The following is a 57,671-nucleotide window of genomic DNA, read 5'->3' as shown; positions in this document are numbered from 1 at the left end:
GCTTGAGGTGGTGGACCCCTTCGATCAGAGCTCGCTGCTCTCGATTCCCATGGCCAATGCCGAGGATCTCGATGCCAGCTATCGCAGGGCGCGTGATGTCCAGCCTGACTGGGCTCTGACACCGGCAAGCGAGCGCGCTGGCGTGATGCACAAGGTGGTGGAGCTGATGGACGAGCGACGCGAGGAGTTGCTCGGCTGGCTGGTGCGTGAGTCGGGCAGTACCCGCCTCAAGGCTCAGGCGGAACTGGCGGCGGCCCGTGCGATCACGCTGGAGTCCGCCGCGATGGCCAATCGCGTGGCCGGGATGGTGATGGAGGCTCAGGTGCCGGGCAAGGAGAGCCGTGTCTTCCGCAAGCCGTTGGGTGTCATCGGCATCATCAGCCCGTGGAATTTCCCGCTGCATCTGACCCAGCGTTCCCTGGCGCCGGCACTGGCACTTGGCAACAGCGTCGTCATCAAGCCGGCCAGTGATACTCCGCTGACCGGCGGCCTGCTGCTGGCCAGGCTCTTCGAGGAGGCGGGTCTGCCTGCCGGCGTCTTGAGCGTGGTGGTCGGTGCCGGCAGCGAGATCGGCGATGCCTTCGTGGATCACGAAGTGCCGCGGCTGATCTCCTTTACCGGTTCCACCCAGGTGGGCAAGGGTATCGGCAGGCGCGCCGTTGGTGGTGATCATCTCAAGCAGGTTGCCCTGGAGCTGGGCGGCAATAGCCCCTTCGTGGTGCTTGACGATGCGAACATCGAGCAGGCGGTGGACGCCGCTCTGGTCGGCAAGTTCCTGCATCAGGGGCAGATCTGCATGGCCATCAACCGCATCATCGTCGATGCGTCGGTCCATGACGCCTTCGTCGATCGCTTCGTGGCGCGTGCCCGTGAGCTGAAGGTCGGCAACCCCGCACAGGACGATACCGTCATCGGGCCGATCATCAATGCCAAGCAGCGTGATGGTCTGCTCGAGATGATCGAGACCGCCAAGGGCGAGGGCGCCAAGGTGATGCTTGAGGGCGAGGCGCAGGGTCAGCTGGTGCCGCCGCATGTGTTCACCGATGTCACCAATGACATGAGTCTGGCGCAGAACGAGATCTTCGGCCCGGTGGTCGGCATCCAGAAAGCCCGTGATGAAGCGCATGCGCTGGAACTTGCCAATGGCACCGAATATGGTCTCTCAGCCTCCGTCTTCACCGCGGATATCGCACGCGGCGAGCGCTTCGCGCGTCAGGTCGAGGCGGGCATGGTGCACGTCAATGACATGCCGGTGAATGATGATCCACGCGCGCCCTTCGGTGGCGAGAAGAATTCAGGCCTCGGGCGCTTCAATGGCGACTGGGTGCTGGAGGAATTCACCACCGACCAATGGGTCAGTCTGCAGGTCGAGCCTCGCCAGTATCCGTTCTGATCTCTCTTATCTGTAGTTGATGCATGACAAGCAACGCCCCGCTCAGCCTGATGCCTGAGCGGGGCGCTTTTGATGGTGAGGAATGCTGACAAGGCATGATGGGCCGAGCAGGCAACAAAGCCAGCTGAGTGTCCGCTGATGGCCGGACGCCGAAATTTAGATTATGTTGATGGAGTAGTTTTGGAAGCTGGCGACCCAAAGCGGACATGCCGGCAAAGGCTGCATGCGCTATGAAAGGCAGGAATACTGTTGATTTGTACTTAATTCTATATCTTCTAACAGCATGAGATATGCTGCGATTACGTAGCATAATATTATTGAGTACACTTGTGCTATCAAGTGAGATATCAAGCATACCACATAATAAAAGTGTTAGGTTATTATCATGTCTATTGAAACTCTGCGGAATCGCATAGCTCAGCTGGAAAAAGAGAAGGCTAACCTCGAAAAGTCGCTGAGCCGAGAACGGGAAAGTGCACGAAAAAAACAAACTGAGATTACACAAGTATCACGCTCGATCAATAAGAATACGTCGTTGAGCATGCTGTCTTCTAAACAGCGTCAGATTGAGTTAAAGCAAAAGCAATTGAGTGCATATGAGAAGAAGGCAGCTGATTTTCAGACCAAAGTCGCTAACAAGACTTCGGAAATTTTGAGAAAACTCAGCGAGGTGGATAGGGCCGAAAAACAGGCACAGCGACATAGCGCACAGGATGAAAAAAGACGGCAAGACAAACAGATTCGTCACTCGAAGCAGGTCACAAGGGAGCTTGAACGTCAGTCGCAAATTCACAACCAGTTGTCGTCAACACCAATTATTGTGAAATTTGAAGACTTACCAGAGAAAATTAACGTTCTATTTATTGCATCGAACCCAAAGGATCAAACACAGCTAAAGCTGGATGAGGAAATTCGAGCTATCACCAGAAAAATCCGGGAGTCAGAGTACCGAAATGCGGTTGAGCTAAAGGCAATTTGGGCCACACGTCCGCATGACCTGCTGCAGGCACTCAACGAGCATAAACCAACAGTTGTGCATTTCAGTGGTCATGGTTCTGATCAAGGAGAACTCGTTCTTCAAGATGACTCTGGGAGTACTAAATTAGTTTCACTTCAATCCATTGTTGAACTTTTCAAGGTGATGGCTTCAGGGATTGAGCTTGTGGTATTCAACGCGTGCTATTCCCATTCTCAGGCTGAGGAAGTGGCAAATCATGTCAAAGCGGTAATAGGCATGAGTGATTCTGTCGGAGATGAGGCCGCTCGCGTATTCGCCGCTCAGCTCTATTCAGCAATTGGGTTTGGAAAAACCGTTCACGAGGCCTTTGAACAAGCAAAAGTAGCACTTCAACTTGAAGGAATTCAGGAAGAAAATATTCCTGAGCTGTTCGTGGCTGATGGAGTCGATACTAATAGCTTGATCCTTGTGCAACCACAAACCTAAAGAAGTCGTTGCAACAGACGTTTGACTCGTTGCTTTTTACTACTACAAAAGCAGGCATTCTTTAAATGCCGCTATGTTATATCGTTAACTGGTGCTAAATTTAGTGATAATAGATAACCGAAATGAGAGTTGTATGAATTATATTTTTCTCGATACGTGTGTTTTGCTGGATATTTCTACGAAAAGAAGTGATCTCCCTCTTGTATCTGCACTAGAGATGCTATTGAGTTCGAATAGCGTAAAATTAGTTTTGGCTGACCTGGTTGTTGAGGAGTATGAGCGAAATAAGGATAGTGTGGCGAAGAAAACTACACAACGCTTGTCCCAAGAGTTCAAGCAGGTCAAGGCTGTGGTAAATGAGTTTGCTGGTGAAAAGCAAGCGGCAACGATAAGCGTTCTAAATGATATCAATGCAAGGCTACCTCTTTTAACCGAAGCGAATTATTCAACTATTCGAAGAGTTGAAAGGCTGATCGAGTCGGCGGTGGTAACTGCAGTTAGTGAGCGTTCAAAAATTGCTGCAGTCCATCGTGGACTAGAAAAAAGAGCGCCGTTTCATATAAGCAAAAACTCTGTTGCAGACGCCGTCATCATTGAACAGTTTTTCGAGTTTATGTGTAGCTTGAATAGCGGCTATGATACTTGCATTTTTGTTACCCATAATCATAACGACTTTTCCTCGAAAGATCATCGTAAACCCCATTCGGATTTTGACGAGATATTTGCATATTCGAACTCTTGCTATTTTAATAGTCTAGTCTCCGCTATTGACTACTTCGATTCTGACTTGCTTGCCGAAGTCGAGTTCGAGCATGACTTTTCAGAAGAAACCAGAGGATTGAGAGAAATATTGGACTCTATGGATGAGTTGGTCGATAAGGTCTGGTATAATCGTCATCAAAACCGTATATGGCTCATCGACAATGGTAGAGTTGAAATCGTACCTAAGGGAACTAAGCGCTATGGCTCAGATATAATTCATGAGGATGTTCTTCAAGGCGCTATTAAATCAGCTGAACGCATTCAAGGAAAGTATGAAGATACAGGCCCGTGGAGTGACTTTGAGTGGGGGATGCTCAACGGGAAGTTATCAGCTCTGCGTTGGGTACTAGGTGATGAATGGGATATGTTGGACACGTAAGCTAAAAGCATTGCAGTGGTCAACTAATTTCGGATAGTAAATTGAGTATTCCTTCCGCTTGTGGCCGGGCGCGGCATAAATAGATGGCCGTACAATAGCAAGATGCTTTTCGCGTAAAAATCCAGCATGCGATTTATACCCTCTAATACTCGAAAAAGTGCTCAGATAGAATTAATATTTCCCGTGATTCAAACTTTACTGCTGAGCATGGAATAAACCATTAGATAAGCATCAACGTCCGCTTCTGGCCGCAAGCGGCCCCGCCTACCATCCCTCCTGCGGGCAGTGGAATGATTTAGTCCTCGGTTTCACGAGCCAATATTCCATAGTCTCGGCACCATACTCTTCTTTCCACGCTTTCAGAGTCTTTTGGTTGCCATCGCGTGTCTAAATGACCTCTCCGGTATTTGGGTTTTTGTAGATTTTCAACTTGAGCTTGGTGCGACCGGTGTTTGTCGCTCTACCAGTCTTAGCGGCAGCGAGAGCGGAAATACTGGGCGAGGTCGTCGAGCAGGCTGGCGAGGAGAGATATCTCGCCGGGACTGACTGGCATCCTGTGCAGATAGCCAATGGCGGGAATGGGGCTCAGCCAGACGGCTTGACGCATTTGCCGCCTGACAGGCACGCAAGGCGACCGTGACAGAGAGGCACTGCCCAGGCGGATATGAGGATCAGGGGCTGAAGTAGGTGCGTGCGCTGGCCAAGCGCCTTCACACCCTCTGACCAGAGGTATGCACTTGCAGAAGGGGCACGTTACCTCAGCCAGCACTGTGGTGTCCCCCGCAATAATGTCGCACCCCAAGCTCCGCCTGGTGGCGTATCAATGACTGATCAGAGAGACGCTACCCAGCCAGGCAAGCCTGAGTGCCAGCAATGACAGCGCCCATTTGAACAGGCCATCGAAGTGCCGGTTGGAGACACGATCCAGAAAACGCAGTCCGAGGCGGGTACCGATCAGGCCCGCACCGATCATCAGCACGATTAGGGGCAACCACTCATGGAAGAGAAACCCTGCCATGCCGAAGATGAACGCCTTGGTCAGATGCTGCGCGACCATGCAGGCCGCGAAGGTCGCCACCTTGGTGTGACGCTCGCCGCCGCCTTGCTTGATGAAGCTCGCGACCAGTGGGCCGCTGGCCCCGATCAGACTCGAAAGGAAAGTCGTGATGGCACCGGCGATCAAGGTGCCTGTGCGGCTCAGAGCCCGCTTGGGCAGTGCCGGCCCCCAGCAGGTGAACAGCACGAACAGCGCAATGGAAAGCTCCAGCACCCCCTCAGGCAAGCGGATCAACACCCAGGCCGCGACCAGCGCACCCAGCGCCACACCGGGCAGAAAGGCCAACAGACGGCGCATGTCGATATGGCGCCATGTCATCGCCATACGCCCGCCGTTGGACCCAAGCTGCACCATGCCATGCACCGGAATCAAGGCGGTGGCAGGCATCAACTGCGCCATGAACATGATCAGCAGAGTGCCACCGCCGACCCCGACAGCCGCAGACAGCGCGGAGGTGGCAGCAGCCAGCAGGATCAACGCGAAGACGATGGGCAGCGAGAGCGGGAAATGCTGCGCGAGACCATCAAGCAGGCTTGCGAGGTAGGGAATATCGGCGGGATTGGCGGGCATTACGGGCATCCTGTGCAGATAGCCAATAAAGATGGATAGGGTCTCAGGCAGACGACATGATGCATGACCTGCCTGATAGGCGTGCAAGGCTACCGTGAGCAGGCGGCGCTGCACAGAGTGCAACCTACATCAGAGTACCGCTTTTAAATTTGCTTTTGGGATTGGTTTCAGAGGTTTTTCTTCAAGGTAAGTTTCTAAGATTGCTATAATTGAGCTAAATTCCATGCTAATAGTGTGAGTTTACCGTTGGTTTAGATTAACACCCATGTTAATAAAGGATGATCATTATTTTATAGGTTAAAGTGTGGCAGTTGTTGTCTAATATGATGTCAGAGTAGATGAAATAACAGCCAAGGATCAAAACTAAGGGTATTCTTTCTGCGTGTAGAGATACTAGTGTTCTAAGGTGATATTATTTAAGGCGGCTATGGAACTGTCTAATAGCTTTTGGGCTGCTATCATAAGCAAGTGGGAGCTAAAGGTCCTTAGAATTCCTGATCGTCTATTTTCTGTGCTGATCTTAGTAACTTATATTTAGTGTGGTGTGCACCGCTATAACGTAGTTAAATATGATGGATGTTTTTCCAATGTCAGATGTGTTTGATTAATTTATACTGAATTCATTGAGGTAATTTTTCCATGATTAAAGATTGGGTGCGGTACAATGATATAGAAGAAAAAAGAGAAGGTTACTATGTAAGTTATTCTCCGGTTTTTACCGGTGAAGAATTTGCTGTGCTAAAAACTCATATATACAAATCCGAATTAGTCGAAGATGCTAAAAATATCGCTGAAATGGAATTGAAGTGTTGGATTAAAAGATACCCAGTGCCTGTTATGGTATTAGTAAAGAATCTGACAGATGTTGATCTGGGAATCAAGGGTTTAACTGGTGAAAACTACTTGTTAGGATACCCGACAAAAGACGGAGTCTATCATAGTTGGGGAGACTATCCAGAAGATCATAAGCCAAACGTTAACCTGTCTAAAGATAATCTGGCTGAAATATATTCAAACTTACCTTGCAAAACAAGTGCCCAGATTAACGAAGAGCTTGGTCAAAAGGCGTTAGAAGTAAAAGCAGCGCGCATAGTTTTGGTTTTATGGCTTTGTGTAATTCCATCACTGATTGCATATTTAGGGTGGTCGAATCCTATCGTATCTTCGATGGCTTTTGGCTATAGCTTGTATATGGCAGCAAGAAAAGGTCTTGAACTGTGGGGCGTGAAGCATAGATCTCCTCAAGATATCGAGAACGAGAAAGAAAAGCAGCTTAAAGAACACCATCATTATCACTGTAAAATAAATCCGGATGCATTTCTTAAACTTAAGGCTGAAAATTTCAGAAAAGAGAGAACAGATGAAGAGAAGGCAAAAATTGAAAGCATGCATAACTAAAGATTTTCTTAATTGGCTTCAGACTTACGGCCCTCCATGGGCGCTAGGCGGGCATCCTGTGCAGATAGCCAATAAAGAGAGGGAATGGGGGGCTCAGGCAAGACAGTCGACATGATGCATGACCTGCCTGGCAGGCGTGCAAGGCTACCTTGAGCAGGCGGCGCTGCACAGTATTGCCTTTAGGACATGTGTGGGCCCATCCAGGGTGGCATTGTCTGCAAAGTCTCCGCTGATGAATGAACTGGTGATGCAACGTCAGGAAAGAAGTGCCAGTAATGAAAAGCCCCTCTGACCGTCATGGGCCTGAGGGGCTTCAGTCTTCTACGTCATGCCAGACAGGATGAATCAGGCCGGTGAAGAGGCCTCGACCCGCTCCGCGCGCTCGGCACGCTTGAGCATGCGATAGCGTGAGCGCACCTCGTCACGTTCCAGGTAGCAGCCCTGCAGCCAGCGGCTGCCGCTGTCGCCTTCGAAGGCATCGCGGGCGTGCAGCAGGCGGCGATTGTCGAAGATGACCATGTCACCCGGAGTATAAGTGAAGCGCATGGCAAAGCGCGGTTCACGCAGCATGCGCTGTAGCGTCATGAGTGCTTCATAGGCAGTTTCGGTCTGATCGAAGGGGGCCGTCATCGGGCCACGCAGGAAGTCAGCGATCCGGACTTCCAGTAACTCTCCCGCCTGACCCAGCACGATCATCGGGGAATACCAGACATGGTCGGTATTGCGCGAGGTGTTTGCATAGCGCCAATGTATCGTGGTGAGCGTCGCGTAAGCCTCAGGATGCTCTTCCTTCATGGCGGTGGCGATGGCAAAGCCATCCATCATGACCGCCATGCCGCCTTCCACGCTGTTCTCGATGCAGTACAGGCACTGCAGGCCCGGCTGATATTCACGTGTCGGCAGGTCGACATGCGGCGGCAGCGCGATGGAGGTATAGGCGTTGGAATCCGGGTTCTGGATGGCACGCACGTTGAAAAGATGCCCGAAGTTGGTCGACCGGATCGAACCGATACGCTCGGCGACCTTTTCAATGGCGCCTTCTTCTGCCGGTAGATTGCGCAGGCGTACCAATCCCTTGCCGAGCAGCTCATGCAGCGTCGGATTCAGGATGTCAGCCTCTTCCTTGCTACCGTGTTCAGCACCGGCCAGTGTTGCGGCATCGATGGTGGGTGGCTGCTGGAGTTGCTCGCCATTCCAGAGAGATACTGGGGGAAGTTCTGATGGCAGCAACTGCTGATTGTCGTAATCATTGGTGCGCAGGAACCCCGGATGAAAGCGCAGGCGACGATCTTCTGGCGTGAACAGCACCGACAGTGCTCCCTTGTCATCAATGCTGGCCTCGGCGATTTCCGGCCAGGCGGGAATCAGGGAAAGGTCCAGGATTCTCTCGCGCGTCGCCGGATTGATCGTGGAGTCATCGGCAGCATTCTCACGCAGCCAGACACTGTGATAACGGCTCACGCGACCGTCACTCCAGGTCACGCTGAGTTGACGCGCTTCATGGCTCACGCTCACCAGAGTTTCATCGATCGGCCAGCTATCGTAATCAGGTGTCTTGGGCAGTGACATGCTGAGCTCCTTTCTGTCGTGTAGGTAAATTCCCTACACATGGTGGCAGCTCTGATCAGCCTTTATTGTGCCCAATTCGACCATGACTGTGCTCAATTCGACATATGAGCCACTTCTTGTCTTGGCGACTTGCGCTCCCAAGGAATTCAATGGCTCAGCACTCAATGGCTCAGGGGTGTACACGCGGGGACTGGCGGCGCGCCTGTGATGGAGTGATGCCAAATCGACGTCGGAAGGCACGCGAAAAACTCGGGTGAGAGGTAAAGCCGCACGCTAGTGCAATATCAGTGATGCTATGGCGGGTATCGTGCAGCAGGCTGCGCGCATGGACCAACCGCCGCTCGGCTTGAAAGGCTTGAGGCGTACATCCCACCCCATGGTGAAAACGACGTTCCAGCTGACGCCAGGAAAGGCCCAGTTCCTGGGCCAGTGCCTGAATGCTCAGAGGGGCTTCAAGCTCACTTTCCATCCTCATGATGGCGCGCCTCAGAAGTGGGTCTGCCAAGTCTTCAGACTGCTGACTGAACCCCCGCTGTCGGCTGGCAGGCAATCGCCCCTGGTCATGAATCAGCTGTTCGCGCACTGCGCGATACAAGGCATGGCCATGTTTACGCCGAATCAACTCAAGACTCATATCGATGGCCGCGCTGCCGCCGGCACAATAGAAGCCGTCCTCGCTGATCTCGTAGAGAGATTCCACTGCGTCCACATCGTCAAAGCGCTGCGAAAATTCCGGCAGGCTCTCCCAATGCAAGGTGACGGTCTTTTCGGTCAGGAGCCCTGCGCGCGCCAATACAAAGCAGCCGGTATCAATACCTCCTATCTGGCACTCGGTATGTGATAGCTGTTGAAGCCAACTAAGCGTTGCATCTTCAAGCTGAGCCTCGGGGGCGAAGCTTGTACAGACAATCAGGCTATGTACGTCAGGCAGCTCATCTCGCGCCGTATCTACGGGAAGTGCCATGCCATTGGAAGCCGTAACGGGAGTGCCGTCCTGGCTGGAAAGTGTCCACTGGTACAGGCGAGACCCACGCAGGCGGTTAGCAATACGTAGCGGTTCAATCATCGAGAAGAGTGCCACCATGGCAAAGCCAGGCAGCAATAAAATACCCAGATGCTGGACAGTATTGGAAGGCGGGTTAGTGAGGGAATTGTGGTCGAGTGAGTCGTGTGAGGGCATGACGTTCAGGTGACAAATGGGTAAGGGTAGCGCTGACCTTAGCCTTTTCATCACCTGAGTGCGAGGAGGGTGTCGCAGTGGACCGGTGTGGCGCATCTCGCGTTCTGTCACAGCATCTTGAGGCAGTTGCGGCCAGCTTCCTTGGCGGCATACATGGCTTCGTCTGATCGGGCAATCAATTCATCACGCGACGATACATCTTCTGGAGTTGCCATCGTCAGGCCGATGCTCAGCGAGATGGGGAGTATGCGGCCGTTGTGTTCGATCTGACTGTCTTTCACGGCTTGGCGCAATAGATTGATGCGGGTCGCGGCATCACTTGTCAGAGCGTCAGGCAGGATGGCCAGGAATTCCTCGCCGCCCCAGCGGGCCAAGGTGTCAGTAGGCAACAGGAAGTCGTGACTCAAGGTTGCCAGATGCTGGAGAGCCAGATCACCTGCATCGTGGCCATGTTGGTCATTGATCTGTTTGAAGTGATCAAAATCCAGCAATGCCACACAGACGGTTCCTGTGCTCTGAGCGAGAGTGGCCAGACATTCATCCAGCACTTTCTGAGCATGACGCCGGTTGGCGAGTCCCGTCAGAGGGTCGGTGATCGCGACCTTCTCGAGTGCCTTGTGTGCCTCTTCCAACGCCTTTATGTCATTGAATCTCGCCACTTCATGACCTGCCCACAGGGCGATCAACCGCACCAATTCGACATCCTGCTGCGTGAATGGCGCCACGGTATCGGCACTTGAGAAGTTGAAGGTGCCATAGCGCTCACCATCGACGATGACCGGGGCTCCGATATAGGCCTCGAGGTTGAAACTGGCATAGCAGGGGTGATGGCGGATTTCGCTCTTGCCCACGTTGTGGAACGCTTGAACGTTGTCAGCCTTGTAGACGTGATCACAATAGGTCTCACTGAGCGAAAAGCTCAAGCCGGGTGTCAACAATCCTTCGGGATGGCAGGCGCGTTGAACAACATATTGGTCCCCATCAATTCGGCTGAAAATGCCGATCGGCAATCCGAAGTGCGCACATCCCAGATGCAACAGCGCATCGATACGGTCATCAAAATCCAGATCTCGAGAGGATGTGATGGCATGCAGGCTGTGAAGTGTCTGCTCTGTAGTGACGCGCCGAGAAACATCACGAATGAGCCCGAACATGAATACGCTGTCACTGTCGGGGTCCTTGATGGGGCCGCCAACGGTCTCACCATAAAAGCTCGCACCGTTCTTGCACAGATAACGAATCACCGTGCCTTCGCTATTCAGTGCCCCCTTTTCATTGAAGCGAAGCGAACCCTGGCGCTTGAATTCATCAGCATTCAGGTAGAGGCGTTGGGTGGGCTGCCCGATGACCTCTTCCAGGGAATAGCCAAAAGCATCCTCTGCGCTGGCATTCATGTAGGTGATATTGCGCTGCGCATCAGCCATCAGAATGATGTTGTCGATCTGGCCCAGCATCTGGCCCAGCAGTTTCTGTATCATGTCAAAGCTGGGCATGGTGTCACTCCTTGTGTCATGCCATATGGCGTTTATCATCACTTCCCATGTGCCAAGAGGGAGAAGTCCTGCCCCTCGCGCTTCATATTATCGTATGAGATTGAGACAAGTGTTGGTAACTACGTCCTTCAGCGTACGCCTATTCAACGAATTATCGAGGTGTCACTGTGCCTGACGTCTGCAAGACGGGTAGCGAGATTGCTCCGCCAAGCCGTGATGCCACGCCTTGTGATGTGAGGCCAATGACGCATCATGGCTTCCTGCTGACGCGCCATTGGCAGGATACCACTAGCGGAGTGGTGGTCAGCTTCTGGATACGCACTCACGAGGCGGCGATTCATGTGCAGTGTGACCCTCAAGAGGTGGTGGCCTTTCTCCCGGCAGCACAGGAGGAAAAGGCGCGCGGTGTCATCGCTGAGGCATTGCTGACGGAGCGGGAGGTGGCGCTACGCTCACTGACACTGGAAGATTTTCAGCATCGTCCCGTTGTCGGGCTCTATTGCCGGCAGTATCGCGTACTGGGAAAACTGGTACGTCAGCTGAAAGCCCGGGGTGTCGATGTCTACGAAGCCGACGTTCGTCCCCCAGATCGTTTTCTGATGGAGCGCTTCATCACGGCTGGCGTGAGTGTGCAGGAGAGCCATCTCGACAAGGGTGTCATCCTCGGTGCTCGACTCAAACCCTTGAACGATTTCCGGCCGCCGTTACGCTGGGCGTCACTGGATATCGAGACTGACGCCCATGGCAACCTCTATTCCATCGCTCTGGAGGGCTGCGGACAGCGCCAGGTTTATATGCTGGGCCCCGACACTGGTGAGCCCGCAGACGATATCGATTTTTCTCTCGAGTACCTTGCAACACGCCGCGAGCTGCTGGAGTGCTTGAACCGCTGGATCGCACAGCATGATCCCGATGTCATTATCGGCTGGAATCTGATCCAGTTCGACCTACGCATGCTGGTGCGACTCTCCCAGCAGGAGCACTTGCCGCTGACACTGGGGCGTGACGGCAGTGTGATGCAGTGGCGTGCCCATTCACAGCAGCCAGACCATCATTTTGCCGAGATCGCCGGCCGCTGGGTGGTGGATGGCATCGAAGCGCTCAAGTCTGCTACCTGGCACTTTGCGTCCTTCAGTCTTGAGAATGTCTCGCGTGAACTGCTCGGGGAAGGCAAGGCGATTGATGATCCCTACAGCCGACTTGATGAAATTCTGCGCATGTTCGCCGAGGACAAGACATCACTGGCGCGTTACAACCTCAAGGATTGTGAGTTGGTAACGCGTATTTTCAAACAGGCCGGGCTGATGGAGTTTCTTCTCGCCCGCGCCCGCGTTACCGGCTTGCCTGCCGATCGCAGTGGTGGCTCGGTTGCGGCTTTCACCCACCTCTACCTCCCTCGCTTGCATCGACAGGGCAAGGTAGCCCCCAATCTTGGCGATATCGTCGGTGAGGACAGCCCCGGCGGTTTCGTGATGGACTCACGGCCTGGCCTTTATGACTCGGTATTGGTGCTCGACTTCAAGAGTCTGTATCCCTCCATCATCCGCACCTTTCTGATTGACCCCCTCGGGTTGATCGAAGGACTGCGCGCACCTGATGACGCGGTGCCGGGTTTTCTCGAGGGTCGCTTTTCCCGCGACACACATTGTTTGCCGGGTATTGTCTCGGAGGTCTGGAAGGCTCGCGATGCCGCGCGCACGGCAGGTGATGCCCCGCTGACACAAGCACTCAAGATCATCATGAACGCCTTCTACGGTGTATTGGGCTCGCGTGGCTGTCGCTTCTTCGATCCCCGTCTGGCGTCTTCCATCACTCGGCGGGGCCATCAGATCATTCAACAGACGGTCGAGCTGATCGAAGCACGTGGCTATACCGTCATCTACGGAGATACCGATTCCACCTTCGTGTGGCTGGGCAAGGCTCATGATGAGGACAGTGCCTGTGCCATCGGACGAGAGTTGGCGGGACATGTCACCGAGTGGTGGCGAGCGCATCTGGCCGAGACACTGGCGCTCGACAGTGTACTGGAGCTGCAGTTCGAGACTCATTACCAGCGCTTTCTCATGCCGACCATTCGCGGTGCGGAAGAGGGCAGCAAGAAACGCTATGCCGGGCTGAGGCAGATCAGTGACACGAAAACGGAGCTGGTGTTCAAGGGACTGGAGTCGGTGCGCTCCGACTGGACTCCGTTGGCCAAGCGCTTTCAGCAGCAGCTTTATCGCCGGATTTTCGAAGGTCAGCCTTATCAGGACTACCTGCTGGCGTATGTCAGCGCCTATCTTCCTGTCGCGAGCAGTGTTCAGGAGCCGAACGCTTCAGAAAGCTTTGATGTGGAGGCCTTGATCTATCGCAAGCGGCTGCGGCGTCGGCTGGACGACTATCAGCGTAATGTTCCACCGCATGTGCGTGCCGCACGGTTGGCTGATGAAGAGAATCAGCGTCGAGGGTTGCCGTTGCGTTATCAGAAGGGCGGCTGGATTCGCTATGTGATGACCACTGCGGGGCCGGAGCCGATCGAATATCACCGTTCGGCCATTGATGCAGAGCATTATCTCAGTCGTCAGCTCAAGCCAGTGGCGGATGGCATTCTACCGTTTGTGAACGACGACTTTGATCGTCTACTGGACCGTCAGATGACCTTATGGTGATTGGCGATGACATGGGCGTCATGGCAGGAGGTGCTTCACCTGAGGCACCTCCATTCTTGCTAATGGTAATACTTATCAATATTGCTTGCATTGATAGGCTGTGCTCGTAAGATTGCCCCTCTTGGTGTGGAGTCATCGCTTTGGATGGCCACACTTCTCGAATCTTGTGAATGGGGGCAGACTTGACGTTATTGCGCGTGGTATTTGCCTATTATCGCTGGCCTTTCATTGGCGTCATGATCTTGAGCTTGGCCAGTGCTGGGCTGGGTATTGGGGCCATCGCCTATATCAATCAGCGATTGATCGCACGCTCTGGCGATCAGCTGGCAGATTACGCCGGTGTCCTACCGGAATTCCTCGGTCTCATTGTGCTGTTGTTGGCTGTGACGCTTGGTGCACAGCTAGCGCTGACCCTGTTGGGCCATCATTTTGTGCATGGATTGCGCGGCCGACTGGTCAAGCAGATTCTGGATACTGATATTGAGCGCCTTGAGCAGCTGGGCAGTGCTGATTTACTGGCCAGTCTCTCCAGTGATATTCGCAACATCACGCTGGCATTCGTACGCTTGCCGGAGCTAGTGCAGGGGATCGTCTTGACGCTTGGCGCTGTGCTTTATCTGGGCTGGCTCTCTCCCTCGATGATGCTGGTCACTGCGGCATGGGTGACGCTGACCATCATGGGAGGGAGCTGGTTGGTCGCGCGAGTATATCGACACCTGGCTGAAGTGCGTGAAACAGAAAGCCGCCTCTACGCCAACTTCGAAGCGGTCATTCATGGTCGCAAGGAACTCGCGCTGAATCGGCAGCGTGCGCGTGAGTACTTCGAGAGCGATTACAGCGTCAATGCACGTCAGTATCAGCATCATGTCGTACGCGCCGATACCTGCCACCTGAGTGCGATCAACTTCTCCAACATCATGATGCTGGGTGCCATTGGTATTGTCTTCTATCTGGCCAATGGCCTTGGCTGGGCGAGTAGCGAAGTCGCGGCAACCTACTCGTTGACGCTATTGTTTCTACGCACGCCGCTGATTCAGGCGGTGGGTGCACTGCCTACCTTGCTAGGGGCTGATGTCGCGTTTGAAAAGCTTCGCAAACTCTCACTGGCGCCAGCCAGAGAAGGTTTCGAGTCCAGCATGACCCCATCGCATTCGCCAATTGAGCAGTGGAAAACGCTCAGCCTGCATGGTGTGAGCTTCACCTATGCCGGACAGACCTCAGACAAGTCTGCCTTTGCGGTCGGACCATTGGATCTGACGCTAACGCGTGGCGAACTGGTATTTCTGATCGGCGGTAATGGCAGTGGAAAGTCCACATTGGCCAAGCTATTGACGGGTCTTTATCGCCCGAGTGAAGGCGAGCTGCTACTGGATGGACGTACGCTGGAAGAGGATGAGCGTGAGGCTTGGCGGCAGCAGTTTTCGGCGGTATTCACCGATTTCCACCAGTTTGATCGATTGCTTGGCCAAGATGGCATTTCAGCGGATTCGGCATTGATTGATCAGTGGCTGGGTTATCTCGATATGCGCGAGAAACTGGAACTTGAGGGAGACCGGGTGGCTAACCCGGCGCTTTCCCAAGGGCAGCGCAAGCGATTGGCGCTGCTGATGGCGGTCGCTGAATCACGTGACATTCTGCTGCTGGACGAATGGGCTGCCGATCAGGACCCACAGTTTCGACGCATCTTCTATCGTGACCTGTTGCCGCGCCTGCGCGAGATGGGCAAGACGGTATTCGCCATCAGCCATGATGATCATTACTTCCAGCAGGCTGATCGCCTGTTTGAAATGCGGTCCGGTCGCTTGCATGAGCTGTCAGGCACGCAACGCGAGCGTATCAGTCAGGACGCTGTCGCGCGTCTTGACGAGGCGTGAACCGGCCGAGTCAGAAACGTGCGGCATTTGATGGCGCACTGATGCAGTGGAAAAGGCAAGAAGGCCACACAAGGACGTGGCCTGATAGTCATCGCCTGCATGCGTTTGGCCTTGTCAGTGGTTATTGGCAAGGCGCGTAGCGTAGGTAGGCGGACATGTCGGGTAGAGTGCTCAAGAGACCGCTAAAGGACTGAGACACGGCCGGGCCTTGGAGGGATGTTCGAGGCCCAATACGGGATTTTTACGATAAATACGAATCACCGTGATTTGTATCCTCGATACGGTAGCGTGCCATCAAGAGCCGCATCACGAGAGGAGATAACAAGATCTTCAGGCCCAATCAATCATCAAGGGAACTCGACATGTCCGCACATTCGCTGCAAATGGCGCCAGCATCACCGACTGACGCTCGTCCGACCTTCACACCATTGCGTCACGCGATTCGCGTCTGCATCGCGACGGGGCTATTGGTCCAGCCGCTCACGTCACTCGCAGAGCAGCGTGATAATGACGACACCATGGTCGTGGTCGGTACTGCACTCAAGGTCGATGCGCCACTGGTGGAAACACCACGGGCGGTCTCGACTGTCGACCGTGCCGAGCTCGATACGCGCAATGTACAGCAGCTCGATGAAACCTTCCGCTATCGCGCAGGCGTGTTATCGGGCCACTACGGCTCTGACAACAATACTGACTGGTTCAAGGTGCGCGGCTTCGATCAATCGACCTATCAGGATGGCCTGCGTATCTATCGCGAAGGCTTCTATCAGTGGCTGCCCGAAACCTACGGTCTGGAGCGGATCGATCTGTTCAAGGGGCCATCTTCCATCCTCTATGGTGAGGCGCCTCCCGGCGGTCTGATCAATGCCATCAGCAAACGCCCGACAGATGAACCGCAGACTGAAATTCAGCTGCAGATTGGCAATCGTGGGCTACGTCAGACGGGGCTCGATACCAGTGGCTATCTGAGCGAGAACGGCGATGTTCGCTATCGACTGGTGGGGCTATATCGTGAGCGCGATGGTGATCTGGATAACACCGAGAATGAGCGTTACTACTTCGCGCCCAGCTTGACGTGGGATATCTCGGATGACACTCAGCTGACCGTGCTGGCTAGCCTTCAGAAGGATGACGGTGTACCCACCAATGCCTTCAAACTGGCCTATGGCACCGTGGACGATACGCCGTTTGGCAAGATCGACCCACAGACCAATTACAGTGAGCCGGGCTATGACAAGGATGAACGTACTCAGGCCTCACTGGGTTACGAGCTACGCCATCGCCTGAACGATACCTGGTCACTTGAGCAGGATTTCCGCTATAGCCAGCTCGATCTTGATCTGATCAGCAGCTACATCCTCTATCAGTCCTCGGCGCGCGAAGGACAGCGGGGGCTTCTGTACCGCGAGGGCACCATCGATAGCTATACCGTCGACAATCGCGCGATCGGCAAATGGTATGGCGACCGCACCGAAAATACTCTGCTGCTGGGCGTGGATTATCAGAATCTGAGCCTGTCGGGCAAGGAAGCGGATGACTATTCCTTCGGCGATCCGATCGATCTATTTGACCCGCAATACGGCAATTACACCGCCTTGAGCGATGACCAGATCACGCGGCGCGATATCGACAAGGAGCAGATCGGCCTCTACGTGCAGGATCAGCTGCGCATCGACGACAAGTGGGTACTGCTGGCGGGGGTGCGCTACGACCAGGCCGAGACCGAAAACGTGAATGAGTCCACGGGCACGCGTGAACGCTCCGATGATGATGAGATCAGTTGGTCGGGTGGCGTGATGTACCTGAGTGATGTCGGTCTCAATCCCTACCTGAGCTATACCGAATCCTTCGAGCCGATCAGTGCGGTGGACGATGGCGGGTCACTGTATGAGCCGCGCGAAGGGCGCCAGTGGGAGCTGGGTGCCAAGTACCAGCCCGCGGGTTGGGATGGTTACCTGACCGCTGCCGTCTTTGATCTCACCGAAGACAATACCCTGGTCACCCGGGGCGCCATCCAAGTGCAGGAAGGCGAGCGTCAGTCGCGTGGCTTCGAGCTGGAAATGGTCGGCTATCTCAGCGATCACCTCAAGCTGACATCGGCTTACACCTATACAGATGCTCGTCTGGAAGACGATGTGCGTGCGCCGCTGATTCCGCGTCACCAGGCCTCAAGCTGGCTGGATTATGCTTTTGAGAGCGGTACGCTGGATGGCTTGCGACTCGGTGCCGGTGCCCGCTATGTGGGGGAATCAGTGGATGGCGATACCACCGTATCTGACTACCTGCTGTTTGATGCCATGGTCGGCTATGACTTCACTCGTGAGCTGAGCGCTCAGGTCAATGTCAGCAATCTGACGGACAAGGAATACGTCGCCAGCTGCAGCTATTGGTGCTACTACGGCGAATCGCGCAGCATCATCGGCAGCCTGTCTTATCGCTTCTGAGCCTGCTTGCTGTAAGTGACAACGCCCCACAGGCCATTGCCTGCGGGGCGTTGTCATTCGTGGAGAAGATCACTGAAAGACCACCAGCTCACATCAGCGCAAGGTGGTTGTCCCAGTGGGTATTGGCGAGACGAACGGGACCCAGCGCGGGCAGGCCATCTTCATCGATCAGTAGCCATTCGCCACGCCCGTTGCTGACCACGAAACCTGCCGGAGTATCATTGGTGGTTGGCACGGCCAGCACACCGGCACAGTCGGCGAAGTCCAGCGTCGAATCAAGTTCGCCAGTATCCAGATTCCACAGCGTGATGAGGTTCCCGCGCGGCGCAGTCGCTACGGCCAGCGTTCCATCAGGCGAGATGGCGATACTCGCAATGTACTGCTTGAGCTGTGAGACGTAGTCCATCGGCAATGGTAATTCTTCCAGTGCAGTACTTGCAGGGCGCTTCATCACGATCAAGGAGCGCGAATCGGAGGGCGGCCCTTGGTACTGATAGCCCGCCACGATAATGCCGTCGCGACTGACATCCAGATGGCGCAGGGAGAGTTGGTGATGCGAGGGAGAATCTCGCCAGTTGACCTTGCCTGAGATGCGATCCAGCAGTGTCAGGTTGGACTGCATCGTGTTCAGGTTCAGTTTCACACGTCCCGTCTCGGGGCGTGTCAGAATTCCGCCATTGGCAATGATCAGCTGCTGACCATCCGGATGTAGGCGTATTTCGTGTGGCCCTATGCCACCACTGTCGAATTCGCCAATGCGTGCGAAGTCGCGATTGGCATCATAGACACCGATCCGGCCTTCGCCGCGGGTGATGGCATTCTCGGTGGCATACAGCAGGCCGCCATCCGGGCTGAACACGCCATGCCCATAGAAGTGGCGATCCGATGCTGCCTTGATGCGGGTGATTCGCTCGCCGCTTTCGATATCGAAGACATTGATTTCCTGGCCCGGACGGCGAGCAAAGATCAGCGCCCACGGCTTATGGGGGTGACGAGTTGCACCATGCGCACGTTCATTGATTGGTTGGCGCCAGCGCTCTTCACCTGAATAGCGCATACAGCTGGCATGATGCTGACCGCTCTCGTCATCGCAGGCAGATATTACGACTCCTGCAGGGCGGCGGCCCTGTCCACTGGTTGCGTTGTTACCGCCAGCGAAGGCCACCTGCCCGCCTGTCAATCCCATCAGCGGCACACTGGCCAATGCCTGAAGTAGGCGTCGGCGCTGAGAAGCACAGGAGGCTCTCGTGCCTCCTCCTATCGAGAAATTGCTCATTGCTGATCAATCACCATCGGTGCTGTTGAAGCCCAGTGACAGGCCGAGTGCCGGATTGAGCGTATCGGCGAAGCCAGCCTGCAGCGTTTCCAGATGGATCAATGCTTGCTGGAGGTCGCTGTTGCGTGGGTCATCACGCAGCAGGGCAGCCAGATCATCCGGCAATGCGGCAAAGGCTGCGCGTGTATCGGTAAAATCGCGGGTCGTTGAGGCCACCATGCGCGGGTCTACCTGACCATTCAGATAGCCATGAATGCCCGGGACTTTCGCGTTGCCGACCCAGATGCGCTCCATCTCCTCGAGTGTCGAGCGAATGTTGGCCAGACCCATGCCACCACGCCAGGATTCGGCCGCATAGGGGTTGGCGGTCCCGCCATTGTTGAGGCCGACCGGACGACGCAGCTTGCGGTCCTTGATGGCTTCGAGCTGAACCGTCATCGCGCGTACCAGAGACAGCACGGCATCACGTGGATCGCTGAAGCTGCCGTTACCCTCGGCCAGTTGCGGTGCGAACTGTTGCCATTCCCCGAGCAGCGTCTTGCCACTGGCGGCGAGATAGTCAGTGTTGGCTGTCATCAGTTCGCAGCGGCGCGAGTCAGCTGTCAGCGGTGAATCGGCATATTGGGCATCGAACAGCTGATATTCCACCCCGCCCAGGCCCTGCAATACGATGGATTGATCGGCGAGGCCATCGCTGGTGATAGGCATATCGGTTGTCAGCAGGGCGCGTGTCTTGCGTGATACCAGATCTTTCTTGTCCGGCCAGAAATAGAGCTGCCATTGACGGGAGTTTTGCAGAATCGGCCCCATCTCGATCCAGTTGACTTGATTCAGTCCCAACATGGCACTGCGCCAATTATCTTTGAGGGTTTCGAGAGAGGTGTCGCCTTCTGCGGTGCAATACTGCTGAGCGTTGGTCGCCAGCGTGGCGAGGCGTGTGGCGAGCTGCTGATGGGCAGTGGTCAGCGTATCAGCCGCGAATTGACTGACGGCTTCAGCACTGGCTGTTTCCTTGCTCGTTTCTGCCATCACTGAAGGTGAGGCCAGAGCGGCGGCGAGCAGTGTCATGCCTGAGGCCACCAGGGCAGCGGTCGAGGTCTTGCGCAGAGTCATGGCCTGCGGGCGAGAAGCAGTAAACAAGACGTGGGACATGAACAGGGTTTCCTATATCAGAGCAGCAAGACAAACATGATCAAGATGAATCGTCGTTCGGGTATCTGACTCAGGGCAGGGTAGTCATGTCTTGACGGCCCTGAGGCAGGATTTTCCCGCTTAGAGCGATTCCAGGAAGCGCAGTAGGCTTTCACGTTGCTCGGTCGGCAGGGCCACGACAGCATCACGACTGGATTGTGCTTCGCCACCATGCCATAGCACGGCTTCCAGCAGCGTGCGTGCACGGCCGTCATGCAGGAAGCCGGTCGCGGAATTCACGGTCTGTGCCAGGCCAATGCCCCATAGTGGTGGCGTGCGCCATTCGTTACCAGTCGCCTCGAACTCACGGCGGTTATCCGACAGCGCATCGCCCATGTCGTGCAGCAGCATGTCGCTATACGGCCAGATCACCTGGCCAGCCAGCTGTGCGGCGACGCCAGCCTTGTCAGTGGTGAGTGTTGGGCGATGGCAGCTGGCACATTGCAGGTCTCGGAAGAGTTGCTCACCGGCGCGTACCTCGGGTGCGTCGATGTCGCGACGCGTCGGGACGGCCAGATTGCGCGAGTAGAAGGCTACGTTATCCATCACGTTGTCTTCGACTTCAATCGTGCCACCGCTGGGCATGACGTCACACTTCTGCACCGGTGTGCAGTCGGTTGATCCGACGAGTGACGATGTCAGTCCCATGTCTCCGGCAAAGGCCTTGGCACTCTGCTGACGAACACTCGGTTGACCGGCTTTCCAGCCGAAACGCCCTTGTACCAGTGCATCATCAGCGATGGACCATACTGTGTTGGGCTTGCCGCTGATGCCGTCACTGTCATTATCTTCAGGGTCGGCCCATTCCAGCAGCATGGCATCGCTGACTGCCTCAAGTAGCCCAAGACCGACCATGCCCGGCGCCAGACGGGGCGAGAGAGCGATCGGACCTGGATCACCAAAGCCAGCCGCGACAATGGAGTAGTGGGGGGCGCGCAGAGTGATGACTTCACCATCGGCCAGCGTGACTGACTTCTGCTGATAATCGACCTGCATGCGGCCTTCTTGAGGCACTCCGGGCACAGAGGCATTCTGTAGCTGCGTGCCATAGACGGGATGTGGCATTACACCGCTGATACGACGGAATTCACGTTCCTCATCGTCCCAACTGTGTTCCGGACTGTCTGGCATGCCGAGGCGGAGAAACAGACCAACGGAAGGATCATTGCCGGCAGGCAGGCTGCCGCGGCCATCCTTGACGTGGCAGTTTTGACAGGCGTTGGTATTGAATAGCGGGCCCAGACCATCACGTGCGGTAGTACTGGCAGGTGCAATGACCCACGGGCTCTTGAAGAAGCTGTTACCGACACTGAACGACAATCGCTGATCGAAGCTCATGTTCTTGGCGGGGAGGGAATACGCGTTGGTATCGTGTTTGCGAACACTGCCTTCACCACCGCTTTTGGCGGTATTCTGCAGGGGCAGGGCTGACAGATATTCGGTGACGGTGGTGATCGGTGCGGCCTGTACCGTGACGGCGGTCGTCGCAAGGGTTGCCAGCGCAATGGCTAACGGTAAAGCGTGCATCATCGGACGGTGCATCATCGGTCGGTACATCATGAAGATATCCTGGCGAGCGCGGTCAGGTTGCTCAATTAGCAGTCGCGCATTAATTGCCGGTGTAAAAAACCATCAACGCCCGAACCTGCAACAAGGCAGGCCCGGGCGAAAATGATGGTCTGAAATCAACGCGTCCAGTGATTCAGAGGGTGGTTACCCCTGGCTTGCACGACTCACTCAGCGTGACCGCACCAGAGGCGGTTACGCTGAGTGAATCACACAAGCGTCAATCATCTGCTGCGCATGACGTCAGCACCCAGCGGCTTAGAATTCGTGATCGGCGGTATCGGCTTCAAGGCCACTGATACCCACGGTACCGGCAATTTCTTCGATCAGACGAGTCTGGGCGACGAGGTCCTGAATGCTGGCATTGACGATGGCGGCCCCTTCGGCGTTGCCCGGTGCGATCATCTGGTCAAATTTCATGCCGTCTTCTGCTTCGGCCGTATCGACCATGACCTGTAACTGGCCCATGGTAGTGTCGAACGCATCGTGCATCTTCTTGGCAAGCTCAGGGCTGTTGTTGGCCACCAGCTGATGCAGCGACGGGCCTTCAAAGGTCCGGCCATCCAGTGTCACGTATTTTCCTTCATACACATTCTGAATGCCCTTGGCATTGTAGAAGTGTGAGTAGTGGGTGTTGTCAGAGAAGCAGTCGTGTTCGTCCTCGAAGGAATTGGCTTCCAGTGCGACCTTCATGCGCTCGCCACCCAGTTCGCCCAGCGACAGTGAGCCCATGCCGAACAGCATCTTCTCGAGGCCTTCACCGGCCGGCAGTGCGGTCAGCTCAGTGCGGTAGTTGGCCTTGTCGCCCTCAGCCCACTGACCCACCATATATTCCAGGTCAGTGATCAGCAGGTCGTTGGCGGCGAGCAGATATGCGCCACGACGATCACAGTTGTCGCCTGTGCAGGCATCACCCTTGGCGAAGTCGCTGGCGGGGCGTTCACCGGCACCGGCGTCGAAACCGTTGAGATCCTGGCCCCAGAGCAGGAATTCGATGGCGTGATAGCCACTGGCCACGTTGGCTTCAAAGCCGCCCAGCTCATTGAGAGAGGCCAGCAGCTCTGGAGTGATTTCGGTGGTATCGATCTTGTCGGCACCGATCTGCACGCTTTCGCTGGCAATGATGTTGGCACTGGCGCCCGGGTTGCCAAGCTCTGCCTGATAACCATCACCTTCGACGTAATCGATCAGGCCTTCATCCAGCGGCCACGCATTCAGCTGACCTTCCCAGTCATCGACGATGGCATTACCGAAGCGGAACACTTCACTCTGCTGATACGCCACGCGAGCTTGCTTCCAGGCAGTGCGAGCCGCCTCAAGAGTTGCCTCGGATGGTGCTTCGATCAGCGCAGCATTGGCGGCGCGCAGCGCGTTGGCACTGGCGAGTGCATCGCTATAGGTGGCATGAGCCACATTGGCATATTGAGAGACGACGGCTTCAGCAGTGACATCCTTGGCCTCTGCCTGGTGCCCTTCGTGTGCATGAGCGGCACCGGCGAGCAGTGAGGCGGACAGTGCGATCGCGACGGCGAGCGGCTTGCGAGAAGCAAAGCGGAATTGAGCGGTCATGAGGTTCCCTTGATCAGTCTATTTGTTATGCCGTGCGCGTGAAGCGACGTTGCATGGGCTTCAGGTATGTCGAGAGGCGACGTTCACGTCGCTTGATCTCTCTTTTGCTGGCCCAGGATCTGACTGAATCATATTGAGAACCTTTATTATTTGCAATCATATGTTGGTACATGTGCAACGCAAAGATGCAAAGAGTGCAATGGCGTAGCGCTGCCCAACCGATTGTTTCTCAAGCTCGTAGTGTCTGTGTCAGGGCGGTAAGCATGAATGTCTGAAAGTATGGATGTCTGAAAGCCTGAAGGGCTGGCACAGTGCCAGCCCTTCAGGGTGTGTCAGCCTTGTATCACTGATGTTGTCACTGTCTGGACAAGCCCGCCGCCTTGATCAAGGCGCGCGTGTAGTCTTGCTGTGGATTGCCCAACACCTGTGTTGTCGTCCCGGTTTCAATCAGCTTTCCGTCCCGCAGTACCATTACGCGGTGTGACAGTGCGCGCACTACCGCCAGGTCATGGCTGATGAACAAGTAGCTGAGACTACGGCGTGCTTGAAGATCGCGTAGCAAGGCGATCAGCTGTTTCTGTACGCTGCGGTCAAGTGCCGAGGTCGGTTCATCGAGCACCAGCAAGCGTGGTTCCAGAATCAGCGCGCGTGCCAACGCGATACGCTGTCGCTGTCCACCCGAGAACTCATGCGGATAGCGATCAGCACAGGCGGCAGGTAGTTCGACTTCCTCAAGCACTTGAGCCACGCGCTGATTGACCTCGCTTTCCGAGAGCGCAGGATGATGAAAGCGCAGTCCCTCGCTGATGATGTCCGAGACCGGCATGCGCGGTGAGAGCGATCCGTACGGGTCCTGGAAGACGATCTGCATCTGTCGGCGCCGGGCACGCAAGGTATGGCGATCCATCGTGTCCAGACGTTCTCCTTCGAGATGAATCTCACCACGGGAGGTCTGTAGCTTCAGCAAGGCGAGTGCGAGCGTAGTCTTGCCGGAGCCCGATTCTCCCACCACTCCAAGTGTCTCGCCTCTGGCCAGTGTCAGATCCAATGGCTGGAGAGCGATGAAGTCGGCGGGCCGTTTCTGAAACAGCTTGCGCGTGCGCGAGAAGCGGACTTCAAGTCTGCGTGCTTCGAGCACAGGCGTCGCGGCATCGGCCTCATTGAGCGCAATGGCGCTGCCTTCAGGCTCGGCGGCGAGCAACTCGCGCGTATAGTCGGCGCTGGGGTGATCAAAGACCTGTGCCACGGGCCCCTGCTCGATGCATTCGCCATGGCGCATCACGACCACGCGATCGGCATGGCGACGCACCAGATTGAGGTCGTGACTGATGAGTACCATGGCCATGCCCTGATTACGGCGCAGCCCGTCGAGCAGCGCCAGGATCTCTTGTTGAACCGTGACGTCAAGGGCCGTGGTTGGTTCATCGGCGATCAACAGCGGCGGTTCATTGGCCATGGCCATGGCGATCATGACGCGTTGACGCTGGCCACCAGACAGCTGATGTGGCCAGGCATCGATCAGCTCTGCAGGGCGCGGCAGCTGTACCTGCTGCAGCAATTCCAGGACGCGATGGCGAGCCGCATTGCCACGCAATCCTTGATGCAGACGCAGACTTTCCGCGATCTGTTCGCCGACTCGCGTCAAGGGATTGAGCGAGGTCATGGGTTCCTGAAACACAAACCCGATGCGTCCGCCGCGCACTCGCTGCCATTGACGAGGTGTCAGTGCGGCAAGGTCGGTCGTGGTGCCATCGGCAGCAGTGAACTCTCGCGTACCGGTGACATGTGCGTGTCCCGGTAGCAGGCCAAGACTCGCTAGCAGGCTGACAGACTTGCCGGAACCTGATTCGCCGACGATCGCCAGACACTCGCCGCGTTTCACTTCAAGCGATAACCCCTTGACGACCTCACTCTTGCCAAAGTGGATACCGAGATTCTCAAGACGCAGCACGCTGGGCTCAGCACCGGTCGTGGTGGCTTGCGGGGATGGAGAGGGACGATTCATGCGTTCTGCTCCCGAGCGCTGACATGACGTGGATCGAAGGCATCTCGCAATCCCTCACCGATGAAGACCAATAACGTGAGCATGATCCCGAGGCTCAGGAAAGCCGTCATGCCAAGCCAGGGCGCCTGCAGATTGTTTTTGCCCTGCGCGACCAGTTCGCCGAGTGACGGTGAGCCTGCCGGTAGCCCGAAGCCAAGGAAGTCGAGCGCTGTCAGGGTCGTGATCGCGCCGGTGAACAGGAATGGAATGAAGGTCAGCGTCGCGACCATCGCATTGGGCAGCACGTGACGCCACATGATCAGGCGTGATCGCAGCCCCATGGCCCGCGCGGCACGTACGTATTCCAGATTGCGTGCCCGCAGGAATTCGGCGCGCACGATATCGACGATGCCCAACCACGAGAACAGCAACATGATGCCGGTCAGCCACCAGAGGTTGGGCTCGACGATGCTGGCCAGAATGATCAGGAGGAACAGTACCGGCAAACCCGACCAGATTTCGATGAGCCGCTGGCCGATGAGGTCGACCTTGCCGCCAAAGTAGCCCTGCACGCCGCCGATCAGCACGCCCAACACCATTGACCCCACTGTCAGTACCAACGCGAAGATGACCGACAGGCGGAAGCCATAGATCACGCGTGCCAGTACATCACGACCTTGATCATCGGTACCCAGCCAATGGCGAGCATTGGGTGAGGAGGGCGCTGGCGAACCAAGGTTGAGGTCCAGCGTGTCATAGGAGTAGGGAATGAGGGTGTTGATCATGAAGCCATCGGCATTGATCGCCTCGATCACATAGGGGTCACGATAGTCGGTCGCGGTCGGTAGAAAGCCACCGAAGGTGGTCTCTGGATAGTCGTGCAGCATCGGCAGATACGTCTCACCTTGATACTCGACCAGCAGCGGCTTGTCGTTGGCGATCAGCTCAGCTCCCAGTGACGCGATGAACAGTACGCCGAAAATCAGTAATGACCACCAGGCGCGACGGTTATCGCGAAAGGCCGAAATTCTGCGTCGCGTGATGGGAGACAGTCTGGAGGAATCGCGTGATGGGAGTTCAGGCATTGCTTGAGTGTTGGAAAGAGTGTCGCTGCGCATCTCAGGCCTCCCGGCTTGCGAAGTCGATGCGCGGATCGATCCACACATACATCAGGTCAGACACCAGTTTCAGCACCAGGCCAATCAGGGTGTAAAGGAAGAGTGTGCCGAATATCAGCGGATAGTCGCGTTGCAGTACCGCCTCGAAACCGAGCAGGCCCAGCCCATCGAGCGAAAAGATGACCTCGATCAGCAGCGATCCCGTGAAGAAGATGCCAACGAGCGCTGCCGGTAGCCCGGCGATGATGATCAGCATCGCATTGCGAAACACATGCCCGTAAAGAATGCGGTTTTCACTGGCACCCTTGGCACGCGCCGTCAGCACGTACTGTTTGTGAATTTCATCAAGGAAGCTGTTCTTGGTCAGCATCGTCAGGGTCGCAAAGCTGCCGATGGCCGAAGCGGCGACGGGCAGGGCGATGTGGTGGAAGTAATCCAGGATCTTGCCGCCGGTAGAAAGCTCATCGAAGTCTGGCGAGGTCAGCCCTCTGAGCGGGAACCAATCCAGATAGCTGCCGCCGGCAAAGACCACGATCAGCAGGATGGCGAACAAGAATCCCGGGATGGCATAGCCGACGATGACGACGCCTGATGTCCAGACATCGAAGCGCGAACCGTGCACTAGCGCCTTGCGAATCCCCAGTGGAATTGAGATCAGGTAGACCAGTAACGTCGTCCATAGCCCCAATGAGATGGAAACCGGCAGCCGTTCGAGCATCAGGTCGATCACTGGCTTGTCGCGAAAGAAGCTATCGCCGAAATCGAATTGGGCGTAATCCACGACCATGTCGCTGAAGCGCTGCCAGGCGGGCTTGTCGAAGCCGAACTGCTGCTCCAGTTCCGCGATGAGGGCGGGGTCGACGCCCGAGGCGCCTCGATAGGTGGATGCTCCTCCGCCACCGCTACTGACACCATCGCCACCACCACTATTCAGTCGTGTGCTGGCGCCGGCGCTCAGGCCATCCAGGCGTGACATCAACTGCTCGATGGGCCCACCGGGGGCGGCTTGAACGATCAGAAAGTTGAGCAACAAAATCCCGAGTAATGTTGGAACCATCAACAAGACTCGGCGCAGAATATAAGCACCCAAGAGTAATCTCCCCGCGTGCCCTCCATTGTCGGCAGCGGATGTGCGTTCTGGAGGGCATCATGTTTATTGGTTAAGCAAATGGCGCATGAGTAGATCCAGCGACCCAGATATTCATCAGCACGTGCTGTAATTGAAGAATTACTCTCCAGGGTCGAGCGTGGCGTCTTTTGTCGGTTCTACCCACCAACTATCCAGGCTCAAGAGATATTCAGGGAACGGCTGGGGGTAGCCGAACTTGTTCCAGAGTGCGATGCGCGTAGCAGCAAGGTGCCACTGGGGCACGACATGAAAGCCCCAGCGCAGCACGCGATCCAGGGCGCGCGTTGCGCTGAGAAGTTCTTCGCGGGTCTGGGCTTGAATCAGCGTGTCGGTCAAGGCATCGATGACCGGACTCTTGAGGCCGATCAGATTGCGAGAACCTGCCACGTCGGCATAGTCGCTGGTCCAGTATTCGCGCTGCTCGCTACCCGGGCTGTTGGACTGCGGATAGCTGCCCACCACCACATCAAAATCGAAGCTACGGCGACGATTGATGTACTGATTGACGTCGACGGTACGGATACGCGCCTGGATACCGATACGTGCCAGATTTCGAATCCAGGGCTGGATGACGCGCTCGAACTGGGTGTCGTAGTTGAGCACTTCCAGCGTCAGCGGCTTGCCGGTACTGCGGTTGACAAGCTGTCCCTTGACGACCTGATAGCCCGCTTCACGCAGTAGGCCCAGCGCCTTGCGTAGGCGTGGGCGTAGGTCAGTGGGCTCATCGATCGGTAGCGATTGCTCGAAAACCGCTGGGGGGAGTTCGTCCTTGAAGGGCGCCAGCAACTCAAGCTCCTTGCCGGTCGGCACGCCGTCAGCCGCCATGTCGGAATTCTCGAAGTAGCTATGCGTCTGTTGATAGGCGCCGTAGAAGAGGTTGCGGTTGATCCAGTCGAAGTCGAAGACCAGCGCCAGCGCCTCACGTACGCGCGGATCCTCAAAGCGTGCGCGACGCTCATTGAGCACGAAGCCCTGCATGCCGGCCGGATTGCTGTCCGGCACCTCGAGCTTCTTCAGGCGCCCTTCTTGCAGGGCGGGTGTGTCATACGCGGTTGCCCAACTCTTGGCGCTGCTTTCGACATGAAGGTCAATGCTGCCGGCCTTGAAGGCCTCCAGTGATACGGTCTGGTCTCGGTAGTAGTCGTAGACCAGCGTCTGGATATTGTTGCGACCCTTGTTGACGGGTAGATCCTTGCCCCAGTAATTTTCGACGCGCACGTAACGAACCTGGCGCCCCGCATCCAGTGAATCCATGCGATAAGGGCCAGAGCCCAGCGGGATGTCCAGCGTGGCGCGCGTGAAGTCGCGATTCTTCCAGTAATGTTCGGGAAGTACCGGCAGCTGGCCAATGATCAAGGGCAGTTCACGAGCGGCTTCAGGCGACATGTCGAACCTGACGGTGTCGTCATCGATTACGCTGACACCCGTGACGTCATGGTAATAGCTCTTGAAGAAAGGCAGGCCTTCGTCCTTGAGCAGTCGATAGGTGAAGACGACATCTGCGGCCGTGATAGGCACGCCATCGTGGAAGCGGGCGCGTGTATCGATATCAAACTCGATCGCGCTTCGATCCTTGGCGAGGCGAATACCGCTGGCCAGCAAGCCATATTCGGTGAAAGGCTCATCAGCGGATTGTGTCATCAGAGTGTCGTAGATCAGCCCCCCGAAGTAGTTCAGCCCGGCCACCGGATTTCCCTTGAGGATAAAGGGGTTGGTGGAGTCGAAACTGCCGATGGCGGCGCGCGTCATGCGGCCCCCAACGGGGGCATTTACATTGACGTAGGGGAAGTGGTCAAAGCCTGCCTTGTGAGCAGGCTCGCCGTAAATGGCCAGCCCGTGCACGGTCGGCACATTCAGAGGAGATTGTTGAGATGTCTGCTCTGGTGCCGTTGCAGAAATCTGTCGTGAGGGTTGTGCCTGTGCGCTGCCGGTGAATGTACCACTCAGTATCAGCAGGCCGATGCACAGGGTGCGTAGTGCCCCCGAGGTTCGGCGTGTGACAGGAGAAACAAGATGCATCGGCAACTTCCTTGACTGAATGACCCTGGTCAGTGGGCCGTTGACGGTATGGCTGACATTGGTGAACGCAATATACTGCCGCGAGCATGTTGTCTAAAGGCGACTCTGTCACAATCGACCTCGCCAAGAGTAACGAAGTTCCCTGCCAGCGGCCATGCTCAGGCCCACGAGTAGATACGCGAGATTACTTTATTGACATTAGATGACGAGTGCCTGACGCCCCTTGAGAAAACGCCCCCGTCATCATCGATGACGGGGGCGTTTTCTTGATGCTACGACTCTGGCGAGTGTGGCTGATCAGTTCGCGCTGTAAAGCGTCAGCATCTGGCCCGGGCGTAGATAGTCAGACACTGACAGCTTGTTCCAGCGCGTGATTTGGCGAGTGGTGACATTATGGCGTGCAGCAATGCGTGAGAGTGAGTCACCACGCTTCACAAGGACTTTTTTCTGGCCATTGGCACTGGCCAGCTGAGTGGCCGTCGCGCCGATGCGGTCTGGCACCATCAATGCCTGGCCGATACGAATCGTATTGCTCGAGAGATGATTTTTACGTTTCAGTTCTGACAGTGACAGGCCGCTGCGTCGTGCAATGACTGACAGGGTGTCACCATGCTGAACGCGATAACTATCCCAGCTCTGACGGGCTTCCTGCGGCAGTGTAGCCAACTGGCTGAGGAAGGTATCGCGCGCCGTTGCTGGAATGACCAGCGAGCTATCGCCGGGGCTAGTCGCCCAACGCTTATAGGCTGGATTCAGTGCGCGCAGCTCACGCTCGCTGATACCTGCAAGTTCTGCGGCAGTAGAAAGATCCAACTGCCCACCGGTGTCTACGGCAGCGATTTCGGCTTTGTCAGGAATTTCTGGCAGCGTGATGCCGTACTCATCCGGCGCACGAATGATGGCAGCCAGCGCCAGCAGCTTGGGCACATATTCCATGGTTTCATTGGGCAAGCTGATGCCCCAGTAGTCATCATCACCATCAGCTCGTTCACGAGCACGGTTCACGGTGCCAGCGCCAGCGTTATAGGCGGCCAGCGCTAGCTCCCAATCACCGTCATACCAACGAGTGCCTTGGGCCTGGAGGTAGTCCAGTGCAGCATCAGTGGCGAGCAGGACATCCTTGCGGCCGTCGTACCAGCGATTGCGTGTCAGCCCCATTTCATCGCCGGTGGCCGGCATGAACTGCCACATGCCTGTCGCGCCGCCGGGGTGGGCGGCATCAGGGTCGTAGGCGCTCTCGATGAAAGGCAACAGTGCTAGCTCTGCGGGCAAACCACGCGCTTCAGCGCGACGAGTGACGTAACGAATCCATGGGCGCGCTTGCTCAGCGATACGTTCGACGTGCTGGGGATGCTCCTGATACCAATCGATCCACTTGCGAACGCGAGGCCGCCCAGTGTCCTGCTGGAGTTGGTAACCTGCGCGCAGGCGCTCCCAGACATCGGCGTAATTGGCCGGGATGGCGTCCAGCGCTTCCATGAAGTTCAGTGGTGCGGCTTGCTGAACACTGGACGCTGTCATGTCATTTATCGCCGCTGAGCTGGCGCTGGCCGGCAGAGCGATCAATGGTAGGCACATGCCTGCTCCAAAGGAGGCGAGGCGAATTAGCTGGCGCAGTCGATACTGGCCAAAAGATGCATTAGACGGCGTGTCGGCGGTCTTCTGGCCGTCGGTACGGAGGTCTTGCTGATGCATTGAATGATTACTCTATGGCGAGCCGGCGTCGGATGGGCACGACGCGGGCTCAGCTAGCCGGACATTCCGGCACAATCAGTGACTGCGGGGGCTGATCGAGATCAATAAGGTTCTCGACCCGCTGTCACGCGAAACACCTGTGTCGGTGGCCATGCATCGCACGTTTGAGCGCAGATCGCACTGCAGTACCGAGAAAACAGGTGCGCGGGCAGCAGGACTAAAAGTTGTCCTTCCACTGGCGTAATGCCGTAAAGGCTAACAAGGCGGAATCTTCTTGATCCGAGGAGGCTGACAGGCGTCCTTCCTGCACCAGATGCCGTTGAAGTGCCGGATTGGCACTTCGCAGGAACGGATTGATATGCCGCTCTCGATTGATGTTCGAGGGCAGTGTGGGGCGGCCCAGCGAGCGCGTGTTCTCGCAGTCGGCCGTGACATCGTCCAACAGCTTGTTATCAGGCTCTGCAGCGTGTGCAAAGGCCAGGTTGGCCAAGGTATATTCATGTGCGGGAAAGACGAGTGTATCTTCTGGTAATGCGGCCAGTCGGCTGAGAGAGTCGTGCATCTGTTGTGCTGTCCCCTCAAACAGACGGCCACAGCCACCGCTAAAGAGAGTATCACCACAGAACAGCAGCCCCGGCATGCCTGAGGTCACGAAAGCGATGTGGTCCAGTGTATGTCCGGGCACTTCCATGACTTCAAAGAGGCGGCCCTGCACACGGAAGGTGTCGCCCTGTGCAACGCGCTCATCAATGTCTTGAATGGCCGGGTTATGCGGGCCGATGACACGAGGTTGATAGCGTTTGACCAACTCTGGCAGTCCACCGGTGTGATCTTTGTGGTGATGGGTGATCAGGATGGTATCCAGGGTCAGGCCCCGTGATTCCAATACCTCTATCACTGGCGTGGCATCACCCGGATCAACCACCGCAACAGCATTGCTGCCATCGCTTTGAATTAGCCAGATATAGTTGTCCTGAAAAGCCGCTATGGGCGTTACGCTCATCATATGGGTCAGGTGCTCTACGTTATCTTGTGCGTGCTGATCAGTGTGCTGAACGGTCTCGCATGCGGTGACAAATCAAGAGCTTCAACATATCTGCAGGCGAGGAGCCATCAGATTGAAGCGATAAAAAGCATGCTGTCATCGACGAATACTGAAGGTTCGTCGCGACGCCATAGACACTGACGCATACGCTTGGATTATGAGCTGCCGATCTTGCTGCCAACCCTCTGTGTGCCTTATTGATAGGGCGGTATACAGAGGGGAGAGCGACATCAACAACGCGAAGTATGTTCTGTCATGCTGCCATTCATGATGGCATTGGGCCCTGCTGTCCTGTCACCTTTCTCATTTGCCTGAGTCAAGGTGCCTGTTCGTGTTATTGAACAGGGCAGTATCATGACCTGTAAACAGCGGTATCGTTCATTGAATGTCAGGCTCGTCACGGGTCGGCTGGGCGACTAAAGACGCCCAGCGAGCATGTCGAGATGATGTCATTGAACGTGTTGGCGCCATTCAAAGGCATCAAGCCTGACGAGCAAGCATGTAAGTGTCAAACCCCTTATGGTGTGAGAATGTAGGCAAGTGTCAAAATTTGCCTGTGTCAGAGGGAGCTTTTCTCTCTGAAATGTCGGGAGATGGATGGATGTGGAAAGATCCCTTCACTGTGGCCAATACCGCCACGCAGCTAACGGCTGAAGAACGACAACGTCAGCATGCTCGTTTGCTGAGCGCACATGTAAGAGCGATGCGTGCCTTCCTTGAAGGACCGGAGGGGCAGGATGTACTGACAGCAGAGCGCGAGATGCTGACACCGCTGTTTGAGCGCTGTTTCGGCTTCCATAGCCTGTGTCTTGGTCCCGGTGGCAATGATCTGTTATCGCTGTCTGCCATTCGTCACGCGATTCAGTGGGCGCCTGGTCCGGAGCTTGCCGAGTCACCCTCGACCTTGATTTGCCCCCTGACACAGCTTGCGCTGCCAGATGAAAGTATGGATCTGGTCATGATTCATCATCTACTGGAAGTGGCGCCGGAACCTCATCGTTTGCTACGCGAAGCTGCACGGGTTCTGCGCTCCAGTGGCAGTTTGATCATCGTTGCCTGGCAACCCCTCTCAGGTGAAGGGTTGTTGCGCCTAGACCCTCGTCGTCGCCATATCACGCCATGGGAAGGACGTTGGCGGACGTCTGCTGCCTTGCGTGATTGGCTGGCATTCGTGGATTTCGATATTGAGCGCATCGACTATGCCGGCTTCCATCTGCCGGGACTGAGACTTCGTCATGGTTGGCTGGAACGCATGGGGCGTCGTTATAACCTGCCTCTGGGCAGTCTCATGCTGATTCGGGCACGACGCAATGTCGGCTATGTGCAGCCAATCAATGCCAAGCGTTCTCGTGTCGCCATTCAGGGTGTTGCCATCAGTCAGGCAACGCGTATGCATGCCCGTGAAGGACATGTGCCCCGGCGTGAGGCTGATAAGGGTAAGCGCTGACATTCAGTCATGCTTGCTGACGAGACACCATGACACGCCGTATTCGCCTCGATGTCAGAGGCTGTAAAAAAACACAGTGGCTTTTGCCGCAGTCCGGCACGAATGGTTAGAATGATGGCCCATTGTCGTGCGTTGTTGTCGGTGAGGGGCGTATTGATGTCCTGGCAGCGTGTGCGTTTCTTTCATCCTTTGAGAGTGTTCCCTGTGAGTCAAAGTCCTTCCACGCCTGATTCAGCCGCTGATGCTACCGCCGATACTTTGCCTTCCCGGGTTGTGATCCATACCGACGGTGCCTGCAGGGGTAATCCGGGCCCGGGTGGCTGGGGGGCGATCCTTGTCAGTGGCAAGCATCGCAAAGAGCTCAAGGGCAGTGAGCGTGAGACCACCAATAACCGCATGGAAATGACAGCCGCTATCGAAGCACTGAAGGCATTGACCAAGCGATGTGATGTGGTGTTGTGGACGGATTCTGAATACGTCAAGAACGGTATTACCAAATGGGTGCATGGCTGGGTCAAGCGTGGCTGGAAGACAGCCGCCAAGCAGCCGGTCAAGAATGAGGAGCTCTGGAAGGCGCTGTTGGCCCAGAGCGAGCGTCATGCTATCGAGTGGCGCTGGGTAAAGGGCCATAGCGGTGATGAAGGTAATGAGCGCGCTGATAGTCTGGCCAACGAAGCGATTGACGAGATGCAGCGCCGCGTTTGAAGCATCACACTCTTACGCTTTCTGTCAGCAACGCAGTGCCGGATATGTCATGTTCTCTTCCGGCTTTCACCATGAGGCTTGCGCCTTGCGGCAGCGACGTCAGTCGCTCCACTGTTCACCAAGAGGTCTGAGATGCGTCAGATTATTCTCGATACTGAAACCACCGGTATTGATCCAAAGGAAGGCCATCGCCTGATCGAAATCGGTGCGGTGGAGATGGTCAATCGCCGCCTGACCGGCCGCAGCTATCATCAGTACGTCAATCCTGAACGTCTGATCGACGAAGAGGCGATGGGTGTCCACGGCATCACCGATGAACGTGTCGCCAACGAGCCGGTGTTTGCCGATGTGGCGGATGCCTTCTGGGAGTTCATCAAGGGCGCCCAGCTGATTATCCATAATGCACCATTCGATGTGGGCTTCATTGATAACGAATTCAGGCTGATCAATTCGGCGCGCGCCACTCCGCTTGGGCCAGTGGCCGATCACTGCGCCATCCTTGATACGCTGAAACTGGCTCGTACCAAGCACCCCGGCCAGCGTAATAACCTGGACGCGCTGTGTAAGCGCTATGACATCGACAACGGGCATCGCGTGCTACACGGCGCGTTGCTGGATGCCGAGATTCTGGGTGATGTCTACCTGGCGATGACCGGTGGTCAGACCGCGCTGGGGCTGGATACCCTCGACGAAGGTGATGGTGAAGAAGGCGGCGTTGTCGGGGTTCGTCGCCTGCGCGATGATCGCCCGCGGCTGGTCACGCCTGGTCTTTCTGCGTTGGAGCTTGAACGCCACAATGCCTGGTGCGAAGAGATACGCGCCAAGGCAGATTGTGCATTCGATCACGTGACCATTGCAGCACTGGGCAGTCTGGATTCTCGGGGTAACCCGGGAGGGCATGCTTGATGTTGGTGCGTGATCTATCTCGGATGGCTAGTCGTCACGGATATCTGATCCGTATTGGCCGCGAAGGCGTCGCGCCGGCAGCTGATGGTGGAATCATTCAGCCACAGTGCGATTGGCCGTCAGGCGCGATAGGAATTGGTGAGTGGCAGGGGGCGCCAATTGCCGCACTCGGCGAGGCCGGCTCACCAGAGTGGCCAGCTGCGCGGCAATGGCTGCATAGTTTGCCGCGGGATCAGTTTCCATTGTTGTCGAGTGCACTACAGGTGCTCAAGTGGATGCGTGACCATCGGTTCTGCGGCCGTTGTGGTAAGCGCATGAAGCGGCTTGAGCACGAGTTTGCGATGCATTGCACCGGTTGTCAGCATCGTAGTTATCCGCGTATCTCGCCTTGCATCATCACGCTGATTACGCGAGGGCGCGAATTGTTACTGGCGCGTAGTCCGCGTTTCGGGCCAGGCATGTACTCGACACTTGCAGGTTTTATCGAAGCCGGTGAAAGTGCTGAAGAGGCAGTGCGGCGCGAAGTGTTCGAGGAGGTTGGCGTTGAAGTCGGGCGGGTGAGCTACTTCCAGAGTCAGTCCTGGCCTTTCCCGCATTCCTTCATGCTTGGCTACTACGCTGAATATGCAGGAGGGGATATTGTCATTGATGGTGCCGAGATCGAGGATGCCCAGTGGTTTACGCCAGAAGATCTGCCGGGGTTACCGCCGAGGTTCTCCATCTCGCATGCGCTGATTGACAACTTTCTGCGCTCGGTAGCCAGCGGTCGTTGAGCGCCCCCCCATGTGGCAATGCGAATCGCCACCTCCAAAAAAGCCCCTGCCAGTTGGCAGGGGCTTTTTTGGAGGAAAGCAGCTCTCACGTGTTTCTTTCAAACATCAGCCATTAGGAAACAGTGACGTCAGCTTGGTGGCCAGCATGATGTTGCCGGTTGCCTTGAGTCGGCCAGTCATGAACGCTTGCATACCATCGACTTCGCCCTTCATGACGCCCTTGAGAGTTTCGCTGTCGGTGCTCAACGTGACAGACGGATCATCATGCTCTCCTTCGGCGACATCCAGCGTGCCATCCTTGATGATCATGTAGTAATCATCGCTATCGGTGATGTTGAACTGGAAAACTTCGTCCATGCCCTTGGCCGCTTCCGGGTTGAAGCGGTTCTTGAGCATGTCGATAACAGTGTTGGCTGTGGCCATGAGGGTATTCCTTATCGATACGAGTGGCGATGAGAGCCGAGAAAATACAAAAGCGGCCGTCGAGAATGTCTATCAGACTATTTCAAACGACCGTTCCAATCAAGTCGTTGGGGATGATCTTTTGAAGTGTGTGACCGAGCATTATTCTTTATTGATGAAACAGGGAGAGTGACAGCCTTCAGCACTTGCAGGCAGGCAGTGACGCCCCAATGTCTGTCGGATCTCCGTTAGCCGGCCATGCTGCCGGCTAACCTATTATCTGCTCGGGAAAATGTCCGGCAATTATCTTATCTGCTCAGGAGCAAGTGCATGCAATGGATTTCGGCCTACGGCCTCTTTCTGGCACAGGCAATCACTGTCGTGGTAGCGATTGGTGCCATCATTCTTATCATTGTGCGTGCGCGCCAAGGTGATGGGGGTGAGCGTGAAGCCAAGCTGAAGATTCGCCCTTGGAATGAGCGCATGAAAGCCTATCAGCGTGAGCTAAGCCAAGCTGGTCTTGAAGATGCTGAATACGCGGCCAACGAAAAGGCCCGCGCCAAGCAGCATAAGCAGGAAGCCAAGGTGCTCAAGAAGGCACTGAAGGCGAAAGCCAAGAGTGGTGACAAGTCATCTACCGATGCCACTGTGCATGGCAACGGGCGTCGCGCGTTTGTGCTGGATTTTGTCGGCGACATCAAGGCAACTGGTGTTGAAAGTCTTGCAGAGCAGATTACCGCGCTCGAAGGTGTACTGGGTGAGAAGGATGAAGTGGTTCTGCGACTGGAGTCTGGTGGTGGCCTCGTCCATGCCTATGGCTTGGCAGCAGCGCAATTGGATCGTCTGCGTGCCAGCGGTGCGCGACTGACGATCACCGTCGATAAAGTGGCTGCCAGTGGAGGCTACATGATGGCCTGCGCGGCAGATCATGTAATTGCAGCACCGTTCGCGGTCATCGGCTCCATTGGTGTGGTTGCCCAGGTGCCCAATGTGCATCGTTTACTCAAGAAACACGATGTAGATGTCGAAATTCTGACGGCAGGGCGTTATAAGCGCACTCTGACGATGCTGGGTGAGAATAGCGAAGAAGGACGTGAGAAGTTCTTGTCTGATCTCGCACGGACTCATGAGCTGTTCAAACAGCATGTCGGTAGTCGCCGGCCGCAACTGGATGTCGACGCTGTATCTCAGGGTGATATCTGGTATGGAAGTGAGGCGATCGATATTGGACTTATCGATGAAGTGGGAACTAGCCAGGCGCTGTTGTCTCGCTATCTGAAAGAAGAGGTCAAGGTGTTTGAAGTCAGCCTGGAGAAGCCGCGTCGTGTGATGGATCGTTTTGGCAAAGGGGTGACATTGGGGCTGGATCGCGTACTAGACCGTGTGTTGGAGCGCAATGCAGAGTCTCGCTGGCATCAGCAGTAAGCTCAAGCGAGGTTGTCGCGTGCTACCTTGAGATAGTGTTCTCAATATTTGCTCAAGACAGAAGGCCATTCCGTGGCCCGCCTGTTTCACATCGAGAGTCTTGGGAGAAAGGGTGTTGCGCGTGCCATTATTGACGGCTAGCGGTGCTGCATCCTCGCTACTGAAAGTCAGAATGTAGTTCCTGGTAATGCGAGTGGCTTTACGACAAGGGCGTCAGTCTAAGACTGGCGCCCTTTTTTAACGATAGAGTTCCTGCAGCGCGCGAATGACGCCTGCTGCATGAGGACCTTGCAGCGAGTAATAGATGGTCTGAGAGGAGCGTCGTGTCCGGACCATGCCTTCGCGGCGTAGAATTGCCAGGTGCTGGGAAAGCGCTGACTGAGATAGTTCAAGACGAGCATTCAATTCACTGACCGACATTTCGCTATCGCTGAGCAGGCACAGAATGCGCAGGCGGTTCTCATTGCCCATTGCCTTGAGCAGGGCAGTGGCTTCTTCAATGATTCGTTCACCCGACTGGTGCAGCGTGATGACATTGCTGGGCGCAGGCATGGGGCTTTTCCTCGCGGCTGATAATTTGGCATTCATGCGTAATATCCTTGGTAATCGATTCTGGGCTACGCCGTGGCGCTTGGTTATGACCTATCCTTGATTAGTGAATGATCAATAACTCCGCGTGTTACGTCCAAGGGAATCTTAAACGGTAAATCATCGAGCGTGGTGTCTTGATGCTTTGACATTTTGACAAGTCTGCCCTGAGTAGGCATTCAAGCGTATGTTTAAGGCTTGTCTTTCGATTTTTCAGTGCCAGTACAGTGGTATGACTAGCGGGATGGCATCTCAATAAGGCAATTTATGTCCTAAGGTACATCATGGTATGACGATTTTTACGAAAAGACGGCAATTGGCTGCCGCTATGTTCAAACGTTCGTTATACGCAGCACTAGCCTGAGTCATACCCCTCCAAGTGAAGGGCAGTGGAAGAACAATAAAATAGCCGTCATCCAAGCGATGGAAGAGGTAATACATGCTCGAGGACACCACGCTTGCGTCGCGCGAGCGCTATATGGCACTTGTCGCGTGCGCCAATGAGGCGCCAGAGGATTTTTGGGCCAAGCAGGCTCGACGGATTAACTGGTTTCGACAGCCGCAGACCATTCTCGCCTGGGATACTCAGCAGCATGCTCGCTGGTATATCGATGGTGAGATGAATATCTGCCACGCCGCGCTGGATCATCATGTTGCAGAGGGGCGAGGCGATCAGGTCGCTCTGTATTGGGACTCACCGGTCACCGATAGCAAACGGCAGTATACCTATCGTGAGCTGCGTGATGATGTTGCACGGCTGGCCGGTGTCTTGCGTGGCTTGGGTGTCGAGAAGGGTGATCGGGTCATCATTTATATGCCGATGGTGCCGGAAGCCATGATGGCCATGCTGGCATGCGCTCGCCTGGGGGCTGTGCACTCGGTCGTCTTCGGTGGTTTTTCGCCCAAGGAGCTTGCTGTACGCATCGATGATGCCGCCCCCAAGGTCATCATGGCGGCTTCTTGTGGCGTCGAGATAGATCGAGTCATCCCTTACAAGCCGTGGTTGGATGAAGCGATTGAACTTGCTGGGCACACACCTGAGGCCTGTCTGGTCCTCCAGCGCGATCAACAGCTCGCGACGCTTGGCCCACGAGATCATGACTGGCAAGCGTGCTTGCAAGATGCTCAGGCAACTGAAGCCGTCAGCATGCTGGGTAGTGAGCCGTTATATATACTGTATACCTCCGGTACTACCGGCAAGCCCAAGGGAGTGGTGAGAGACCATGCCGGCTATGCGGTTGCGCTGCATTATTCGATGGAAATTCTATACGGTGTCCGCCCCGGCGATATCTTCATGGCGGCTTCCGATATCGGTTGGGTCGTTGGCCACTCCTATATTGTGTACGGCCCGTTGCTCATTGGGGCGACGGCTGTCATGTATGAAGGGAAACCAGTCAAGACGCCGGATGCAGGTGCCTTCTGGCGCTTGATTGAGGAATATCGCATCAGTTGTTTCTTCAGCGCGCCGACCGCGTTTCGCGCGATCAAGAAGGAAGACCCCGAAGCGTCACTGATAGGAGGGCGAGATATTTCCAGTCTGCGCAGTCTGTTTCTCGCCGGAGAGCGCCTCGATCCCCCGACCTATCACTGGCTGAATGACTTGTTGCCGGTGCCTATCGTGGATCACTGGTGGCAGACAGAGACCGGCTGGCCCGTCGCCGGTAACCTCCTGGGGCTTGATATGCTGGAAGATGCGCAGGCACTGCCGCATGCGCCGGTCCCTGCGCGTGCCGGGAGTGCCACCTGGCCCTTGCCCGGCTTCAATGTCCAGATACTGGATGGCATGGGGGACCAAGTCGCGGCAGGAGAGCAGGGAAATGTCGTCATTCAACAGCCGCTGCCACCGGGATGCCTGACGGGCCTCTATCAAGATGCCGCTCGCTTTCAGTCGGCCTATCTTGCCGCCTACCCCGGTTATTATCTGACTGGTGATGGTGGTTATCTCGATGAAGACGGCTATCTATTCGTGATGGGGCGCATCGATGATGTCATCAATGTGGCAGGCCATCGTCTCTCGACGGGTGAAATGGAGCAGGTATTGGGCGCGCATCCAGCCATTGCCGAGTGCGCCGTGATCGGTATCGAAGACTCACTCAAAGGTGAAATGCCGCTGGGACTCGTGATCATCAAGGATGACTGGACCGGCGATGAGAAGGTTCTTCGTCAGATGCTGCGTGAGCGTGTACGTGACAGTATCGGTGCCATTGCCTCGCTCAAGGATGTGCTGATCGTGGAGCGCTTGCCCAAAACCCGTTCTGGCAAGATTCTGCGCAAGATGATCCGTCAGATCGCTGCGGGCGAGCAGTATCAGGTGCCTTCGACCATTGATGACCCTTCAAGCCTTGAAGATGTCAGAGAAGCGCTTAGTGATGCAGGAATCGGGCGGGCAGAGCAAGCGCGTTGCGCGCATGAATAGACCGGTAGCGAGTGTTGAGTAAATCGACAGTTCGTTAGTTGCTACACATAAAGAAGCCCCGCCATGGCGGGGCTTCTTTATTGTTCTAACATCGCTGTGATTCTGGGAGGAGAGCTGACGATTTAGATGCGAGCAACCACCGGGTTGGCTTGCTCACGGCGTGCCAACCAGGCAATGCTGACGAATAGCAGGCCAGCCAAGCTCAGCCAGCCGAACAGCGTACTGTCAGTCAGGCCCATTACCAGATAGGCCAGTAGCGATATCGCAGCACCCAATAGTGCATAGGGTAGCTGTGTCATCACGTGATCGATGTGGTGGCAGCTGGCACCGGTCGAAGACAGGATGGTGGTATCGGAAATCGGGGAGCAGTGATCACCGAACACCGAGCCCGCCAGTACCGCGCCCATCATCGGCAGCATCATGCTGATCTCGGTGGCGGCCGCCATGTCTCCCGCGATTGGCAACATGATGCCGAATGTGCCCCAACTCGTGCCGGTCGCAAAGGCCATCAAGCCAGAGAGCACGAACAGTAACATCGGCAACCAGGTCGGAGAGACCACACCATCGACCAGTGTTGCGAGATATTGACCGGTACCGAGCGAACCAATGATACCCGTCAACAGCCAGGCGAAGATGAGGATATACACGGCAGGCATCATGGAGCGCGCGCCCTGCGCGATGGCACCGACGCTACGGCTCATGCCCATGCGATGACGCAGCAGCATCAGTACTGCTGTCAGCAGGCCAATGGCGCCCCCGATGATCAGCGACTTGGCGACATCCGTCAGTTCAAAGGCACGAATGATATCGAAGGCTTCACCGTCAGCGGCGAGTGCGCTGGCACCGGTCTGGACGATCATGAAGAAGGTTGCGATCACGAGTACGACGATGGGAATCAGCAGGTCCATCGGGCGACCACGCTTGGACTCTTCGACATGGGTGTTGCCCGGCGGGTTACCGCGCGAAGCATCAAACAGCTCACCATCACGTGCTGCGACAGCGTGACGACGCATGGCGCCGAAATTGATGTCGAACCAGGCTGAGGCAATTACAAGCACTAGCGCGGCAATGGCGTAATAGTTGAGTGCAGACAACTCAAGGAAGGCACCGAAGGGGCTGATGTCCGTGATGTGATGCGTTGCCAAGATACCGGCAATCAAGCTGATGATGTAGGCACCCCAGCTGGAAATTGGCGTCAGCACGCAGACCGGTGCGGCAGTCGAATCAATCAGATAAGCGAGACGTGCCCGAGACAGCCCTTGGCGATCAGTCAATGGACGGCAGATATTGCCGACTGCCAGGCTATTGAAGTAGTCATCGATGAAGATGAAGACTCCGAGCATGACCGTCATCAGCTGCGAGCCGCGGCGTGTGGTGACGCGTTCGCGTGCCCAGTTGCCGAAGGCGCGCGTGCCCCCGGCCAAGGTGATGACGCCAACCATTGCCCCAAGTGCGAGCAGGAATAGCAGGATGTAGACGTTCCAGCTATTGAGAGCGACATCACTGAAATGGCCACTTTCAGGTAGCTCAACAAAGACGGCTACCAGCTGCTGCCAGAGGTAATCGAGCGTTGCGATTGGCGCAAAGCCATTCAGCAGAAGCGCGCCAGAGACAATGCCCAGCCCGAGGGAGAGCATGACGCGGCGTGTCAGTATTGCGAGACCGATGGCTATGATCGGGGCGAGCAGCGAAAGCGGGGATGCCGCGTAGCTGGTCAGTTCCATGTATCACCTGTTTTTCAAAGGTAGACGCCGGGACAACGCGTTCTACCGAGTGCCATGTTGGCTATTATGGTGCGTGGGCGTCAGGGAGGTGCACCGCCTGATCGCAGCGCGCCTTGAGACCGAAAAGCCATTGGGCATGCGGAAAACATTAGGCGCGCACGACAAGTCTTGCCACTTCAGGCCCGCTGAAGCAGGCAGGCCGGAAAGGAGGGGGCGCATTATGCCCGAGCAGGCGAAACAGCGAAACATTGCTGCTTTAATCTAAAGTCTACAATGCAGTAAAAAAGACCGCTATTTCGGCTGTTATCCCCTAAAATCGTGTCACGAAATGCTGACAAACAGTGGGCTCTTCTTGCTTATCGCTGTTGGATATGAAGAATGGCGCTCACCAAAGCATGTCGAGCAGCACGCCTGTAGATGCTGCTCGCTGCCTGCAAGGGTCGAGGCTTGCCTCCATGACACCTCTGGCAGCGACGACGAGACCAAGAACCCGCTAAAGCGAGACCGACATGTCGGAAACTACTTCCATCATTCCAGCGCCGATTCTTGCGCTGATCGACGCCGGCAACGGCCTGCTGTGGGGCAGTGTGCTGATTTACCTGCTCATCGGGGCAGGCATCTTCTTCACTGTCATGACCAAGGGCATCCAGTTCCGTTACTTCGGACATATGTGGAAGCTGTTGGCGACTTCTCGTCAGGGCAGCGAGGGAGGCATCTCCTCCTTCCAGGCATTGGCCACCTCCCTGGCGGCACGTGTCGGGACCGGTAACCTTGCGGGCGTGGCCGTGGCCATCTCCCTGGGTGGCCCGGGCGCGATCTTCTGGATGTGGATGACGGCACTGGTCGGCATGGCCACCAGTTTCATCGAGTCCACATTGGCTCAAGCTTATAAGGTTCCGCACGACGACAAGACCTTCCGTGGTGGCCCGGCGTATTACATCGAGAAAGGGCTGGGTCAGCGCTGGATGGCGATTCTATTCTCCATCTGCTTGATCATCGCCTTTGGCCTTGCTTTCAACTCCGTGCAGTCCAATTCCATCGCGCTAGCCATGGAGCAGGCCTTCGATGTGCCACCATGGATCATGGGTATTGTGCTGGTAGTTGTCATGACACCGATCATCTTCGGTGGTATGAAGCGTATTGCACGTACCGCCGAACTGATCGTTCCGATCATGGCCATCCTATATCTGCTGTTGGCGGTATTCGTGGTGATCTCTAACATCACTGAGCTTCCGCAGGCGCTGGGTACCATCTTCCGTAGTGCCTTTGGTCTTGAGCAAGCGGCCGGTGGCGCGCTGGGTTACACAATTGCTCAGGCGATGATGAACGGTATCAAGCGTGGTCTGTTCTCCAACGAAGCGGGTATGGGCTCCGCACCGAATGCTGCTGCGATGGCGACCACCAAGCATCCGGCCTCACAGGGCTTTGTGCAGATGCTGGGTGTGTTCATCGATACGCTGGTGATTTGCACCGCGACCGCGGCGATCATCATCATGAGTGGCACACTGGGCACTGACGGCAGCAATGATGGTATTCAGATCACCCAAGCAGCGCTGACGTCTCAGGTCGGTAGCTGGGGTGGTGCCTTCATCGCAATTGCTATTCTGTTGTTTGCCTTCACCTCGCTGGTCGCCAACTATTCCTATGGCGAGTCCAACATCGAGTACATCGCCGGCAAGAAGAACGCCAAGTCGGTCATCATGATCTATCGTTTTGCCGTGTTGGGCATGGTCATGCTGGGGGCTGTCGCTAGCCTGAAAAGCATCTGGAATTTCGCGGATCTCTCGATGGGTGCGATGGCACTAATTAACTTGATTGCCATCCTGTTGCTGTCACCACTGGCCTTCCGTCTGTTCAAGGACTATGACCGTCAGCACAAGGCAGGCAAGGAGCCGACCTTTGATCCGGACCAGTTCCCGGAACTCAAAGGCAAGATTGATCCGAGCATCTGGAAGAAGTAAGTGCATGAAAGGCAGTGTGAGTTGAGGGCCTGACCAACTGGCCAGAAATGACACTGCTCTGCATGCCAATGGCCGCGCATCGTGATACGATGCGCGGCCATTTTACGTCATGGAGACCATGGTTCTTCGGTTTCATGATGTCGATAATAGCGTCATGCCTCGTGTCAGGGTTCCCTCACCCCTGAGCGGCGACTTGCAGTTAAAAAAGGACCTTAGATGTTGATCCTCTCCGACACCCAGTCGCGACGTGCTCTTATTGCACTTTCCCTGTTTCATATTCTGATCATCACGGCCAGTAACTATCTGGTCCAGCTGCCGATGACACTGTTTGGATTCCATACAACGTGGGGCGCCTTCAGCTTCCCGTTTATCTTCCTCGCGACAGATCTCACCGTACGGTTGTTCGGCAAGTACTATGCGCGTCGTATCATTGCACTGGTGATGCTGCCAGCGCTGATCATCAGCTACATGTTGTCGGTGATGTTTCAGGATGGCATTTTTGCTGGCGTTGAAGCGTTAGGAGATTTCAATCTCTTCGTGGCGCGTATTGCGCTGGCCAGTTTCATTGCCTACGTGATCGGCCAATTACTCGATATTCAGGTGTTTGATCGTCTGCGTCGCAATGCACATTGGTGGCTGGCGCCGATGGCATCGACATTATTGGGTAATCTTGCCGATACCTTTGCCTTCTTCTCGGTAGCATTTCGTAATGGGCCAGACGCCTTTATGGCGCTGCATTGGATTGAAATTGCCTGGGTGGATTATGCCATCAAGCTGGCAATTTCACTGCTGCTGTTCTTGCCCATGTACGGCCTGCTACTGAGCTGGCTTAGCCGCACGCTGGTCGCGAAAGGGCTGTCGCCGGGTCGCGAAGGCGTCTGATCTAACGTTAACGGGTAACTGCCCACATACTGTCATCGAACTGCTGCCATGATGTGCTAACGTGGCTTAAAACAGGGAGAGGCGGGGTGGCAATGAGAATTGTGGCGCTATACAGCATCAAGGGTGGCGTGGGGAAAACGGCTTCGGCAATTAATCTTGCTCATTCGGCAGCAGCATGTGGCCTTCGTGTGCTGCTGTGGGATCTGGACCCCCAGGCTGCCGCGACCTTCTATGTGCGTACCAAGCCTCGTCTCAAGGGCGGCATCGAGAAGCTGGTCAAGGGCAAGCAGGAGATGGCGCGAGTGATTCGCTCAACAGAGTATGAGGGGCTCGATATCCTGCCTGCCGAGTTTTCCTACCGGCACCTTGATCATATTCTTGAGGATGAAAAGCGCTCGCGGCTGCGCAAGCTGCTCAAACCGATCCGTGATGATTATGATCTGGTGGTGCTGGATTGCCCTCCGAGTATCTCCAGCCTGTCGGAACAGGTTTTTGCGGCGGCTGATGCGTTACTCGTACCGTTGATCCCGACGGTATTGTCACTGCGTACGCTTGAGCAACTCAATACCTGTCTGGCAGAGTTGGACTTGGATGCTCAGGTGTGGCCGTTCTTTACCTTGGTCGATCGTCGCAAGACCTTGCACAAGGATGTGATGTCTTCGCTCAAGCGCGATTACCCACTACAGTTGAGTGCCAACATTCCCTATTCGAGTGTGGTGGAACGTATGGGGATTGAGCGCGCACCGATTTCCGTCTATTCGCGTACTAGCGCGCCTGCGGTTAGCTACCGTGAGTTATGGCAGGAGGTTGCCCAGCGACTCGGATTACCGGAAACGCCTGCGAGCTGACAGGTTTGGCCGGTGGATCGCTGGTCCACGGTGGATGATGAAAGCCGATATGCAAACGGCCTGCACTCCATGGAGTGCGGGCCGTTTTTATCTCTAGCGAGCAAGGGTGACATCGAAGTCTTACAAACCCGGTAGACCGGAGGTGGCATCCGCGTCTTCCAAGAGACGCTTCAATGGTGCATGCAACTCAGGTGTACTGACCACGATATTCTCGCCATAGAGCTCCTCGGGAATGCCATCTGGACAGCGATAGAGATGGCCAGTACGTGCACCAGCCTCACGCGCGATCAGTAGGCCAGCGGCAAAGTCCCACGGCGAAACACTCTCGTAATAAGCGTCCAGGCGGCCGCAGGCCACATCGCACAGATCGAGTGCTGCACTACCGTTACGACGCACATCCTGACACACCAGCAACATGGCCGAGAGACGCTTGAGCAGCGGCGGACGGCTATCGCGGTTGTACGGGAAACCGGTGGCGACCAGCGCACGACTCATTTCTTCCATGCCACTGACCGAAATCGACTCACCGTTGAGCCATGCCCCCTTGCCGCGAATCGCGGTGAAGGTTTCACCGAGGAAAGGCGCATGCACGACGCCCATCTGAATCTTGCCGCGCTCACACCACGCGATGGAGACTGCCACATGACGCAGGCCATGCGCGAAGTTGACGGTGCCATCGATAGGATCGATTACCCATAGACCGCCCTTGGTGGCAATGACATCGCGCTCCGGGGACAACTCTTCGGTCAGGCGGGCATCTTCAGGGAATTCAGCTTCCAGTGCCTCGGCCAGCAAGGTATCAATCGCGACATCAATATCGGTGACTAGCTCATCACCTTTCTTGTAGTGGTGCGCAAACCCTTGCTCCTCACGCGCCTTGATCATCCGTTCACCAGCCATTCTGGCCAGCTCCGTTGCGCGTTCCAAGCGTTGTTCCAGCGTCATGTGGCTCTCCAGCGGTGACGAATAGGGTGAATGAGGACATGAATGACCGTTCTCACCCACCGCGTTCCCTTCTGTATAACAGACTCGTGTGGCGAGTTCAGCCATGCGCTGTCATCGACAGCTGTTATCGACGGTATCTTTCTGCCTCCCCATTGTTACGAGGTAACGTCTTGCGATGGTGCGTAATACTTACTCATCAGCATCATGATGCTGCATTGCCCATGAAATTATCCCGTTATCTTGATAGTGCTCACATTATCTGCCGCAATATCTCTATTGGATGACAATGCGTGCAGTGTGTTTCTCAGCAGATGTTTCATATAGCAGCAGATGGCGCATTTGTTGCAAAGTGTCTGAAGGACATCTGCCACTCGACGAGCCTGTCAGCTAACGGTGTCATCTAACGTGATGCGCCAGTGCCCAGTATTCAAGGAGCGACCGTGAGCCCACCCTTTGACCAGATTCACCCCCCTCAGCGTTTACTGATGGGGCCCGGGCCGATCAATGCTGACCCGCGCGTATTGCGCGCACTTTCAGCGCCATTGATCGGCCAATACGATCCGGCCATGACGCAGTACATGCACGAGACCATGCAGCTCTATCGCGAGGTCTTTGCCACCGACAATACCGCCACACTACTGATCGATGGCACCTCGCGTGCTGGTATCGAGGCTGTGCTGGTGTCATTGATTAAGCCAGGCGAGCGAGTGCTGGTACCGATATTCGGGCGTTTCGGTCATCTGCTGCGTGAGATCGCAGAGCGCTGTGGCGGTGAGGTGCATGTGATCGAGTGTCCCTGGGGCGAAGTCTTTCAGCCGGAGCAGATCGAGACCGCGATCCGTAAGGTCAAGCCGCGCTTGCTAGCGCTGGTGCAGGGCGATACCTCAACCACGATGTGCCAACCGCTGGCCGAGATTGGCGCAATCTGTCGTCGTGAAGATGTGCTGTTCTATACCGATGCCACGGCCTCGCTGGCGGGTAATTCGCTCAAGACTGATGAGTGGGGGCTGGATGCCGTGACGGCAGGCTTGCAGAAGTGTCTGGCGGGTCCATCGGGCAGCTCACCGCTGACGCTTTCATCGCGTGCCGTCGAGGTCGTACATGGACGCCGACATGTCGAGGCGGGCATCAGCAGTGGACGTGATCGTCTGACCGACCCCGGCGCGCGTATTCGCTCCAACTATTTCGACCTGTCGATGATTCTCGATTACTGGGGGGAGTTACGTCTCAACCACCATACCGAGGCGACCAGCATGCTGTATGGCGCCCGCGAATGTGCACGCCTGTTGATCAATGAAGGCATGGAGAACGCCATTGATCGCCATGCGTTGCACGGACAAGCGATGGTAGAGGGACTAAAGGGGCTGGGGCTTGAGATGTTCGGTGATCAAGCGCATCGCATGCACAACGTCAGTGCGGCGGTGATTCCCGCTGGACTGGAAGGCGAAGGGCTGCGTCGCAGTATGCTGGAAGACTTTGGCATCGAGATAGGCACCAGCTTTGGCCCTCTCCACGGTAAGGTCTGGCGTTTTGGCGTAATGGGCTACAACGCACGGCGCGATACCGTGTTGACGACGCTTGCGGCGCTTGAACAGACCCTGCGACGCGGTGGAATCAGCGTCGTGGGTGGAAGTGGCGTCGGGACAGCACTCGATTTCTATTCGGATCAGGCCCTGCGAGGTCACGCATGAGTGTCATGGCGAAAGACACGCTGATGCCGCTGTGCAGCGCAGCAGACGTACTGACAGCCTGTGACGTGCTGGCGACGCTTTCTTGTAGTGAGCACGGCATCGATCGACGTTATCTCACTTCGGAACACGCCGCAGCCAACGCGACGATGGCGGCTTGGCTGGCGGCGGCGGGGTTGCGTATCTGGCAGGATGGTGCGGGCAACCAATGGGGCCGCTGGTGCCCAGCTGCACTGCAGGATACAGATGCCACGCCACGGCTGGTGATCGGCTCGCATCTTGATAGCGTGCCGGATGCCGGGCGCTACGATGGCATTCTTGGTGTTCTATTGGGCATTGCGGCACTGACACACTTTCAGCATCAGGCCCAGTATCACGGTCATGCACTGCCGTTTGCGCTTGAAGTCGTCGGCTTCGGCGATGAAGAAGGTGTCCGCTTCGGGGCGACGCTATTGGGCAGCCATGCGATGGCCGGTGGCTGGCAGCCTGACTGGGAGGCGCTTGAAGACGAGGAGGGCGTGAGTCTTGGTGAGGCGCTTCAGGCGTTTGGCCTGTCGGGGCAGACGGCGACACAAGCCTCGTTGCAGGATGCACCACCGCTCGGCTATCTAGAGGTGCATATTGAGCAAGGTCCGGTGCTGGAGGCTGAGAGGCTGGCACTTGGCACGGTGACGGGTATCGCTGGCGCGCGCCGCTTCACCGTCAATTTCGTGGGTCAGGCAGGACATGCTGGCACGACACCCATGGCGCTGCGTCAGGACGCCTTGTGCGCCGCAGCCGAATGGGCGCTGGCCGTCGAGGCGCTGGCGCGTGATGTCCAGGCGGGTAAGCGCAGTGACATGTCAGACCATTCTCTGGTCGCCACCGTGGGCTGTTGTGAACTGCGGCCCGGTGCGGTCAATGTCATACCGGGACGTGCAGCTCTCAGTCTCGATATCCGAGCCCTGGATGATGCCCAGCGTGATCAGGCACTGGATGAGCTGTTGAGCACAGCACAGCGTATTGCACAGCGTCGTGGTATCAGCGTGAGCCACCAGCAGACCCATGCCGCTGATGCCGTGGCTTGTGACGCACAGCTGATGCAAGCGATCGATACGGGGATCGCGAGCACTGGGCAACCTGCGTTCCGGCTGCCCAGCGGTGCCGGCCATGATGCGATGGCGATCAGCCATCTATGCCCCGTGGGCATGCTGTTTGTGCGTTGCGAGCACGGCATCAGCCATCATCCGCTGGAATCAGTGACTGAAGGAGATGTTGCGCGAGCACTGTCCGCCCTGATCGCCAGCATCGAGGCACTGGCCGCAAAACATACTGCCAGTGCCGTGTGAGGGACGACGATAAAAAAGCTCCCGACTGGCTGTCTTACTCAGCTTCCAGCATGGCGGGCAGCCTCACCGCCGCGATGGCGTCGATCTGCGCCAGCGCCTCGCTGAATTCTTCCTCGGGGGCGTGCGGCAAGCGACGCTCCAGTTCATCAAGGATGCTCACGGCATCATGGCCCTTCACGCAGATGATGAAGGGGATCTGATGACGTGCCTGATAGGCAGCATTGGCAGTGATGAAGCGCTTGCGCATGTTGTCATCCAGCTGATCTAGCCCAGCACCTTGCTGCTCGCTCTGCGAGGCGCGTGTCAGGGTGTCCAGCTTGCTCATGGCGAGTTCCGGGTGCGCCAGTATCAAGGCGCGTTGCTCCACCAGACTCCCGGCACGTACGGCATTGGCACAGGCCATCAGCAGGACTTCTGGACTGTAGAAGGGCCGCTCGCTGGCGGCACGCTCCACCACCCAATCCGAGTGCTCGTATAGCCCGCTCAAGCGACGCGCCAAAGCCTCTGGCGGTAGCACATTGAGCGTGTCCAGCATCGCGATATACCGCATGGGGCTCTCGATTGGCATGCGATTTGCTCCCTGAAGGGCTAATAGTTGTATGTACAACGATGAATCTGAGGCCTGCAAGGCGCGTGCCGCCGATCATCTCACAGCGGGTGAGCCAATCCATGGCGGAGACTCCGAAGCATCGCTCAGGGCAGTCTCGACATTGCACCTTGACCAATCGGTCAAGTCAATGCTTGCACCGCAGCGGTGCAATACAACGATAGTGCCTCGGTCGCTGACAACACTACAAGGATGGCGTAATGCCCAAACTTACGACTCACGTGCTCAATCAAGCGGAAGGTATTGCCGGTAGCGGCATTCATATTGTACTGGAGCAGTTAGCCGCGGATGGCAGTTGCCATGAGATCGCTCGTAGTGTCACCAATGCTGATGGCCGTCTAGATGCGCCGCTTCTGGATGATGATCAACCCGGCGACTATCGCCTCAGCTTCATGGTCGGCGAGTATTTTGCTACACGCCCCTGTGGAAAGGGGATGCTGATGCGAATCCCTGTCGAGTGTGCGCTTGAGGCTGAAGGTCATTACCACATCCCGCTGCTGGTCACTCCGTGGGCCTATAGCGTCTATCGCGGCAGCTAAGGAGTCGGCATGAGCGCATACCTACTGGACTGGTCGATGCTGCTGACGCGCTGGCTGCACGTCATGGCCGGCATTGCCTGGATTGGCGCATCATTCTTTTTCATCTGGCTTGATAACCGTCGCCAACCTGCCCATCACGCGGTGGATGGGCGGCCCGGTGGTGAGCTGTGGGCCGTGCATGGCGGCGGTCTTTATCACCTGTTCCGACATGATGGCGTCAGCGAGACATTGCCAGGTGAGATTCACTGGTTCAAATGGGAGGCCTACGTCACTTGGCTTTCTGGCATGGCGCTGTTCACACTGATCTATCTCCTGCAGCCTCACGCCTATCTGATCGATCCTCGCGTGTATGAGATGAGTGGCAGCCAAGCTGTCATCGCGGCACTCGGCGTGCTGGTGGGAGGGTGGATGGGCTACGAAGCGATCTGCCGCAGTCCGCTCAAACGTCATGGTGGTGGGCTGTTCATCGCTGTCGGGCTCTGGCTGACACTGGCGGCATGGATTGCCACTGAGCTGTTTTCAGGACGTGCCGCCTTCCTGCTGATGGGCGCGCTGATGGGCAGCATCATGGCGGGTAACGTCTTCAATGTGATCATTCCGGGCCAGAAAGCGTTGCTGGCGGCGGCGCAGCGAGGTGAAACGCCGGATCCTGTGCATGGCAAGCGCGCCAAGCAGCGGTCGGTGCATAACACCTTCATCACGCTGCCGGCAGTATTGATGATGATCAGCAATCACTATCCGTTGCTGTATGCCAATGACTACCGTCTCGGGGTCATCCTGCTGCTGCTGGTGACAGGTGGCTTGATTCGCATCGCTACGGTGGATCATCACAAGGGCATCAAGCGACGCTGGGTGCCGGTGGGGGCGCTGCTCGCGTTGATCGGTGTCATCGTGTTGTGTGCCCCGCGAGCGCAAGCGCCGCTGCCAGAATCTGCATCTTCAACAGCACAGTCCCCGGCCACGTCCGCTGGTGTTGCGAGTGAAGGCGACAAGGCCACGGACGCGATGCGTGAACAGGTCGCGCAGATCATCGAAAATCGCTGTGCGGGTTGTCACAGCGATTCTCCGACGCTGATTGGATTGACAGCACCGGCGGCAGGAATGGCATTCAATGACTGGGACGATATCGATCGTCAGGCACTGCGGATTCACCAGCGCAGTGTGGTCGACAAGAGCATGCCGCTGGCGAACATGACGCAGATGACCGCTGCCGAGCGTCAGCTGCTGGATGACTGGTGGAAGGCGACTCAATGACTCGTCTCTAGACAGTTCAAGCCTTGCCCTCCGCACAAGCAAAAGCCCCCGTTGATCGAGAAGATCATGGGGGTTTTTGCTTGCTAGAAAGAGTCGACTATGGCATCGGTATCTATCAAGAGTCGCGCTTCACTATGCGGGATGACGCGACGAAAACCGCGCAATATCGTCGGATTGGCAACGCTCACCGACGAACACCTCGACATATTCCGCCATGCGTCCGATACGCTCTGCGGCGCTTTCCTGGGTGCGCATCGAGAGATAACCGATCTGTGTCAGGTAGATAGTGCGTGCACGCACGTTGGCGAGTTGCTCGGGCTGCTCGAAGCGGATCAGCATCTGCGTCAGTGCCGTGATACGGGCGCTGTCTGCCACCGCGACGGCGTCTGCGACCGCATCATTCTGGGCCGCCCAATTACGGATCGCCAACTCGAAGCGCGAGTCGAATAACGTCTCATCCAGCCAGCAGTCGAAGACGTTGAGCATGGCTTCGACGACTGTCGCCGCATAGCGCTCACATTGTCGTGTCAACCCGGCGGTATTGGTCGAATCCCAGCGCGCGAGCAGGGCATCGAGCAGCGCCTCGCGGTCTTTGAAGCTCCAGTAGAAGCTGGTACGTGATAGTCCCAACGTCTTGGCAAGCGTCATCACGCGTACCGAATCCACGCCACCGTCGAGAAGCTGATGATAGGCGGCTTCCAGCCAGTCTTCAGCCTTGCCGCGCCCGAGAGGCTGCGTGTTGACGTTTGTCTGTGTGTGATCGATGGCATCTGGCATTGACGTTCTCCTGAGGGGCTGTCGGATACCGTGGCCGCGTGGGCTGATGAGTGAGAATGACAAAAGCGAAGAGCATGCTGTTTGCGACATCGGCGTTTCTGACAGCGCCAGAATCCATGAAATAGCGTTCAGGGGCAGCGCATAACCTGAATCCTAGGGCTATAGTCAGTCCATGTACAGTAGTGTACACAATAAAGACATGACTGTTTGTCGTCCTCTCATGACCTGACTTTCAGGAGGCCACATGGCTCAGGATCCGCTGCTCACACCGTTCACGCTCAAGCACCTGACACTCAAGAATCGCTTGATGATGACGTCTCACGAGCCCGCCTATCCCGAAGATGGCATGCCCAAGGCACGGTATCGCGCCTATCACGAGGAGCGTGCACGTGCCGGTATCGCGCTGACCATGACAGCAGGTTCCGCCTCGGTCGCCAAGGACAGCCCGCCGGTATTCAACAATATCCTCGCCTATCGCGATGAGGTGGTGCCGTGGCTGAGCGAGTTGACCGATGCCTGCCATGAGCACGGCACGGCAGTCATGATTCAGCTGACCCATCTGGGTCGCCGTACGCGTTGGGACAAGGCTGACTGGCTGCCCGCCGTGTCACCCTCCCATCGTCGTGAAGCCTCTCATCGTGCCTATCCCAAGCGCGTCGAAGATTGGGACATCACGCGCCTGATCAATGATTACGCGGATGCCGCAGAACGCATGAAAGCGGCGGGTCTTGATGGTATCGAGCTACAGGCCTATGGCCACCTGATGGACCAGTTCTGGTCACCGCTGACCAATACGCTTGAATCTCCCTATGGCGGCTCGCTGGATAATCGCCTGCGTTTCACGCTTGAGGTGCTAGCGGTGATCCGTGCACGCGTCGGCGAGCACTTCATCGTTGGCGTCCGCTATACCGGCGATGAATGCCTCGCTGGGGGATTTGATGCGCAGGATGGCATGACAATTTCACGCCTGTTGCGTGATAGCGGCAACGTCGATTTTCTCAATGTGGTACGCGGCCATATTGATACCGATGCGGGGCTCACTGACGTCATTCCCATTCAAGGCATGGCCAGTGCGCCGCATCTGGACTTTGCGGGACAGATTCGTGAGGCGATGGATTTCCCGACCTTCCATGGTGCCAAGATTCAGGATATCGCCACCGCACGCCATGCCATCGCCACCGGCAAGGTCGACATGGTTGGCATGACACGTGCGCACATGGCGGACCCGCATATCGTGCGCAAGCTGATGGCGGGGCAGGAGGAGAGCATCCGTCCCTGTGTCGGGGCCAACTATTGTCTTGATCGCATCTATCAGGGTGGCTCCGCCTACTGCATTCACAATGCCGCCACCGGGCGTGAGCTGGAGCAGCCGCATGACATCGCACCGGCCGAGGTCGCCAGGAAGGTGGTGATCATCGGGGCGGGGCCGGCAGGGCTTGAGGCGGCGCGTGTCGCTGGTGAGCGTGGACATCAGGTGGTGGTGCTGGAAGCGGCGGATCAACCCGGTGGCCAAATTCGCCTGACCGCGCAGAGCGAGCGACGTCGCGAGATGATCGGCATCATCGATTGGCGCATCAGTCGCTGCGAGGCGTTGGGCGTCGAGATTCGCTACAACGTCTTCGCCGAGGCCGAGGACGTGCTGGCGGAGCAGCCGGATGTGGTCATCGTCGCCACGGGCGGCTACCCCGAGGAAGACATGCCGCAGGTCGGCAGTGAGCTGGTCGTCTCCAGCTGGGACATTCTCTCCGGGCATGTCACGCCTGGCCGCAACGTGCTGCTGTTCGATGACGCGGGAGACCACGCCGCACTCCAGGCCGCCGAGATGATCGCCAACACCGGCGCCAGGCTCGAGATGATGACGCCAGACCGCACCTTCGCGCCGGAAATCATGGCCATGAACCTGGTGCCTTACATGCGCAGCCTGCAACGCCTCGCCGTCACCTTCACGCCGACCTATCGCCTCGGCAGTGTCACGCGCAGTGAAGATGGCCAGCTGATCGCGCAGATCGGCAGTGATTATCTGGATGACGCCGTGGCGCAAGGCAAGGGCACAGGGCCCTTCGCTAATCAGCGACTCCTCGACCAGGTGGTCGTCAACTACGGTGCCCGCCCGATGGAAGACCTCTACTTCGAGCTGAAACCTCACTCTCGCAACGGCGGGGCAGTCGACTACGACGCCTTGATAGAAGGACTCGCCCAGCCCGCAGACGGCCCAAGTCCTGAGCACACCGAGCGCTCAGCAGACGGCAAGTTCCAGCTCTACCGCATCGGCGATGCCGTCGCGACCCGCAATACCCATGCGGCGATCTATGACGCGCTGAGGCTGATGAAGGTGGTGTGAGGGTGAGCAGAGAGGTTGGATATCACAGAGGAGCCATGGCCAGGGAGAAAGAAAGGCTCACGTATTGTCTTGAGAGATGGTGTGGATCACTCGCCCCTTGACCAGGCGACAAGACAGCAAGCCCATCTTTTCAGTAGAGGTACTGTCAGGATGGGTGCCTTCCAGCCAGAGCATGCCGTCTGGTTGTATCTCACGGATGCGCTTGATGATGCGGCCATAGTGGGGGTGCCGTGCCACCACGATATCCCCGACGCGATAGCGCGATTTCCAGCGTTTCAGCGTGACGACATAATCTCCCGGCGCAAGGCCGGGAGACATGCTGAGTCCATTGACGCGATAGAGTCTGAAGGGCATCAGTTCACGCTTTCTCCATTTTCGCGCGCGTCATTCGAGCCGCCTCAATCCAGCTTCGGATAGACGACGCTTTCAGACGGCGGATACGGGCAGGTCGCGGTAAAGGTGGTGAGCCCCTTGGTATCCCAGAACGCCGCGGCGAATTCATTGATGAGGGTCAGCAGTTTCTCGCCCTTGTCGCGCTCGATGCCCTGTTTGCAGGCAGAGCCGGCCAGCATGAGGCTGTGGACCAGTGCATCGATGTCCGGATAGGCGTCACGCTGCGGCTGCTTGATGTAATCGCCCCAGATGATGCGGATCTCATGCTTGGCTTTCTCGGCGTGGCTTTCCTTCTGCTCCACCAGACGGGCGAGCAAGGCCTGGTCTGCCAGCGTCAGGCTGTCCTTCTGGCCCAGCTCATTGATGAGGCCCATGAAGCGGATCACACTGAGTGCGGCGATCTGGGCAGCGGACGGGTCATAGATCTTGCAGGGGATATCACAATGCGCGGAGGCCGCAGGGAGTGAGACCAGGCGGTCAACGGTGCGGAGCAGGGCATACATCATAACTGACGATCCTTTTGTTCACTGCGTTGACGCTTCAGTCTGGCTTGACGCATGACATAGAAAGCAGTTCCCACGACTGCCGCGATTGATCCATAGAACAAGGTATGGGTAAGAGGGCTGGTCCAGCTACTGTGATCATGTCCCGGATGAGCTTGAGCAGTATTGGCAATGGCCAATATCAATAGGCTACTAATGCTGAGCGCTTTCTTCATGCCTTGCCTCCTGTTGCGGTGCAGGTTAGTAATCAGCTTTGGTATTGCGTGCTTGACTGACACGCTGGGTAGAGACACCCAGCCATTGAACAGTGTTCATGATGTCGAGACGGGCTTGTCCCGACCCACGCAGTAACGCTTGCTGTCGTTCGTATGAAAGATCTGGCAATGCAAGCGCGTGAGAGAGGCGAGCGTGCACTG

45 protein-coding genes and 1 pseudogene (2 of these 46 cut by a window edge) are annotated in these 57,671 nt (G+C 56.4%); 21 read left to right on the top strand and 25 right to left on the bottom strand.

Features of this window, described 5'->3' with window-relative positions:
- The 3 genes from CFN46_RS09000 to CFN46_RS08990 all read left to right on the top strand — a co-directional run.
- On the top strand, window positions 1-1,393 hold the 3' portion of the coding sequence (locus tag CFN46_RS09000; RefSeq protein WP_088743306.1) for an aldehyde dehydrogenase family protein. 74 nt of this gene lie to the left of the window's left edge; 1,393 of the gene's 1,467 nt are visible here — the last part of the coding sequence; the start codon falls outside the window, past its left edge; it ends in the stop codon at window positions 1,391-1,393.
- Between the two features lie 385 nt (window positions 1,394-1,778).
- Window positions 1,779-2,837, top strand: coding sequence for a CHAT domain-containing protein (locus CFN46_RS08995; protein WP_088743305.1), 1,059 nt, complete (start codon window positions 1,779-1,781; stop codon window positions 2,835-2,837).
- Window positions 2,838-2,970: 133 nt separating this feature from the next.
- Window positions 2,971-3,978, top strand: coding sequence for a PIN domain-containing protein (locus tag CFN46_RS08990; RefSeq protein ID WP_088743304.1), 1,008 nt, complete (start codon window positions 2,971-2,973; stop codon window positions 3,976-3,978).
- A gap of 264 nt (window positions 3,979-4,242) precedes the next feature.
- Here CFN46_RS08990 and CFN46_RS17810 read toward each other — a convergent pair.
- Both CFN46_RS17810 and CFN46_RS08980 read right to left on the bottom strand, forming a co-directional pair.
- Window positions 4,243-4,422, bottom strand: a pseudogene (locus tag CFN46_RS17810) (hypothetical protein); the annotation flags it as partial.
- A gap of 376 nt (window positions 4,423-4,798) precedes the next feature.
- Window positions 4,799-5,605: a sulfite exporter TauE/SafE family protein gene (locus CFN46_RS08980; RefSeq protein ID WP_088743303.1), complete on the bottom strand. Its 807-nt coding sequence runs from the start codon at window positions 5,603-5,605 to the stop codon at window positions 4,799-4,801.
- 639 nt (window positions 5,606-6,244) lie between these two features.
- Here CFN46_RS08980 and CFN46_RS08975 point away from each other — a divergent pair.
- Window positions 6,245-7,003, top strand: coding sequence for a hypothetical protein (locus tag CFN46_RS08975; RefSeq protein ID WP_088743302.1), 759 nt, complete (start codon window positions 6,245-6,247; stop codon window positions 7,001-7,003).
- Between the two features lie 345 nt (window positions 7,004-7,348).
- Here CFN46_RS08975 and CFN46_RS08970 read toward each other — a convergent pair whose 3' ends face one another.
- The 3 genes from CFN46_RS08970 to CFN46_RS08960 all read right to left on the bottom strand — a co-directional run bounded on the left by CFN46_RS08970 (window position 7,349) and on the right by CFN46_RS08960 (window position 11,245).
- Complete coding sequence (locus tag CFN46_RS08970; protein WP_088743301.1) at window positions 7,349-8,572, bottom strand: TauD/TfdA family dioxygenase; 1,224 nt, start codon at window positions 8,570-8,572, stop codon at window positions 7,349-7,351.
- A 169-nt stretch (window positions 8,573-8,741) separates the two neighbouring features.
- Window positions 8,742-9,752, bottom strand: a complete 1,011-nt coding sequence (locus tag CFN46_RS08965) for a GlxA family transcriptional regulator (protein ID WP_246116522.1) — start codon at window positions 9,750-9,752, stop codon at window positions 8,742-8,744.
- Between the two features lie 107 nt (window positions 9,753-9,859).
- On the bottom strand, window positions 9,860-11,245 hold the full coding sequence (locus CFN46_RS08960) for a diguanylate cyclase (protein WP_176426443.1): 1,386 nt from the start codon (window positions 11,243-11,245) through the stop codon (window positions 9,860-9,862).
- Between the two features lie 242 nt (window positions 11,246-11,487).
- On the opposite strand from CFN46_RS08960, the gene CFN46_RS08955 reads away from it, so the two are divergent.
- The 3 genes from CFN46_RS08955 (at window position 11,488) to CFN46_RS08945 (ending at window position 18,211) form a co-directional block, all read left to right on the top strand.
- On the top strand, window positions 11,488-13,893 hold the full coding sequence (locus CFN46_RS08955; RefSeq protein WP_088743299.1) for a DNA polymerase II: 2,406 nt from the start codon (window positions 11,488-11,490) through the stop codon (window positions 13,891-13,893).
- A 182-nt stretch (window positions 13,894-14,075) separates the two neighbouring features.
- Entirely contained in the window at window positions 14,076-15,767 is a 1,692-nt protein-coding gene (locus tag CFN46_RS08950) for a multidrug ABC transporter permease/ATP-binding protein (protein ID WP_024950476.1), read from the top strand.
- A 518-nt stretch (window positions 15,768-16,285) separates the two neighbouring features.
- Window positions 16,286-18,211, top strand: a complete 1,926-nt coding sequence (locus CFN46_RS08945; protein ID WP_254918465.1) for a TonB-dependent siderophore receptor — start codon at window positions 16,286-16,288, stop codon at window positions 18,209-18,211.
- A gap of 88 nt (window positions 18,212-18,299) precedes the next feature.
- Here the strand turns inward: CFN46_RS08945 and CFN46_RS08940 are convergent, their stop codons facing one another.
- From CFN46_RS08940 to gloB, 10 genes are all read right to left on the bottom strand, one after another.
- Window positions 18,300-19,487, bottom strand: a complete 1,188-nt coding sequence (locus tag CFN46_RS08940; protein WP_088743298.1) for a DUF1513 domain-containing protein — start codon at window positions 19,485-19,487, stop codon at window positions 18,300-18,302.
- Window positions 19,488-19,493: 6 nt separating this feature from the next.
- A complete protein-coding gene (locus CFN46_RS08935; protein WP_088743297.1) occupies window positions 19,494-20,639 on the bottom strand; it encodes an imelysin family protein in 1,146 nt (381 codons plus the stop codon).
- 120 nt (window positions 20,640-20,759) lie between these two features.
- Window positions 20,760-22,238 carry a di-heme oxidoredictase family protein gene (locus CFN46_RS08930; RefSeq protein ID WP_254918443.1) on the bottom strand — a complete coding sequence of 493 codons (1,479 nt, stop codon included), beginning with the start codon at window positions 22,236-22,238 and terminating at the stop codon, window positions 20,760-20,762.
- 264 nt (window positions 22,239-22,502) lie between these two features.
- The gene (locus CFN46_RS08925) at window positions 22,503-23,813 is read right to left on the bottom strand and encodes an imelysin family protein (protein ID WP_024950471.1); all 1,311 of its coding nucleotides are present in this window, start codon (window positions 23,811-23,813) and stop codon (window positions 22,503-22,505) included.
- 355 nt (window positions 23,814-24,168) lie between these two features.
- Window positions 24,169-25,818 (bottom strand): ABC transporter ATP-binding protein, encoded by a 1,650-nt coding sequence (locus CFN46_RS08920; RefSeq protein ID WP_088743296.1) that lies wholly within the window; start codon window positions 25,816-25,818, stop codon window positions 24,169-24,171.
- Window positions 25,815-26,915, bottom strand: coding sequence for an ABC transporter permease (locus CFN46_RS08915; protein WP_024950470.1), 1,101 nt, complete (start codon window positions 26,913-26,915; stop codon window positions 25,815-25,817). Before CFN46_RS08915 ends, CFN46_RS08920 begins: the two co-directional genes overlap by 4 nt.
- Before the next feature lies 1 nt (window position 26,916).
- On the bottom strand, window positions 26,917-28,005 hold the full coding sequence (locus tag CFN46_RS08910) for a microcin C ABC transporter permease YejB (protein WP_024950469.1): 1,089 nt from the start codon (window positions 28,003-28,005) through the stop codon (window positions 26,917-26,919).
- Window positions 28,006-28,143: 138 nt separating this feature from the next.
- Window positions 28,144-30,063 carry an extracellular solute-binding protein gene (locus CFN46_RS08905; RefSeq protein ID WP_088743295.1) on the bottom strand — a complete coding sequence of 640 codons (1,920 nt, stop codon included), beginning with the start codon at window positions 30,061-30,063 and terminating at the stop codon, window positions 28,144-28,146.
- 297 nt (window positions 30,064-30,360) lie between these two features.
- Entirely contained in the window at window positions 30,361-31,758 is a 1,398-nt protein-coding gene (locus tag CFN46_RS08900; RefSeq protein WP_024950467.1) for a LysM peptidoglycan-binding domain-containing protein, read from the bottom strand.
- A 217-nt stretch (window positions 31,759-31,975) separates the two neighbouring features.
- Window positions 31,976-32,764, bottom strand: a complete 789-nt coding sequence (gloB, locus tag CFN46_RS08895) for a hydroxyacylglutathione hydrolase (RefSeq protein WP_024950466.1) — start codon at window positions 32,762-32,764, stop codon at window positions 31,976-31,978.
- 640 nt (window positions 32,765-33,404) lie between these two features.
- On the opposite strand from gloB, the gene CFN46_RS08890 reads away from it, so the two are divergent.
- The 4 genes from CFN46_RS08890 to nudC all read left to right on the top strand — a co-directional run bounded on the left by CFN46_RS08890 (window position 33,405) and on the right by nudC (window position 36,634).
- The gene (locus CFN46_RS08890; RefSeq protein ID WP_024950465.1) at window positions 33,405-34,250 is read left to right on the top strand and encodes a class I SAM-dependent methyltransferase; all 846 of its coding nucleotides are present in this window, start codon (window positions 33,405-33,407) and stop codon (window positions 34,248-34,250) included.
- Window positions 34,251-34,508: 258 nt separating this feature from the next.
- Entirely contained in the window at window positions 34,509-34,955 is a 447-nt protein-coding gene (gene rnhA, locus CFN46_RS08885) for a ribonuclease HI (RefSeq protein ID WP_254918464.1), read from the top strand.
- A 132-nt stretch (window positions 34,956-35,087) separates the two neighbouring features.
- Window positions 35,088-35,861 (top strand): DNA polymerase III subunit epsilon, encoded by a 774-nt coding sequence (gene dnaQ / locus CFN46_RS08880; protein WP_088743294.1) that lies wholly within the window; start codon window positions 35,088-35,090, stop codon window positions 35,859-35,861.
- The gene (nudC, locus tag CFN46_RS08875; protein ID WP_024950462.1) at window positions 35,861-36,634 is read left to right on the top strand and encodes an NAD(+) diphosphatase; all 774 of its coding nucleotides are present in this window, start codon (window positions 35,861-35,863) and stop codon (window positions 36,632-36,634) included. Before dnaQ ends, nudC begins: the two co-directional genes overlap by 1 nt.
- A gap of 105 nt (window positions 36,635-36,739) precedes the next feature.
- Here nudC and CFN46_RS08870 read toward each other — a convergent pair whose 3' ends face one another.
- Window positions 36,740-37,057 (bottom strand): SCP2 sterol-binding domain-containing protein, encoded by a 318-nt coding sequence (locus tag CFN46_RS08870; RefSeq protein ID WP_024950461.1) that lies wholly within the window; start codon window positions 37,055-37,057, stop codon window positions 36,740-36,742.
- Between the two features lie 309 nt (window positions 37,058-37,366).
- Here CFN46_RS08870 and sohB point away from each other — a divergent pair, with 309 nt between their 5' ends.
- Entirely contained in the window at window positions 37,367-38,461 is a 1,095-nt protein-coding gene (sohB, locus tag CFN46_RS08865) for a protease SohB (protein WP_024950460.1), read from the top strand.
- Window positions 38,462-38,698: 237 nt separating this feature from the next.
- Here the strand turns inward: sohB and CFN46_RS08860 are convergent, their stop codons facing one another.
- The gene (locus CFN46_RS08860) at window positions 38,699-39,013 is read right to left on the bottom strand and encodes a helix-turn-helix transcriptional regulator (protein WP_024950459.1); all 315 of its coding nucleotides are present in this window, start codon (window positions 39,011-39,013) and stop codon (window positions 38,699-38,701) included.
- A 475-nt stretch (window positions 39,014-39,488) separates the two neighbouring features.
- Here CFN46_RS08860 and CFN46_RS08855 point away from each other — a divergent pair, with 475 nt between their 5' ends.
- Window positions 39,489-41,465: an acetate--CoA ligase gene (locus CFN46_RS08855; RefSeq protein ID WP_088743293.1), complete on the top strand. Its 1,977-nt coding sequence runs from the start codon at window positions 39,489-39,491 to the stop codon at window positions 41,463-41,465.
- 122 nt (window positions 41,466-41,587) lie between these two features.
- Here the strand turns inward: CFN46_RS08855 and CFN46_RS08850 are convergent, their stop codons facing one another.
- A complete protein-coding gene (locus tag CFN46_RS08850; protein WP_088743292.1) occupies window positions 41,588-43,189 on the bottom strand; it encodes a Na+/H+ antiporter NhaC family protein in 1,602 nt (533 codons plus the stop codon).
- A 509-nt stretch (window positions 43,190-43,698) separates the two neighbouring features.
- Between CFN46_RS08850 and CFN46_RS08840 the strand changes: the two genes are divergently transcribed.
- The 3 genes from CFN46_RS08840 (at window position 43,699) to CFN46_RS08830 (ending at window position 46,880) form a co-directional block, all read left to right on the top strand.
- A complete protein-coding gene (locus tag CFN46_RS08840) occupies window positions 43,699-45,150 on the top strand; it encodes a sodium:alanine symporter family protein (RefSeq protein WP_024953442.1) in 1,452 nt (483 codons plus the stop codon).
- A 216-nt stretch (window positions 45,151-45,366) separates the two neighbouring features.
- Window positions 45,367-46,032, top strand: a complete 666-nt coding sequence (locus tag CFN46_RS08835; RefSeq protein ID WP_088743291.1) for a 7-cyano-7-deazaguanine/7-aminomethyl-7-deazaguanine transporter — start codon at window positions 45,367-45,369, stop codon at window positions 46,030-46,032.
- Between the two features lie 92 nt (window positions 46,033-46,124).
- On the top strand, window positions 46,125-46,880 hold the full coding sequence (locus tag CFN46_RS08830) for a ParA family protein (protein WP_024953444.1): 756 nt from the start codon (window positions 46,125-46,127) through the stop codon (window positions 46,878-46,880).
- Window positions 46,881-47,000: 120 nt separating this feature from the next.
- Here CFN46_RS08830 and CFN46_RS08825 read toward each other — a convergent pair whose 3' ends face one another.
- Entirely contained in the window at window positions 47,001-47,825 is an 825-nt protein-coding gene (locus CFN46_RS08825; RefSeq protein ID WP_088743290.1) for an inositol monophosphatase family protein, read from the bottom strand.
- Window positions 47,826-48,265: 440 nt separating this feature from the next.
- Between CFN46_RS08825 and CFN46_RS08820 the strand changes: the two genes are divergently transcribed.
- Together CFN46_RS08820 and CFN46_RS08815 are read left to right on the top strand one after the other, a co-directional pair.
- The gene (locus CFN46_RS08820; protein ID WP_246116521.1) at window positions 48,266-49,516 is read left to right on the top strand and encodes an alanine--glyoxylate aminotransferase family protein; all 1,251 of its coding nucleotides are present in this window, start codon (window positions 48,266-48,268) and stop codon (window positions 49,514-49,516) included.
- Window positions 49,517-49,521: 5 nt separating this feature from the next.
- Complete coding sequence (locus CFN46_RS08815; RefSeq protein WP_246116520.1) at window positions 49,522-50,841, top strand: allantoate amidohydrolase; 1,320 nt, start codon at window positions 49,522-49,524, stop codon at window positions 50,839-50,841.
- A gap of 34 nt (window positions 50,842-50,875) precedes the next feature.
- Here the strand turns inward: CFN46_RS08815 and uraD are convergent, their stop codons facing one another.
- A complete protein-coding gene (gene uraD / locus CFN46_RS08810; protein WP_217897800.1) occupies window positions 50,876-51,409 on the bottom strand; it encodes a 2-oxo-4-hydroxy-4-carboxy-5-ureidoimidazoline decarboxylase in 534 nt (177 codons plus the stop codon).
- A gap of 239 nt (window positions 51,410-51,648) precedes the next feature.
- On the opposite strand from uraD, the gene uraH reads away from it, so the two are divergent.
- Both uraH and CFN46_RS08800 read left to right on the top strand, forming a co-directional pair.
- Window positions 51,649-51,987, top strand: coding sequence for a hydroxyisourate hydrolase (gene uraH, locus CFN46_RS08805; protein ID WP_024953310.1), 339 nt, complete (start codon window positions 51,649-51,651; stop codon window positions 51,985-51,987).
- Between the two features lie 9 nt (window positions 51,988-51,996).
- Complete coding sequence (locus CFN46_RS08800) at window positions 51,997-53,241, top strand: urate hydroxylase PuuD (protein ID WP_088743289.1); 1,245 nt, start codon at window positions 51,997-51,999, stop codon at window positions 53,239-53,241.
- 132 nt (window positions 53,242-53,373) lie between these two features.
- Here the strand turns inward: CFN46_RS08800 and CFN46_RS08795 are convergent, their stop codons facing one another.
- Window positions 53,374-54,018, bottom strand: coding sequence for a TetR/AcrR family transcriptional regulator (locus CFN46_RS08795; protein ID WP_088743288.1), 645 nt, complete (start codon window positions 54,016-54,018; stop codon window positions 53,374-53,376).
- Window positions 54,019-54,262: 244 nt separating this feature from the next.
- On the opposite strand from CFN46_RS08795, the gene CFN46_RS08790 reads away from it, so the two are divergent.
- A complete protein-coding gene (locus CFN46_RS08790; RefSeq protein WP_088743287.1) occupies window positions 54,263-56,359 on the top strand; it encodes an NADH:flavin oxidoreductase in 2,097 nt (698 codons plus the stop codon).
- A gap of 57 nt (window positions 56,360-56,416) precedes the next feature.
- Here the strand turns inward: CFN46_RS08790 and sodX are convergent, their stop codons facing one another.
- The 4 genes in view from sodX to CFN46_RS08770 are tightly spaced (at most 44 nt apart) and all read right to left on the bottom strand, a layout consistent with a single transcriptional unit that may run on beyond the window.
- Window positions 56,417-56,713 carry a nickel-type superoxide dismutase maturation protease gene (sodX, locus tag CFN46_RS08785; RefSeq protein ID WP_088743286.1) on the bottom strand — a complete coding sequence of 99 codons (297 nt, stop codon included), beginning with the start codon at window positions 56,711-56,713 and terminating at the stop codon, window positions 56,417-56,419.
- Between the two features lie 44 nt (window positions 56,714-56,757).
- Window positions 56,758-57,258: a superoxide dismutase, Ni gene (gene sodN, locus CFN46_RS08780; protein ID WP_088743285.1), complete on the bottom strand. Its 501-nt coding sequence runs from the start codon at window positions 57,256-57,258 to the stop codon at window positions 56,758-56,760.
- The gene (locus tag CFN46_RS08775) at window positions 57,255-57,470 is read right to left on the bottom strand and encodes a hypothetical protein (RefSeq protein ID WP_024953327.1); all 216 of its coding nucleotides are present in this window, start codon (window positions 57,468-57,470) and stop codon (window positions 57,255-57,257) included. Before CFN46_RS08775 ends, sodN begins: the two co-directional genes overlap by 4 nt.
- Before the next feature lie 25 nt (window positions 57,471-57,495).
- Window positions 57,496-57,671, bottom strand: partial view of a hypothetical protein gene (locus CFN46_RS08770; protein WP_024953326.1) — the 3' end only. Its footprint extends 229 nt past the window's final position; the window shows 176 of its 405 coding nt (coding positions 230-405); the start codon falls outside the window, past its right edge; the stop codon is at window positions 57,496-57,498.

Origin of the sequence: Cobetia sp. QF-1, from assembly GCF_002213105.1 — a bacterium.
GTDB lineage: Bacteria > Pseudomonadota > Gammaproteobacteria > Pseudomonadales > Halomonadaceae > Cobetia > Cobetia crustatorum.
Note: the sequence above shows the minus strand (reverse complement) of the source record. Positions and strands in the feature narration are given on the sequence as shown.

Bases quoted from the DNA above. Each gene is read 5' to 3' on its own strand.
- CFN46_RS08995 (WP_088743305.1), top strand. From the start codon at position 1,779: ATGTCTATTGAAACTCTGCGGAATCGCATAGCTCAGCTGGAAAAAGAG.
- CFN46_RS08990 (WP_088743304.1), top strand. From the start codon at position 2,971: ATGAATTATATTTTTCTCGATACGTGTGTTTTGCTGGATATTTCTACG.
- CFN46_RS08980 (WP_088743303.1), bottom strand. From the start codon at position 5,605: ATGCCCGCCAATCCCGCCGATATTCCCTACCTCGCAAGCCTGCTTGAT.
- CFN46_RS08975 (WP_088743302.1), top strand. From the start codon at position 6,245: ATGATTAAAGATTGGGTGCGGTACAATGATATAGAAGAAAAAAGAGAA.
- CFN46_RS08970 (WP_088743301.1), bottom strand. From the start codon at position 8,572: ATGTCACTGCCCAAGACACCTGATTACGATAGCTGGCCGATCGATGAA.
- CFN46_RS08965 (WP_246116522.1), bottom strand. From the start codon at position 9,752: ATGCCCTCACACGACTCACTCGACCACAATTCCCTCACTAACCCGCCT.
- CFN46_RS08960 (WP_176426443.1), bottom strand. From the start codon at position 11,245: ATGCCCAGCTTTGACATGATACAGAAACTGCTGGGCCAGATGCTGGGC.
- CFN46_RS08955 (WP_088743299.1), top strand. From the start codon at position 11,488: ATGACGCATCATGGCTTCCTGCTGACGCGCCATTGGCAGGATACCACT.
- CFN46_RS08945 (WP_254918465.1), top strand. From the start codon at position 16,286: ATGGTCGTGGTCGGTACTGCACTCAAGGTCGATGCGCCACTGGTGGAA.
- CFN46_RS08940 (WP_088743298.1), bottom strand. From the start codon at position 19,487: ATGAGCAATTTCTCGATAGGAGGAGGCACGAGAGCCTCCTGTGCTTCT.
- CFN46_RS08935 (WP_088743297.1), bottom strand. From the start codon at position 20,639: ATGTCCCACGTCTTGTTTACTGCTTCTCGCCCGCAGGCCATGACTCTG.
- CFN46_RS08930 (WP_254918443.1), bottom strand. From the start codon at position 22,238: ATGATGTACCGACCGATGATGCACCGTCCGATGATGCACGCTTTACCG.
- CFN46_RS08925 (WP_024950471.1), bottom strand. From the start codon at position 23,813: ATGACCGCTCAATTCCGCTTTGCTTCTCGCAAGCCGCTCGCCGTCGCG.
- CFN46_RS08920 (WP_088743296.1), bottom strand. From the start codon at position 25,818: ATGAATCGTCCCTCTCCATCCCCGCAAGCCACCACGACCGGTGCTGAG.
- CFN46_RS08915 (WP_024950470.1), bottom strand. From the start codon at position 26,915: ATGCGCAGCGACACTCTTTCCAACACTCAAGCAATGCCTGAACTCCCA.
- CFN46_RS08905 (WP_088743295.1), bottom strand. From the start codon at position 30,063: ATGCATCTTGTTTCTCCTGTCACACGCCGAACCTCGGGGGCACTACGC.
- CFN46_RS08900 (WP_024950467.1), bottom strand. From the start codon at position 31,758: ATGCATCAGCAAGACCTCCGTACCGACGGCCAGAAGACCGCCGACACG.
- gloB (WP_024950466.1), bottom strand. From the start codon at position 32,764: ATGATGAGCGTAACGCCCATAGCGGCTTTTCAGGACAACTATATCTGG.
- CFN46_RS08890 (WP_024950465.1), top strand. From the start codon at position 33,405: ATGTGGAAAGATCCCTTCACTGTGGCCAATACCGCCACGCAGCTAACG.
- dnaQ (WP_088743294.1), top strand. From the start codon at position 35,088: ATGCGTCAGATTATTCTCGATACTGAAACCACCGGTATTGATCCAAAG.
- nudC (WP_024950462.1), top strand. From the start codon at position 35,861: ATGTTGGTGCGTGATCTATCTCGGATGGCTAGTCGTCACGGATATCTG.
- CFN46_RS08870 (WP_024950461.1), bottom strand. From the start codon at position 37,057: ATGGCCACAGCCAACACTGTTATCGACATGCTCAAGAACCGCTTCAAC.
- sohB (WP_024950460.1), top strand. From the start codon at position 37,367: ATGCAATGGATTTCGGCCTACGGCCTCTTTCTGGCACAGGCAATCACT.
- CFN46_RS08860 (WP_024950459.1), bottom strand. From the start codon at position 39,013: ATGCCTGCGCCCAGCAATGTCATCACGCTGCACCAGTCGGGTGAACGA.
- CFN46_RS08855 (WP_088743293.1), top strand. From the start codon at position 39,489: ATGCTCGAGGACACCACGCTTGCGTCGCGCGAGCGCTATATGGCACTT.
- CFN46_RS08850 (WP_088743292.1), bottom strand. From the start codon at position 43,189: ATGGAACTGACCAGCTACGCGGCATCCCCGCTTTCGCTGCTCGCCCCG.
- CFN46_RS08840 (WP_024953442.1), top strand. From the start codon at position 43,699: ATGTCGGAAACTACTTCCATCATTCCAGCGCCGATTCTTGCGCTGATC.
- CFN46_RS08835 (WP_088743291.1), top strand. From the start codon at position 45,367: ATGTTGATCCTCTCCGACACCCAGTCGCGACGTGCTCTTATTGCACTT.
- CFN46_RS08830 (WP_024953444.1), top strand. From the start codon at position 46,125: ATGAGAATTGTGGCGCTATACAGCATCAAGGGTGGCGTGGGGAAAACG.
- CFN46_RS08825 (WP_088743290.1), bottom strand. From the start codon at position 47,825: ATGACGCTGGAACAACGCTTGGAACGCGCAACGGAGCTGGCCAGAATG.
- CFN46_RS08815 (WP_246116520.1), top strand. From the start codon at position 49,522: ATGGCGAAAGACACGCTGATGCCGCTGTGCAGCGCAGCAGACGTACTG.
- uraD (WP_217897800.1), bottom strand. From the start codon at position 51,409: ATGCCAATCGAGAGCCCCATGCGGTATATCGCGATGCTGGACACGCTC.
- uraH (WP_024953310.1), top strand. From the start codon at position 51,649: ATGCCCAAACTTACGACTCACGTGCTCAATCAAGCGGAAGGTATTGCC.
- CFN46_RS08800 (WP_088743289.1), top strand. From the start codon at position 51,997: ATGAGCGCATACCTACTGGACTGGTCGATGCTGCTGACGCGCTGGCTG.
- CFN46_RS08795 (WP_088743288.1), bottom strand. From the start codon at position 54,018: ATGCCAGATGCCATCGATCACACACAGACAAACGTCAACACGCAGCCT.
- CFN46_RS08790 (WP_088743287.1), top strand. From the start codon at position 54,263: ATGGCTCAGGATCCGCTGCTCACACCGTTCACGCTCAAGCACCTGACA.
- sodX (WP_088743286.1), bottom strand. From the start codon at position 56,713: ATGCCCTTCAGACTCTATCGCGTCAATGGACTCAGCATGTCTCCCGGC.
- sodN (WP_088743285.1), bottom strand. From the start codon at position 57,258: ATGATGTATGCCCTGCTCCGCACCGTTGACCGCCTGGTCTCACTCCCT.
- CFN46_RS08775 (WP_024953327.1), bottom strand. From the start codon at position 57,470: ATGAAGAAAGCGCTCAGCATTAGTAGCCTATTGATATTGGCCATTGCC.